The 57,245-nt window shown below is 63.7% G+C and carries 50 protein-coding genes (2 of these 50 cut by a window edge); 14 read left to right on the top strand and 36 right to left on the bottom strand.

The features are described from left to right. The 4 genes in view from MNQ99_RS17290 to bioB are tightly spaced (each overlapping or abutting the next) and all read right to left on the bottom strand, a layout consistent with a single transcriptional unit that may run on beyond the window. On the bottom strand, positions 1 to 537 hold the 5' portion of the coding sequence (locus MNQ99_RS17290) for a cytochrome P450 (protein ID WP_241913837.1). It extends 555 nt beyond the left edge of the window; only the first 537 of its 1,092 coding nucleotides appear in the window; the start codon lies at positions 535 to 537; its stop codon lies off the left edge, out of view. Then, a complete protein-coding gene (locus MNQ99_RS17285) occupies positions 534 to 1,664 on the bottom strand; it encodes an 8-amino-7-oxononanoate synthase (protein ID WP_338423104.1) in 1,131 nt (376 codons plus the stop codon). The genes MNQ99_RS17290 and MNQ99_RS17285 overlap by 4 nt, the downstream gene beginning before the upstream one ends. Further along, on the bottom strand, positions 1,664 to 2,998 hold the full coding sequence (locus tag MNQ99_RS17280; RefSeq protein WP_241913836.1) for an adenosylmethionine--8-amino-7-oxononanoate transaminase: 1,335 nt from the start codon (positions 2,996 to 2,998) through the stop codon (positions 1,664 to 1,666). Before MNQ99_RS17280 ends, MNQ99_RS17285 begins: the two co-directional genes overlap by 1 nt. Then, complete coding sequence (gene bioB / locus MNQ99_RS17275; protein ID WP_241913835.1) at positions 2,991 to 4,070, bottom strand: biotin synthase BioB; 1,080 nt, start codon at positions 4,068 to 4,070, stop codon at positions 2,991 to 2,993. The genes MNQ99_RS17280 and bioB overlap by 8 nt, the downstream gene beginning before the upstream one ends. A 97-nt stretch (positions 4,071 to 4,167) precedes the next feature. Here bioB and MNQ99_RS17270 point away from each other — a divergent pair, with 97 nt between their 5' ends. Beyond that, positions 4,168 to 4,731: a TetR/AcrR family transcriptional regulator C-terminal domain-containing protein gene (locus MNQ99_RS17270; protein WP_241913834.1), complete on the top strand. Its 564-nt coding sequence runs from the start codon at positions 4,168 to 4,170 to the stop codon at positions 4,729 to 4,731. A gap of 58 nt (positions 4,732 to 4,789) precedes the next feature. On the opposite strand, the gene MNQ99_RS17265 is transcribed toward MNQ99_RS17270, so the two are convergent. From MNQ99_RS17265 to MNQ99_RS17250, 4 genes are all read right to left on the bottom strand, one after another. Then, complete coding sequence (locus MNQ99_RS17265; RefSeq protein ID WP_241913833.1) at positions 4,790 to 6,913, bottom strand: 3-hydroxyacyl-CoA dehydrogenase NAD-binding domain-containing protein; 2,124 nt, start codon at positions 6,911 to 6,913, stop codon at positions 4,790 to 4,792. Further along, positions 6,910 to 8,112 (bottom strand): acetyl-CoA C-acetyltransferase, encoded by a 1,203-nt coding sequence (locus MNQ99_RS17260; protein ID WP_241913832.1) that lies wholly within the window; start codon positions 8,110 to 8,112, stop codon positions 6,910 to 6,912. The genes MNQ99_RS17265 and MNQ99_RS17260 overlap by 4 nt, the downstream gene beginning before the upstream one ends. Before the next feature lie 72 nt (positions 8,113 to 8,184). Continuing rightward, positions 8,185 to 9,438, bottom strand: coding sequence for an acyl-CoA dehydrogenase family protein (locus tag MNQ99_RS17255; protein WP_241913831.1), 1,254 nt, complete (start codon positions 9,436 to 9,438; stop codon positions 8,185 to 8,187). A 258-nt stretch (positions 9,439 to 9,696) separates the two neighbouring features. Beyond that, entirely contained in the window at positions 9,697 to 10,701 is a 1,005-nt protein-coding gene (locus MNQ99_RS17250; protein WP_241913830.1) for an ABC transporter substrate-binding protein, read from the bottom strand. Positions 10,702 to 10,996: 295 nt separating this feature from the next. Here MNQ99_RS17250 and MNQ99_RS17245 point away from each other — a divergent pair, with 295 nt between their 5' ends. Beyond that, positions 10,997 to 11,791, top strand: coding sequence for an enoyl-CoA hydratase/isomerase family protein (locus MNQ99_RS17245; RefSeq protein ID WP_241913829.1), 795 nt, complete (start codon positions 10,997 to 10,999; stop codon positions 11,789 to 11,791). A 202-nt stretch (positions 11,792 to 11,993) separates the two neighbouring features. After that, the gene (locus MNQ99_RS17240) at positions 11,994 to 12,767 is read left to right on the top strand and encodes an alpha/beta fold hydrolase (protein ID WP_241915414.1); all 774 of its coding nucleotides are present in this window, start codon (positions 11,994 to 11,996) and stop codon (positions 12,765 to 12,767) included. Between the two features lie 35 nt (positions 12,768 to 12,802). On the opposite strand, the gene MNQ99_RS17235 is transcribed toward MNQ99_RS17240, so the two are convergent. Next, positions 12,803 to 13,264, bottom strand: a complete 462-nt coding sequence (locus tag MNQ99_RS17235; RefSeq protein ID WP_241913828.1) for a MarR family winged helix-turn-helix transcriptional regulator — start codon at positions 13,262 to 13,264, stop codon at positions 12,803 to 12,805. 153 nt (positions 13,265 to 13,417) lie between these two features. On the opposite strand from MNQ99_RS17235, the gene MNQ99_RS17230 reads away from it, so the two are divergent. The 3 genes from MNQ99_RS17230 to MNQ99_RS17220 all read left to right on the top strand — a co-directional run bounded on the left by MNQ99_RS17230 (position 13,418) and on the right by MNQ99_RS17220 (position 16,184). Next, a complete protein-coding gene (locus MNQ99_RS17230) occupies positions 13,418 to 14,812 on the top strand; it encodes a 4-hydroxyphenylacetate 3-hydroxylase N-terminal domain-containing protein (protein WP_241913827.1) in 1,395 nt (464 codons plus the stop codon). A 138-nt stretch (positions 14,813 to 14,950) separates the two neighbouring features. Continuing rightward, positions 14,951 to 15,466 carry a flavin reductase family protein gene (locus tag MNQ99_RS17225; RefSeq protein ID WP_241913826.1) on the top strand — a complete coding sequence of 172 codons (516 nt, stop codon included), beginning with the start codon at positions 14,951 to 14,953 and terminating at the stop codon, positions 15,464 to 15,466. 127 nt (positions 15,467 to 15,593) lie between these two features. After that, positions 15,594 to 16,184, top strand: a complete 591-nt coding sequence (locus MNQ99_RS17220; protein WP_241913825.1) for a biotin transporter BioY — start codon at positions 15,594 to 15,596, stop codon at positions 16,182 to 16,184. Positions 16,185 to 17,229: 1,045 nt separating this feature from the next. On the opposite strand, the gene MNQ99_RS17215 is transcribed toward MNQ99_RS17220, so the two are convergent. The 9 genes from MNQ99_RS17215 to MNQ99_RS17175 all read right to left on the bottom strand — a co-directional run bounded on the left by MNQ99_RS17215 (position 17,230) and on the right by MNQ99_RS17175 (position 27,670). Beyond that, entirely contained in the window at positions 17,230 to 17,793 is a 564-nt protein-coding gene (locus MNQ99_RS17215; RefSeq protein ID WP_241913824.1) for an ABC transporter permease, read from the bottom strand. Between the two features lie 272 nt (positions 17,794 to 18,065). Then, positions 18,066 to 18,839, bottom strand: a complete 774-nt coding sequence (locus MNQ99_RS17210) for an ABC transporter permease (protein ID WP_241913823.1) — start codon at positions 18,837 to 18,839, stop codon at positions 18,066 to 18,068. 16 nt (positions 18,840 to 18,855) lie between these two features. Continuing rightward, a complete protein-coding gene (locus MNQ99_RS17205) occupies positions 18,856 to 19,686 on the bottom strand; it encodes an ABC transporter ATP-binding protein (protein WP_241913822.1) in 831 nt (276 codons plus the stop codon). Positions 19,687 to 19,815: 129 nt separating this feature from the next. Further along, complete coding sequence (accC, locus tag MNQ99_RS17200) at positions 19,816 to 21,192, bottom strand: acetyl-CoA carboxylase biotin carboxylase subunit (protein ID WP_241913821.1); 1,377 nt, start codon at positions 21,190 to 21,192, stop codon at positions 19,816 to 19,818. 14 nt (positions 21,193 to 21,206) lie between these two features. After that, positions 21,207 to 21,440 (bottom strand): biotin/lipoyl-binding carrier protein, encoded by a 234-nt coding sequence (locus MNQ99_RS17195; RefSeq protein ID WP_241913820.1) that lies wholly within the window; start codon positions 21,438 to 21,440, stop codon positions 21,207 to 21,209. 34 nt (positions 21,441 to 21,474) lie between these two features. After that, entirely contained in the window at positions 21,475 to 23,067 is a 1,593-nt protein-coding gene (locus tag MNQ99_RS17190; RefSeq protein WP_241913819.1) for an acyl-CoA carboxylase subunit beta, read from the bottom strand. Continuing rightward, positions 23,057 to 24,601, bottom strand: coding sequence for a class I adenylate-forming enzyme family protein (locus tag MNQ99_RS17185; RefSeq protein WP_241913818.1), 1,545 nt, complete (start codon positions 24,599 to 24,601; stop codon positions 23,057 to 23,059). The genes MNQ99_RS17190 and MNQ99_RS17185 overlap by 11 nt, the downstream gene beginning before the upstream one ends. Before the next feature lie 46 nt (positions 24,602 to 24,647). Next, the gene (locus tag MNQ99_RS17180; RefSeq protein ID WP_241913817.1) at positions 24,648 to 26,210 is read right to left on the bottom strand and encodes an acyl-CoA carboxylase subunit beta; all 1,563 of its coding nucleotides are present in this window, start codon (positions 26,208 to 26,210) and stop codon (positions 24,648 to 24,650) included. A 65-nt stretch (positions 26,211 to 26,275) separates the two neighbouring features. Then, entirely contained in the window at positions 26,276 to 27,670 is a 1,395-nt protein-coding gene (locus MNQ99_RS17175; protein ID WP_241913816.1) for a 4-hydroxyphenylacetate 3-hydroxylase N-terminal domain-containing protein, read from the bottom strand. Positions 27,671 to 27,823: 153 nt separating this feature from the next. Here MNQ99_RS17175 and MNQ99_RS17170 point away from each other — a divergent pair, with 153 nt between their 5' ends. Beyond that, on the top strand, positions 27,824 to 28,303 hold the full coding sequence (locus MNQ99_RS17170) for a MarR family winged helix-turn-helix transcriptional regulator (protein WP_241913815.1): 480 nt from the start codon (positions 27,824 to 27,826) through the stop codon (positions 28,301 to 28,303). Between the two features lie 323 nt (positions 28,304 to 28,626). Then, positions 28,627 to 28,923, top strand: coding sequence for an antibiotic biosynthesis monooxygenase family protein (locus MNQ99_RS17165; RefSeq protein WP_241913814.1), 297 nt, complete (start codon positions 28,627 to 28,629; stop codon positions 28,921 to 28,923). Here the strand turns inward: MNQ99_RS17165 and MNQ99_RS17160 are convergent. Continuing rightward, positions 28,920 to 30,113 (bottom strand): MFS transporter, encoded by a 1,194-nt coding sequence (locus MNQ99_RS17160; RefSeq protein ID WP_241913813.1) that lies wholly within the window; start codon positions 30,111 to 30,113, stop codon positions 28,920 to 28,922. The genes MNQ99_RS17165 and MNQ99_RS17160 overlap by 4 nt on opposite strands. A 55-nt stretch (positions 30,114 to 30,168) precedes the next feature. Here MNQ99_RS17160 and MNQ99_RS17155 point away from each other — a divergent pair, with 55 nt between their 5' ends. Further along, complete coding sequence (locus tag MNQ99_RS17155) at positions 30,169 to 30,771, top strand: TetR/AcrR family transcriptional regulator (protein WP_241913812.1); 603 nt, start codon at positions 30,169 to 30,171, stop codon at positions 30,769 to 30,771. A 54-nt stretch (positions 30,772 to 30,825) separates the two neighbouring features. Next, the gene (locus MNQ99_RS17150) at positions 30,826 to 31,596 is read left to right on the top strand and encodes a VOC family protein (protein WP_241913811.1); all 771 of its coding nucleotides are present in this window, start codon (positions 30,826 to 30,828) and stop codon (positions 31,594 to 31,596) included. Between the two features lie 147 nt (positions 31,597 to 31,743). Here the strand turns inward: MNQ99_RS17150 and MNQ99_RS17145 are convergent, their stop codons facing one another. The 3 genes from MNQ99_RS17145 to MNQ99_RS17135 form a co-directional block, all read right to left on the bottom strand. Then, on the bottom strand, positions 31,744 to 33,006 hold the full coding sequence (locus MNQ99_RS17145; RefSeq protein ID WP_241913810.1) for a hypothetical protein: 1,263 nt from the start codon (positions 33,004 to 33,006) through the stop codon (positions 31,744 to 31,746). Between the two features lie 283 nt (positions 33,007 to 33,289). Next, on the bottom strand, positions 33,290 to 34,465 hold the full coding sequence (locus tag MNQ99_RS17140; RefSeq protein WP_241913809.1) for an NAD(P)/FAD-dependent oxidoreductase: 1,176 nt from the start codon (positions 34,463 to 34,465) through the stop codon (positions 33,290 to 33,292). Beyond that, positions 34,462 to 34,650 (bottom strand): ferredoxin, encoded by a 189-nt coding sequence (locus tag MNQ99_RS17135; RefSeq protein ID WP_127515140.1) that lies wholly within the window; start codon positions 34,648 to 34,650, stop codon positions 34,462 to 34,464. The genes MNQ99_RS17140 and MNQ99_RS17135 overlap by 4 nt, the downstream gene beginning before the upstream one ends. A gap of 183 nt (positions 34,651 to 34,833) precedes the next feature. Here MNQ99_RS17135 and MNQ99_RS17130 point away from each other — a divergent pair, with 183 nt between their 5' ends. Next, positions 34,834 to 35,808 (top strand): LysR family transcriptional regulator, encoded by a 975-nt coding sequence (locus MNQ99_RS17130; RefSeq protein WP_241913808.1) that lies wholly within the window; start codon positions 34,834 to 34,836, stop codon positions 35,806 to 35,808. A gap of 116 nt (positions 35,809 to 35,924) precedes the next feature. Here MNQ99_RS17130 and MNQ99_RS17125 read toward each other — a convergent pair whose 3' ends face one another. Continuing rightward, on the bottom strand, positions 35,925 to 37,640 hold the full coding sequence (locus tag MNQ99_RS17125; RefSeq protein WP_241913807.1) for a CocE/NonD family hydrolase: 1,716 nt from the start codon (positions 37,638 to 37,640) through the stop codon (positions 35,925 to 35,927). 161 nt (positions 37,641 to 37,801) lie between these two features. On the opposite strand from MNQ99_RS17125, the gene MNQ99_RS17120 reads away from it, so the two are divergent. Further along, entirely contained in the window at positions 37,802 to 38,743 is a 942-nt protein-coding gene (locus tag MNQ99_RS17120) for an MBL fold metallo-hydrolase (protein WP_241913806.1), read from the top strand. Between the two features lie 379 nt (positions 38,744 to 39,122). Here MNQ99_RS17120 and MNQ99_RS17115 read toward each other — a convergent pair whose 3' ends face one another. The 4 genes from MNQ99_RS17115 to MNQ99_RS17100 form a co-directional block, all read right to left on the bottom strand. Beyond that, entirely contained in the window at positions 39,123 to 40,049 is a 927-nt protein-coding gene (locus MNQ99_RS17115) for an alpha/beta hydrolase (protein ID WP_241913805.1), read from the bottom strand. Next, positions 40,046 to 41,167: an FAD-dependent oxidoreductase gene (locus tag MNQ99_RS17110; protein ID WP_241913804.1), complete on the bottom strand. Its 1,122-nt coding sequence runs from the start codon at positions 41,165 to 41,167 to the stop codon at positions 40,046 to 40,048. The genes MNQ99_RS17115 and MNQ99_RS17110 overlap by 4 nt, the downstream gene beginning before the upstream one ends. 109 nt (positions 41,168 to 41,276) lie before the next feature. Further along, on the bottom strand, positions 41,277 to 42,239 hold the full coding sequence (locus MNQ99_RS17105) for a phosphotriesterase family protein (protein ID WP_241913803.1): 963 nt from the start codon (positions 42,237 to 42,239) through the stop codon (positions 41,277 to 41,279). A 54-nt stretch (positions 42,240 to 42,293) separates the two neighbouring features. Continuing rightward, positions 42,294 to 43,277, bottom strand: coding sequence for a phosphotriesterase family protein (locus MNQ99_RS17100; protein ID WP_241913802.1), 984 nt, complete (start codon positions 43,275 to 43,277; stop codon positions 42,294 to 42,296). Between the two features lie 190 nt (positions 43,278 to 43,467). Here MNQ99_RS17100 and MNQ99_RS17095 point away from each other — a divergent pair, with 190 nt between their 5' ends. Then, a complete protein-coding gene (locus MNQ99_RS17095) occupies positions 43,468 to 43,989 on the top strand; it encodes an iron chaperone (protein WP_241913801.1) in 522 nt (173 codons plus the stop codon). A gap of 88 nt (positions 43,990 to 44,077) precedes the next feature. Here the strand turns inward: MNQ99_RS17095 and MNQ99_RS17090 are convergent, their stop codons facing one another. The 5 genes from MNQ99_RS17090 to betT form a co-directional block, all read right to left on the bottom strand. Further along, positions 44,078 to 44,815, bottom strand: coding sequence for a GntR family transcriptional regulator (locus MNQ99_RS17090; RefSeq protein ID WP_241913800.1), 738 nt, complete (start codon positions 44,813 to 44,815; stop codon positions 44,078 to 44,080). 164 nt (positions 44,816 to 44,979) lie between these two features. Continuing rightward, entirely contained in the window at positions 44,980 to 47,004 is a 2,025-nt protein-coding gene (locus MNQ99_RS17085; protein WP_241913799.1) for a transglycosylase domain-containing protein, read from the bottom strand. A 379-nt stretch (positions 47,005 to 47,383) separates the two neighbouring features. Beyond that, entirely contained in the window at positions 47,384 to 49,018 is a 1,635-nt protein-coding gene (locus MNQ99_RS17080; RefSeq protein WP_241913798.1) for a GMC family oxidoreductase, read from the bottom strand. After that, complete coding sequence (locus MNQ99_RS17075; RefSeq protein ID WP_241913797.1) at positions 49,019 to 50,515, bottom strand: aldehyde dehydrogenase family protein; 1,497 nt, start codon at positions 50,513 to 50,515, stop codon at positions 49,019 to 49,021. It lies immediately after the preceding gene. Further along, entirely contained in the window at positions 50,512 to 52,728 is a 2,217-nt protein-coding gene (gene betT, locus MNQ99_RS17070; protein WP_241915413.1) for a choline BCCT transporter BetT, read from the bottom strand. The genes MNQ99_RS17075 and betT overlap by 4 nt, the downstream gene beginning before the upstream one ends. A gap of 279 nt (positions 52,729 to 53,007) precedes the next feature. Between betT and MNQ99_RS17065 the strand changes: the two genes are divergently transcribed. Beyond that, positions 53,008 to 53,889: a DNA-formamidopyrimidine glycosylase family protein gene (locus tag MNQ99_RS17065; RefSeq protein ID WP_241913796.1), complete on the top strand. Its 882-nt coding sequence runs from the start codon at positions 53,008 to 53,010 to the stop codon at positions 53,887 to 53,889. Between the two features lie 48 nt (positions 53,890 to 53,937). On the opposite strand, the gene MNQ99_RS17060 is transcribed toward MNQ99_RS17065, so the two are convergent. From MNQ99_RS17060 to MNQ99_RS17045, 4 genes are all read right to left on the bottom strand, one after another. After that, complete coding sequence (locus tag MNQ99_RS17060) at positions 53,938 to 54,441, bottom strand: hypothetical protein (protein ID WP_241913795.1); 504 nt, start codon at positions 54,439 to 54,441, stop codon at positions 53,938 to 53,940. A 131-nt stretch (positions 54,442 to 54,572) separates the two neighbouring features. Next, the gene (locus MNQ99_RS17055; RefSeq protein WP_241913794.1) at positions 54,573 to 56,561 is read right to left on the bottom strand and encodes an alpha/beta hydrolase; all 1,989 of its coding nucleotides are present in this window, start codon (positions 56,559 to 56,561) and stop codon (positions 54,573 to 54,575) included. Next, entirely contained in the window at positions 56,558 to 56,926 is a 369-nt protein-coding gene (locus MNQ99_RS17050) for a DUF6507 family protein (protein ID WP_241913793.1), read from the bottom strand. Before MNQ99_RS17050 ends, MNQ99_RS17055 begins: the two co-directional genes overlap by 4 nt. A gap of 101 nt (positions 56,927 to 57,027) precedes the next feature. Continuing rightward, positions 57,028 to 57,245, bottom strand: partial view of a nucleoside/nucleotide kinase family protein gene (locus MNQ99_RS17045; RefSeq protein ID WP_241913792.1) — the 3' end only. Its footprint extends 397 nt past the window's final position; 218 of the gene's 615 nt are visible here — the last part of the coding sequence; its start codon lies off the right edge, out of view — the gene reads right to left on this strand; it ends in the stop codon at positions 57,028 to 57,030.

Here is a 57,245-nt window from a genome sequence, read left to right as displayed (position 1 = left end):
GTGGCTGGCCATGACCTCGGCGCGCAGCCAGATGTAGAACTCGGCGGCTGTTTCGGCGAGTTCCACCTGGCGCTGCGGATCCGGCCAGCCCCAGAAAAGTTCCAGTGAATCCCGGCTCCAGCGCTTGAGCACTTCCGGGTCCGGCAGCTGGAAGCCGGTCAGTTCCTGCATGATCACCGGCGGGATATGGGCGCCAACAGCCTCGGCAAGGTCCACCGGGCCGTGCGCGAGCTCCGCGGCGGCGGCTTCGGCATGTTTGCGCGTGAGTTCGCGCACCCGCGGGCCGATGGCGGCGACCTTGGCGGGAGTGAAGAAGCCCGCTACCACCGATCGCACCGTCCGGTGCAGCTCCCCGGTGGCGGAGGCCAGTACCGGCGGCAGGGCGAAGCGGCTGCGGCTCAGGATCCGCAGTGCCGCCGGGCTCAGCGGCACCACCGAGGTCAAGGCGTTGGTGGGCAGGAAATCGTCCACCCGGCGCAGCACCTGGCGGACTTGCTCGGGGTCGCTGATGATCTGATAGCTCGTGCCCTGGTTCATGCGGGCACCTCCGTTCGGGAAAGCATCGTGTTAATAAGGCCGGTGGCGTACCGCAGCTGCTCTGGGGTCAGATCCGCGCGGGCGGTCAGCCGCAGCCGCGAGATCCCGTCCGGCACGCTCGGCGGACGGAAGCAGCCCACCAATACCCCGGCATCCTCCAGCTTGGCGGCAAGTTCCGCGGCGAGCTGCGGCGAGCCGACGGGTACCGACTGCACCGCACCCGCAGCCTGCTCGATGTCCAGACCGGCGGCAAGCAGCGCCGCGTTGCGTCCGACGGCGGCCACGCGCTCCGGTTCGTGGACGATGGTGCGGCAAGCCTGCGCGGCAGCACCGGCCGCGGCAGGAGCCAGTCCGGTGTCGAAAATGAAGCTCCGCGCGGTATTGACCAGATGCTCGCGCAGCGCGGGGGAGCCGAGCACGGCCCCGCCCTGGCTGCCCAGGGCCTTGGACAGTGTGGCGGTCACCGCCACATGCTCCGCGCTGGCCAGTCCCGCGGCGTAGACGGCACCGCGGCCGTGGCCGGCAACGCCGATCCCGTGCGCCTCGTCTACCACCAGCAGCGCGTCGTGTTCGGCGCACAGCCGCGCAACGGCGGACACGTCCGCGGCGTCACCGAACACCGAATAGATCGATTCGATGACGACGACGGCGCGCGGCTGGCTGCGCGCGGCCAACCGCTGTTCCAGAACAGCCAGGTCGCCGTGTGGGATCACCTCGGACGGGGAACGGGAGAGCCGGGCGGCGTCGATGAGCGAGGCGTGAATATGTTCGTCGGTCAGCATCAGGGTGCCGGGGCCGCCGAGTGCGGTGAGGAGACCCAAGTTCGCGGCGTAGCCGCTGGAGAAGGCCAGCGCCGCGGGGCGGCCGGTGAGGGCGCACAGTTCGCCTTCGAGTTCCTCGTGCACGGCGTGCGTGCCGGTCACCACGCGGGAAGCGCGGGCACCGGTGCCGTGACGTTCCACCGCGACGACGGCGGCGGCCTGCAGTCGGGGGTCTGTGGCCAGGCCCAGATAATCATTCGAGGCCAGGTCCAGTACGGCGCCTGCCCGCGGTACCGTGCGCCGGATGATGCCGCGTTGCGCGCGCACTCGGGCCTGAGCGGCGAGCCAGTCCTGCATGGAACCCATCAGCCGTGCACCTCTGCAACGGCAGCACTGATGCCGGCGCCGATCGCCGCCACGTCAGCCGGCGTGCAGATATATGGCGGCATGGTGTAGACGAGGTTGCGGAACGGGCGCACCCAGACCCCTTGAACCAGGGCCGCGCGGGTCACCGCAGGGATGTCCACCGCGTTGTGGAGCTCGACGACGCCGACGGCACCGAGCACCCGCACGTCCCGGACGGATCCGAGCCCGGACGCGGGGGCCAGGGACGCGCGCAGTCCGGCTTCGATGCCCCGCACCTGCTCCTGCCAGCCGGCGGTTTCCAACAGCTGTAGCGAGGCCGAGGCCACCGCGCAGGCCAGCGGGTTCGCCATGAAGGTCGGCCCGTGCAGGAGGGCCCGGAACTCGGAGGCGGTGATGACTTCCGCAACGGTCGCGGAACACAGCACCGCGGCCAGGGTCAGGTAACCGCCGGTCAGCGCCTTGCCCACGCACATGACGTCCGGGACCACGCCCGCCCATTCGCCGGCGAAAAGCTTGCCGGTGCGGCCGAAGCCGGTGGCGATTTCGTCGAAGATGAGCAGCAGCCCGTGCGCGTCGGCCACCCGGCGCAGGGCCTGCAGGCATTCGGGCGAGTAGGCATGCATTCCGCCGGCGCCCTGCAGCACCGGTTCCACAATGATCCCGGCCAGCTCGTGCCCGTGCCTTGCGACGGCGGCCTCCAGCTCCGCGGTCCAAACGGCAACCGCTGCGCCGTCGGAGACCAAGCTGCCGCCGCCGTCCAGCCGCGCGGCCGGCGGCCGGGGGAGGAAATGCTGGACGGGCAGTGATGGGAAGGCCGAATGCATGCCGTCCAGCGGATCACACACGCTCATCGCACCGAAGGTGTCGCCGTGGTAACCGCCGCGCAGGGCCAGAAACGCGTGCCGGCCCGGCCGCCCTGCAGCGGCCTGGTACTGGATAGCCAGCTTCAGCGCGACCTCCACCGAGACCGAACCGGAATCCGCGAAGAACACGTGCCGCAGCGGGTCGGGGGCCAGCTCCACTAGCTGCTCGGCCAGCCGGACGGCGGGCTCGTGCGTGAGCCCGCCGAACATCACGTGGCTGAACCGCTCCACCTGGCGGCCTACCGCGTGATCAAGGACGGGATGCCGGTAGCCGTGGATGGCGGACCACCAGGAGCTCATGGCATCGACCGCCTCGAAGCGCACCCCGTCCGCGGCTTCCAGCTGCAGCCGCATGCCGTCCGCGGCGGCAACCGCATAGGGCGCCGGCCCGTCCAGCGGGGCATACGGATGCCAGAGCAGGCCGCGGTCGCGCGCAAGCAGCGCACTTCCGGACAGCACTGTCTCAGGCATTGGGGGCAAGCTCCGTCCCCGCGCCGCGACGCCGGATGGAAATCGGTGACGGTGCGTCATCGTCGTCCGCGGCCGCAGAAGTTACCGCGCCGGCGGGCGCCAGGACAGTGAAGCCGGCGTCGGCAATCATCTCCAGGTCCGCCTTCGCGGCCTGGCCCTCACTGGTCAGGTAGTCGCCGAGGAAGAGCGAGTTGGCCACGTGGAGGGCCAGCGGCTGCAGAGAGCGCAGGTGCATCTCGCGGCCGCCGGCCATCCGCAGCTCGGTGGAAGGGCAGGCGAAGCGCACCAGCGCCAGGATCCGCAGGCAGTGCGCCGGCGTTAGCAGCCAGGTGTCCTCCAGCGGGGTGCCCTCGAACGGCATCAGGAAGTTCACGGGGATCGAGTCAGTCTCCAGCTCGCGCAGCGCGAAGACCGCGTCGATCAGCTCTTCGTCGCTCTCGCCCATACCCACAATCAGGCCCGAACAAGGGGAGAGGCCGGCGTCCTTGGCATGATTGACGGTGCGCACGCGGTCGGAGTACTCGTGGGTGGTGCAGATATCGGCGTAGTTGGATTCACTGGTATTGAGGTTGTGGTTGTAGGCGTCCACACCGGCGATCTTGAGCTTTTCCGCCTGCCCGTCCTTGAGGATGCCCAAGCAGGCGCAGACCTCCACCTGCGGGTGCTCGTCCTTGAGCCCGGCCACCATGGTGGCCACTCGATCCACGTCCCGGTCCGTCGGGCCCTTGCCGCTGGCCACCAGGCAAACGCGGGAGGCGCCGGCACGGATCCCGCTGGCGGCCTGTTCGGCGGCCTCTTCCGGTTTGAGCCAGGTGTACTTAAGGATTTCGGCGGCCGAACCCAGGCGCTGCGAGCAGTAGGTGCAGTCCTCCGGGCAGAGACCCGACTTGAGGTTCACCAGATAGTTCACCTTGACGGTGTTGCCGAAGTGGGCCCGCCGCAGCGTCGCTGCTGCCGCCGTTAGTTCCAGCAGTTGCGAATCGTCGGAAGCGAGGATGGCACGCGCATCGTCACGGGTCAGGGTGCCGCCGGTCAGCTGCCGGTCAGCCAGGTCATGAAAGTTATTGAACACCGTTCAATAGTCGGTGGGGCCGGAGTGCTTGTCAAGGATGGTGCATGATGGACGCGGTATGTGACATCGGCCGGAGACGGAGAGGACGGAGCCCGACGTGGCCCTGACGCGCCAGAAAATTGTCGATACGGCCTTGGAAATCTTGCGCTCGTACGGCCTGGCTGACCTCTCGATGCGCAGGCTTGCGCGGGATCTTGGCGTTCAGCCCGGCGCGCTGTATTGGCATGTCAAGAACAAGCAGGAACTGCTGGTGGTGCTGGCTGAGCGAATCCTGGAGCCCGTGAAAGTGGGCGACGCAGGCGGCGACCCGGACGGCGCCGTCCGGCGGTCCGCGCAGGATCTGCGCGCTGCCCTGCTTGCCGTGCGCGACGGCTCCGACGTCGTCTCACTCGCGCAAGCCCTGGCGCCGGAGTCCCTCACCCCGCTGTCTGGACTTGCCGCGCTCTTGACCGAGAGCGGACTGAGCGAACTGCATGCGCACTGGGGGGCGAAGAGCCTGACGCACTACATCCTCGGTGCGGTGGCAGAGGAGCAGACCCGGGCCGAGCTTGCCCGATCCGGCCTGCTGGAACCCGGCCCTGACTCCGACACTGACGGCGAAGAGTTTCTGTTCGGCGTCAATACGCTGCTAGCGGGGCTGGAAGTGCACCGGACACGCTGATCCGATCCAGTATCTGGGTCCGATGGGCTCAGCGGCTTTCTGTGCTCACTGCTGCCCATCACACGGCGGAACTTTCCGGTCCGGGGTGGAAAATCCGGCCGTTGATTCGTTCTGAGGCGCCGACCTGGTCCAGGTAGGGGGTGATGCCGCCCAGGTGCAGCGGCCAGCCGGCACCCATGATCATGCACAGGTCGATGTCCTCGGGCGCGGCGACCACGCCTTCGTCCAGCATCAGCCCGATTTCCTCGGCCAGTGCGTCCTGGGTGCGGCGGAGCAGTTGCTCGGAGGTGCTGGGGGAGTCGCCGAAGTCCAGCAGCGCCAGCGTGGCCTCGGGGATCACCTGCCGGCCGGCATCGTCCGCCACCCACAGGGACGTGATGCCGTTGTCGATGAGCCGCTGTTGGTTGGCGGAGACCCGGAACCGCTCACCGAACGCGGCATGCAGGGACTCGGTGACATGCTGGGCCACCGGGATGCCGACCATGGCCAGCAGGGTAAACGGCGTCATCGGCAGGCCCATCGGCTTCAGCGCGTTGTCGGCCACGTCGGCGGGGGTGCCTTCGTCGAACGCATTCGCCACCTCGCCCATCAGCCGCAGCAGCACGCGGTTCACCACAAAAGCGGCCGCATCCTGGACCAGCACGGTGGTCTTCTTGAGTGCCTTGCCCAGCACGAACGCGGTGGAGAGGACTTCGTCGCTGGTCTTTGGAGCGCGCACGATTTCCAGCAGCGGCATGACGGCGACGGGGTTGAAGAAGTGGAAGCCGACCACGCGTTCCGGATGCAGAAGGTCCGCTGCCATCTCGGTGACGGAGAGCGAGGAGGTGTTGGTGGCCAGGATGCAGTTCTCGGAGACCACCGCCTCCACCTCGGCGAAGACCTGCTTCTTCACGGACAGTTCCTCGAACACCGCCTCGATCACGAAGTCGGCGTCCGCGAAGGCTTCCTTGGCGGCCGAACCGGTGACCAGGGCCTTGGTGCGGTTGGCCGCATCCGCGGAGATGCGCTTTTTGGCCAGCAGTTTGTCCACTTCGGCATGGACGTAGCCAACGCCCTTGTCCACCCGGGCCTGGTCGATGTCGGTCATGACCACGGGTACCTTCAGCTGGCGTGCGAACAGCAGGGCCAGCTGGCTGGCCATCAGGCCGGCGCCGACCACGCCCACCTTGGTGACCGGCCGGGCCAGCTGCGGGTCCGGCGCGCCGGCGGGACGCTTGGAACGCTTCTGCACCAGCTCCAGGAAGGCGTAGACGGTGTCGCGGAAATGCGGGGTCTGCATCAGCTCGGCGAGCGCTTCGACTTCCAGCTCGGCGGATTGCTGCTGGCTCTTGCCCCGGCCGGCTTGCATCACGTCCAGCACCTTGGCGGGCGCGGGCGCGGCGTTGGCGGTCTTGGCTTCCACAAACGTGCGTCCGGCGGCGATGGCCTGGTCCCAGTCCGCCTCCGTGGCGGCTGATTTGTCTGCGCGGCGGACTGCCACCTGCCGGCGGGCGTCGTCGTCGCCCAGGATCCGGGCGGCCCAGGCCAGCGACTGTTCCAGGAAATCCGCCGGTTCGAACAGCGCGTCGGCGATGCCGAGTTGGTGGGCGGCCGGGCCGTTGAGGATCTTGTTGTTGTTCAGCGGGTTCTCGATCATCACCTTGACCGCATTGGCCGGGCCGATCAGCCGCGGCAGCCGGTAGACGCCGCCCCAGCCGGGGATCAGGCCCAGGAAGGCTTCCGGCAGCGAGATGCCGTTGGCGCCGGCGGAGACCGTGCGGTAGACGGCGGCCAGCGCTATCTCCAGCCCGCCGCCCATCGCCGCACCGTTGATGAAAGCGAAGGTCGGAACCCCCATCGACGCCAGCGTGGCGTAGACGTCGTGGCCCAGCCGGGCCATTTGACGAGCCGGATGCAGGTCGCTGATTGCTTGAAGAGCTTTCAAGTCAGCCCCTGCGACAAAGTAGCGATCGTGCCCCGTGAGGCCTACGCCGATAAACTCCCCGGCATCAACCCTGTTCTTGACCTGTCCCAGCAGTGTGCCAAGTTCGAGCAAGGCCCCCGGGCTGAAGGTAGTTGGCCGGCGGGCGCTGTCTGTAAGGATGATGAGAGCGAAGTTTCCGACCGCGGGTAATTGCACCTCTTTCAGCTCCGCGTGCGTCGAGTAATCGCCGGTAGCGAGAGGTTTATATACCGATTTCATACGGCGCCCCGCAGGATCAGGGCGTCACCTTGGCCGCCGCCCCCGCAGAGAGCGACGACGCCGGTCCCGCCTCCTCTGCGCTTTAAGGCCAGTGCCTGATGCAGCACGAGCCGGGCGCCGGAGGCGCCGACCGGGTGGCCAAGTGCGATGGCACCGCCGTCGGTGTTGATGCGGTCCGTGTCGATGCCCAGGTCCCTGGCTGACTGGATGAGGACGGAGGCGAAGGCCTCGTTGATTTCGATCAGGTCGAGGTCCTCGATGGTCAAGCCTTCGTGCTTGAGCGCTGCCTCGATTGCGCGCGAGGGTTGGGAATGCAGGGACCCGTCGGGGCCGGCAGTCTGTCCGTGCGCGCCGATCTCCGCGATCCATCCCAGCCCGGCCGCTTCGGCAGCGGCCTTGCTGGCGATGACCAATGCTGCGGCACCGTCGGACAGCGGGGAGGAGGAACCGGCAGTGACTGTGGCATTCTCGTCGGTGGAGAAGGCGGGTTTGAGCGTGGCGAGGGTTTCGGCTGTCGTGTCAGGACGGATGCCCTCATCGGCGTCGATCGTCAGCGGTGCGCCCCGGTGCTGCGGGACGGTGACGGGCGCGATCTCAGCATCGAAGATGCCGGCGGTTCGTGCGGCCTCGGCGCGCTGGTGGGAGCGCGCGGCGACTTCGTCCTGCTTCTCACGGCCGATCCCGCGGGCGGCGTTTCCTGCGTCCGTCGCGGTGCCCATCAGCTCTCCGCTGAACGGATCCTGCAGGCCGTCATGGTTCAGCGAGTCGATCAAAGGTGTGTCGCCGATGGTGACTCCGGCGCGCAGCCCCTTGACCAAGTGGGGCGCGTTGGTCATGGATTCCTGCCCCGCTGCGACTACGAAACCCGCGTCCCCGGCGCGGATCATGCGGGCGGCGTCGATTACGGCGGTCAGACCGGAGAGGCAGAGCTTGTTCACGGTGACGGTAGGCACGTCCCAGCCGATCCCTGCACCGAGACTGGCTTGTCGGGCCGGTCCCTGCCCCGCGCCGGCCTGAATGACCTGCCCGACGATGACGGCGTCAATCCGTTCAGGGGCTACACCGGCGCGCACCAGGGCGGCACGTATGGCGTGGGTACCCAGGTCGCTGGCCGACAGCGGGGAAAGGCCGCCGCGGAAGCGGCCGAAGGGGGTGCGGGCACCGCCGACAATGACGGCGGTTCTGGCGTCTGAGCTCATGGGGATGCCTTTCAGCGAGGTGCGGGGACACGGGAGACGACTAGGGTGATGCCGGGCTTCTGGTGGGGCCGTTTAGTTGAAGGCGGAGATGCCGGTGATGGAGCGGCCGATGATGAGGGCCTGAACGGTTTCGGTGCCCTCGTAGGTATGGATCGCTTCGATATCGGCCATGTGCCGGGCAACGCGGTTTCCCACCAGGATGCCGTTGCCGCCGAGCAGATCCCGTGCGTTGGCGGCGATGGATCGTGCGGTACGCGTGCAGGTGAATTTCGCCAGTGAGGCTTGGGCCGGGCTGAGGGCCTTGGCTTCGTCCAAACGGGTCATCTGGACCACCATCAACTGCATCGTGGCCAGTTCGGACTGCATCCGGGCCAGTCGTTCCTGCACAATCTGCGAGGCGGCCAGCGGTCGGCCGAACTGTTTACGCTGTGCGGCGTATTGAACGGCAGTCTCGTAGCAGGCGGCAGCATGGCCGACGGCAGACCATGCGACGCCGAGCCGGGTAGCCAGCAGCACTCGTGCGGTGTCCTTGAATGAGCGGGCGCCCGGCAGTTCGTCTTCCGCCCGAACGAAGACGTTTTCAAGCCGGATGTGGGCCTGCCAGATGGCCCGCAATGAAGCCTTGCCGTCGATGGTGGTAGCCGTATAGCCGGGGGAGTCCTGCTGTACGAGGTATCCGTGCACCTGTTGATCCTCGGCACGGGCCCAGACGACCGTGGTGCCGCCGATGGAGCCGTTGCCGATCCATTTTTTCTCCCCATTAAGCAGGATTCCGCCCTCGGTGCGGACGGCTGTCGTTTCCAGTGCCACCGAGTCGGATCCGTGGGTGGGTTCGGTCAGCGCGAACGCCCCGTATTCTTCGCCGCGGGCCAAGACTGGCAAAAGCCGCAGCTTCTGCTCTTCCGATCCGCACAAGGCAATGGAACGCAGCGCCAGACCGCCTTGAACAGCCAGGACTGTCCCCAAGGAACCATCGCCGCGGCTAATCTCCATATTCACTAATCCGGCGGCCATCTTGGACATCGGTGGGAAGCCGTCAACGGAGATGCCGTCGCGCAGCAAGTCCAATTCCCCCATTTTTCTGACCAAATGCAAGGGATAGTCGCCACGATCCCAGTAGGTGTCGATGACGTTCAACACTTCGTCCTGTACGAAGGCCCGCGCCCGCGACCAGTAGGCGCGATCTTCAGGCTCGAGGTGCGTAAAGACAGAGGCCGGGTCCGGGTCCAGCGCCAGTTTCACTTCATATTCAGGCTCTATAGTTCCGTCGGGAAAACCTACCGATAGGTCTGTGAGGCTGGCCGGGGAGGGAAGTGAAGTCGTCATCAAATTGGTCCTAAATTTGCGCTGCGCTCGAAAGCCGGGGGAGCCCAGGGAGGAATTCGCAAGAATGCAGCAGAGTATCTACTGCCGCGCGTGTTCGGGTCCTCCCGCGGGTGATTGTACTGACGTCCGAAAGCAGCTTGCATGCTGCTTGACGCCTATTGTCCCGGAATGGAATTCGACGAGTTGTTTCTACGGGACGCTCGGGGCAATGCCAGGGGGGGTCCTTTGCCGGTCGCTGGACCCCCACTGGCAGCATCCTTATTCTTCGGTGCTCACGTAGATTTCCTCAAGCGGAGGTAGATTGGCGAACAGTCCGAGGTCTTTATAAATAGACTTCATCGGTTCAAGGTCCTCCACTGTGATGTCGATCTTCACAGCTGTGAGGGGATGACCGACAACCAATTCCTCGGGCAAACCGATCCAGTCAATCATGATCTCCTTGGCTTCCGCGTCGTTCCCTTCGATCCAGTCCTTGGCGTCGTTGAGGGCGGCTTTTATGCGCTTGAGAGCCTCCGGATTCTTGTCCGCATACTCCGCAGTTGTTGCAACCACGCTGGCCAACATTTCGTCACGGTCAGTGGCGAGCAGCGTGGGGTCGCCAAGCATCTTGTACCCTTGCTTCGCGAGGTTGATCGCGTGCGGCTGGATGGACCATACGGCGGCGACACGATCGGCCTTCAGCTGATCTGCCTGGGTGTCCCAAGGCACGACCACCATCTCGATTTGAGATGAATCGCCTCCCTCTTTGTCCGCAACGTACTTCAGCGCCGTTGTGGGAAAGCTCGTTAGGCCCGGCACACCGACAACTTCACCCGTGAGATCGGCGAAGTTGTCCGCGTCGCCGTTCGTGAACACCGGGAAGGCCGGTACTTCAGTCGTTGACAAGCCCATGCCGGCGAAGATCTTCAGGTCACGCCCCTTTTCAGCCGCCTCGAACAAAGTCTGCTGCGTGGTCTGCAGGACATCAGACTGCGAACCGAGGGCAGCGATGCCAGCGGGGCCTGGAGTGATCTCGGTGCCTTGGAAATCGATGCCGTTTTCTTCCCAGAATCCGAGACGATCTGCTACGACGATCGGCAAGGTCGAGCTGCCTACGTTGTATTGGAACCGGACAGTTATGGCATCAGAATCTGATGAGCTGCCCTGATTCGTCTGAGAATTTGCTTCTGTGGCGCAGGCGGTTAGTCCTAGAGCCAAAAGGCCTGCGCTCATGCCGGCAATCAGCCGTACTACCGCCTTGCTGCGTGCTTGCGTTGTCATCATTGACACACTCCCAAACGGAATCGTAGGTGGGGTTGACCGCTTGATGCGGTTGATTTTGATACACGCTCACCAGCATCCCCGGGTCGCGGCGATGCCAAACGAGCGATCAATCCTAGTCAAGAACATGAACAGTTGATAACAGCAACTGTAACGACCTCATCCTAAGTAGGGGGTAGGGGGGTGTCAATGACTTGCAGCGAGGGGATTTTTCAGGCGGGGGTTGCGCCCTGTGCGCAGAAAAGTGTGGAATATGTAAACTGTTCAAAACTGTAACAAATAGCGGGTGGAGGCTCCAATGAAGAGCGAAGAGGCAGTGCTCTTGGAAGTTCGTGGTTCGCTGGCTCGGCTCACGCTGAACCGACCACAGTCATTCAACGCGATGAATGCCTCGCTCCTTGGAAGACTTCTCGACTGCGTCGAGACCGTCGCAAGCGATGACTCCATTCGTGTCCTTGTGGTCCAGGGGGCAGGCCCTGCATTTTGTGCCGGTGGAGACCTCAAAGCTGGAATTGCCGAAGACATCCTCGGCGCTGGATCGTCGCAATCGCAGTCGCGTGCTCTGCGGACATATGCGCGAGTGATCAGTGTCCTGCGTCGTATGCCGGCAGTGTCGATCAGTGCAATCAAGGGAGCTTGCGCCGGCGCGGGGCTTTCATTGGCGTGCGCAACCGACTTGCGGTTTAGCGATCGCAACGCAACATTCCACACGGCCTTTCTCAATGTCGGTTTTTCTGGTGATTTTGGAGGTACTTGGCTTCTCCAGCGCATTATCGGCGCAGGGCGCGCCCGGGATCTGTATCTCCGAGCCCGCTCCTTTGATCCCGAATTTGCCTTTTCAATCGGACTTATTACCCAAGTATGTGACAACGTAGATGAAGACGTTGACAGCGTTGCGCAACGGCTTCTTTTGCAGCCCCAAAGCGCATTGCGCCTAATGAAGCAGAACCTTGTCGACGCAGAGTCGCTGGATCTGGATCAAATGCTCGAAATTGAGGCCGAGCGCATGGTGGCCTGTGCTTCCACGCAGGAGACAGCAGAGGCAGTCGAAGCTTTTCTGACGGGAAAGAAGGTCGGCCTTGGGGCACGCTGAGGGGATTTACACTGGATGCGCGAGAAATGAGCTGGAATTGTGCAAACAAAAATCAGAGCCAAAAACTGCTCTTTCGCAGGGCGTCGGTCAAACGGATCGAACCCGTCGCAATTTAAGAGCGCTACCTCGGAACAGCAAGATCAACGTCAATGGCATAACAATTGCATTATCGGAATGGGGGGATCGCAGTTCTCCGTCGATTGTGCTTGTTCATGGGGCGGCTGCAAATTCGCGATGGTGGGACCATCTGGCACCCTCACTTCTCGATGAAAACTTTGGACACGTGGTCGCTATCGATTTGTCAGGCCATGGCGATTCCGGTTGGAGAACGGTGTACAGCCGGGAGCAATGGGCCGCGGAAGTCATAGGTTTGGTGAAGGGCCTAGGTATATCTTCGACTCCTCTGTTGGTCGGACACTCGCTTGGTGGCGTGATTGCAATCGAAGCGGTATTCCGGGAGCCGGAGGCATGGTCGGGTCTGATCGTCGTAGATTCGGCGATAGGTTGGAGCTTCCCCCGACTAGGGGAGCGCAAGTTTGGCGTGGATCATAGGTCGCCACGGAAGTACGCAGATCCAAGCGATGCGGTCTCGCATTTTCGCGTGGTCCCGGCTCAGCCCCGACCGGCTGAACATCTCATGGAGCACATAGCCTCCCAAAGCCTGAGGGGGGACGCCATATCGGGCTGGACCTGGAAGTTTGACCCGTCCATATTGACTCGTAAGCGCGAAGCCGCGCTGGCACCCTGGGAAGAGGTTGCCGACGCGATGAAGGGCCGATTCGGATATATCAGGGGGGAGCAATCCGTGCTTGTCAACGAACAGCAATTTCAGACGGTTGCTCAGAAGATTGGTCACCAGAATGCCTTGACCATACGCCATGCGCACCACCACTTGATTCTCGATGATCCGGAAGCCTTTTTGTCCGCACTAGCGATTTTGCGTGTTCGGTGGGCCGGAGCTGCTCGCGCCCGATGAGTGAGGCCGTTTGGTGTCACTCGCAGGCCGGGCAGTCATTCGTGGTTGGGGGTGGTTGTTTCGATGCCGTGTGCGGTAGCGACGGTTTGGAGGAGTGATTTGAGTTTTTTCGCTTCGGCGTTGGTGAGGCTGGAGAGGAAGTCCTTTTCGAACGTGGCGGCAGTCTCGCGCAGGGAGTCGAGCAGGTCGCGGCCGTCCTTGGACAGAACGAGGGAGTGTTCGCGCCGGTTCTCGAGATTTCTTTCGCGGGAGAGGTAGCCGCGGGACTCAAGTTCGTCCAGCAGGCCGACCATCGCGCTTCGGTGCACCAGGAGGCGGTCGCTGAGCGTTTGCTGGGAGATCCCCGGATCGTCCCGCAACTGGCTGAGGATGACGTACTGCCGGGGGTGCAGGGCATACGACTTCATGCGGTTCTTAAAGTCACGCACCGCGAGGTTGCCCAACTGGCCTAACAGGTATGTGATGCCAAGGGCCGCATTGCGGGGTTCGTCTGCCATGAAGTCGGTCCAATCCTAGAGTTCGTTTGTGGAGCCTCCTACCCACCAGTATAGGGAAACCCCCAAACAGTTCCGAATAGTAATTGTTGATATCGTGAACAAGTGCTAATCTCCTGTTACCTAGACCACACGCAGTGAAAGGGAGGCCCGTCAATGTTGACCGGCGCACAGTATCTTGAGTCGCTCGCCGACGGGCGCGCAGTATTTTTCCGGGGCGAACGCATCGCGGACATCACGGCGGTGGGCGAGTTTGATACCACCCTGAAGCGCTTTGCCGACGTTTACGACCGATTCCATGACGCTGGCGGAGATGCTGTTAATCCTCTCTTCGCCTCCCCGCGCAGTCCGGAGGAGTTGCGGGAACGGCTTGACCAACTCCACGGCGCCGACATGCTCGTGCACCTGACCTACCAGTCCTTCATGGCCCTGCTCACGGCTGCGGATCGGCTCGACGAGGTATTCCCCGAAGGCTCGGGGCGAATCCGCAAGTATGTCGAGGACTGCCGCCGCCGTGACGTGCGCATGGTTCAGTGCATCACCGACGCCAAGGGCGACCGTTCCTTGTCTCCAGGCGCCCAGCCGGACCCCGATCAGTATCTGCGGGTAGTGGAGCGACGCCCTGATGGTGTCGTCATCCGGGGCGCGAAGCTACATATCACCGGAGCCGCGATGGCGCACGAGATGATGGTCATGCCCACCAAGCGCATGAAGCCGGGCGAAGAAGCTTACGCCATCGCCTGTGGCGTTCCCGTGAATGCGCCCGGGGTTAAGATCGTCGCCGTTTCACCGGTCGCCGAAACCGAACCCGATCCGCGTGACTACCCGCTGAGCTGGAATCGTGCGATTCCTGAGGGTTTCGTGATCTTCGACGATGTGTTCGTGCCGAATGAGCGGATATTCCTCGAGGGGCAGATCAATGAGGCCGCGGTGTTCGCCCACAGCCTCGGGCTCTGGGAGCGGATGGGAGCCACAGCCGGCCAGGTGAACCGGGCAGAGCAGGCCGCCGGTCTGGCACAGCTGATTGCCGAAGCCAACGGCACCCACAAGATCAGCCATATCAACGACAAGATCAACGAACTGGTCCTGAACGCCACCCTGCTCCGGGCGGCTCTTGACGCTGCCATGGTCCACGCCTCCGTATCCAAGGAAGGCGTTTACTCGCCGAACGAGCTCTACATCAACGCAGCCAAGGTGTTCGCGGCCACAGGCTGGAGCACAGCAGTGCGCAACCTGCAAGACGTAGCCGGCGGTTCCATCGTCACATCACCATCCCTGCGGGACCTCGACAACGACGAACTCAACGGACTGCTCGACAAATACATGGCCGGAGCCGGGGAATCCGGCGAATACCGCATGCGGCTGTTCCATCTGATCCGAAACCTGACCGCAGACGGTTTTGGCGGATGGACGAACGTCACGACGATCCACGCCGGCGGAGGCATCTACGCACAGCGGTACGTGATGCGGAGCCGCTTCGACATGGAAGCAGCCAAACGCAAAGCCCTGCAAATGCTGCCCCAACCGGCCCAGCCCATCGGGGTCGGATAATGACCGGCACGCTCGGAAAAAGCCAACATCAACGCCTTACCCGCCAACAACAGTTGACGAACGGGCAGACGCCCGTGAAGGAACGAGGAGCTTCTGGTCAAGAAGCGCCGGCAGATAAAGCCCTAGCTAGGAGGATCCATGAGTGTGACAACCACGGAGCAGGACGGAATTACGTCCGAAGAGTATCGTGACCTGTTTCGGAACCACCCTGGCGGCGTCGCGATCATTACGGCTGAGACGGAGGACGGACCCACGGGATTCACCGTTACATCAGTCAATTCGGTGTCGGCGAGTCCACCTGTGCTCATTTTTACCATCAATGCGGCCTCACGGACGTGGAAGAGCCTCCAAACTGCTGAAAGTGCAGTCGTACATTTTCTTGAGCACAGTAACCGTGAGCTCGCCGTGAAATTCTCCACTCCGGGGATAAACCGATTCATCGACACAGAATGGTCGATACTGCCCACCGGGGAACCGCTGCTTAGCGGGGTGCACACTTGGGCACGTGGACAAGTCCTGCGCAGGATAGCGAGCGGCAGCAGTGTGATCGTTGAGTTATTAATTGATACTTCAAGTACAAGCGAAAGCCACGAGCCGCTGGTTTATCATGCCAGAAGTTATCATCGACTTAGCGAAAACTCCGCGATTTCCTAAGTCACTCATTGACGGTTAGCTTTCATACAGGCGTGCAGCACGCTTAAATCGTGGCGGCATAGCGCCCTACCGTGCCATCAAATCGCAGTAAAAGATCAAAATTGTATGCTGATATTTGGAGAAAAGAATGACGAGTGCAACCCTAACTGCCCGGCCCCGAGTTCTGGCGGATGCTTTTGTGTCAAGCAGCGCCATTACTAACACGGCTCTCGTCGTCGGCGGTACTGCTCTGACGGCTGTCCTGGCACAGGTTTCTATACCGATTTGGCCCGTGCCCATCACCGGGCAGACTCTGGCCGTTTTACTTGTAGGCTCGACGCTCGGCCCAGTTCGTGGAGCACTGTCTATGGTTCTCTACTGGACTGCAGGCGTCGCCGGGGCACCAATCTTCTCCGAGGCTTCATCTGGGCTATCGACTGCCATGGGCCCCAGCGGCGGCTACATCGTAGGTTTTATCGCAGCCGCTTATCTTGTCGGCAAGCTTTCACAACGCAGTTGGGATAGGAAGTTCGTCGGGGCCGCGTTAGCATTCTTGGCCGGAACGATAGTCACATTCGCCATCGGCATGGTTTGGTTGGCCGTTTCCCTTGGTGCTAGTCTCCAGCAGACCCTTGAGTGGGGGCTGTACCCTTTCATCATCGGTGGAATTATTAAGGCCGGGATTGCGGCAGCCGTGATTCCCACTCTCTGGAGGATCGCACCAAAACTACAAAAGTGACGTTCGCATCTGGACCTCCGGCGAACCGGCTGCAAACAGGCTTATGATGCCGCCTATGGTGGCATCATAAGCCTGTTTTGTGCTTGGACTTCAGTGATCACACTGCCTGCTGCACGGAACCTTGCCCAGCAACAGTTTGGGATTCCTCTTTCTTCCGTTGCACTATGGAGTTTATAGTGCCATGAGGAATCGAAGTCGAACCGCATCGGTTTGACGACCTTCAATTCGGTTGGTGGCCTCAGGCGCGATCAAGGCGCAGGGACTCCAGAAGCACGGCGCAATGGAGAACGCGATGTGCTTGGCGTAGTGATTCCCTGACGGTGTTTCGAGCTCTAGGCAACGTCCTGGAGCCAAGCCCGGCACGGGTGGAAGAACGAGGTGAACCGAACGATCGCATGAGCGGTTAGACGTGGATCAGTCCTCGACAGACATTTGCTGGTCTAGTCGTGCCACGAGTTGCCGCCGGGCAATTTCAGCGGAGCCGCTGCTGCGAGGACGATAGAGCATCCGCGGGCGACGGTCACGATCCCATCGGCGCGAACGTTCGACGACTCAAAAGTAGGCAAATTGCTCTGGTAGTGACACGCTTGCCAGTCCACCACAGAGACTCGGCTAGGTACCAGATCAAATTTCGGCGCCAGCACAAATGGTACCGCCGCCACCCAGGCCGCAGGATTTGGTGGGACATCTACTTTTATCGGCGACCACGAATGGGATCAGTAGGAGTTGCCTGAATGGCGGCTTTGGTGCAGTTCGCTCCGTGTTGGGCATCCGCATATGCCATACAAGTGCTGACCCATGGCTACGCACATCTCCATAGCCGGCAAGCATCTGTTTCAGACAAAACGCCGCCGTCGGCCCTGCTGCACATCCAACAGCACTACCTCTATACAGTCCTGGTTTGGGCCCATGGTGCGCCTAGTTGAAGTCACGGCGGGGGTGCTCAGCGGCTGACCACAAGGAAAGGCACAGCAAGGCCAACGACCTTGCTATGCCTTTCCTTGTGGAGCAAAAACGCCAATTACACACCTCAAGACTAAGTAGGCTAGCCGACAGGCCGGGCCCCTTCGGGCCACCTACTGAAAATCGCGGTTTCGAACAAGCCGAACAAGACGTTGATGAGGTAGCCAAAAGCGCCGATGACGACGAGGAGGCCCCATACAGAAGCGGATTCGAAGAACTGCTGCTGGTCGACCAGGAGCCGCCCGAGCCCGCGCCCAGTGCCGATGATGTCGGTCACGAGGGTCACAATCAGCGACATCGATACGCTGATTCGCAACCCGGTCATGATGTTCGGCCCCAGCGAAGGGAAGATCACTTTTGTCAGTCGCTCGACCGGCGTCAGGCCGAGCGTTCGGGCCATCTCCTTGCGTACGGCCGGAATCGTTCGAATACCTGTCACAGTATTCAATAAGATCGGCCAGACGATGGCTAAAACAACAATGGTGACCGATGAAAGCAGCGTAGGACCCAAAAGCAGACCCAAAGCCGGCACCAAAGCCGGCGGTGGAACGGCACGGAAAAAATCGAGAAACGGTGTCAGCGCTCTATCCAGGAGGTTGCTCGATCCAATCAACATCCCGCCCAAGATGCCCAACACTGTGGCCACTACCAACGACAGTATGAACGTTGTCAGAGTCCTTTCGACAGCCGGCCACAACTGTCCCGAATTAGCCATCTCCGCTAGCGCGGGTATCCAAGTTTCGGGCTTGGGGAACGAAAATGGATCCGGCCCTCCAAGAACCTGCCAGAGAACTACAGGGACGATCAGGAGCAGTAGGCCGCGTACTCCCTGGAACGGTTTCAGAAGAGCGCCCCGGGCGTTCCTCGTTCTCTTCACTGCGACTGGGTCGCTAGCTTGTGGCTGGGTCACGATCGTGCTCATGACGCACCTCCAATTGCGCTTCCAATTCCAGGCAGGGCCTTGCGAACCCCTCGAATCATGATGACGTTTAGCAGGTAGCCAATGATTCCTGAGATAATCACCCAAACCCACATTTGTTCAGGCTGTAGGGCAACTTGCGTCCGATAAAGCCTTCCTCCCATTCCCTGAGGATTTATCAACATCTCCGCGACTATTACAACCACTAAAGCATGGATGACTGCCAGTCTCGATCCCACTAAAATGGATGGCAATGCCGCCGGAAAGACTACTTTTCGGAAGGTGTCGCCAGTTGACAGTCGAAATGTTCGGGCCATTTCAAGAAGCCTTGGGTGTATCTGCGCAACTCCTCCGATCGAGTTAATCGTGATCGGCCACAACGCCGAAAATACCGCAACTATCAGCTCGGTTTTAGGCTCAGGACCCCATATAAGCAACGCTATAGGCATGAGCGCAACCACCGGTAGCGAGCGAAGTACATTGACGGTGCCCAGTGTGTAAGTTCGAACAAACGGAGCTAAAGCAATAACCGAACCGAGAATGACGCCCCCGGCAATAGCTATGGCAGCAGCTAGAAGCGTGATGGACAACGTGTGCCCGACATACAGGAGAATCTCTCCTCCTGCGACCATCTCGGCGAACGCCTCAGCGATTCCGATCGGCGAAGGCAGGTACTCGAATCGCAGAAAGGTTGCGGTGGATACCTGCCAAACGGCAACGACCAACAAAATAACTGCAATGCCCGGAACATTGATTCGCGCGTTTAACTTCATGTCGCCCTCCAGCCAGCTACTCGACTTCAAGCGCCAAGGCCAGTTCATGGCGTGCGGCGAGGTATGCAGGCAGTTCCCGTGTATTGATTTGGTGGCGGGGCCTGGCGAGATCGACATCGTACTGAAGAGTTAGCGTCCCGGGGGACCCGGCGATGACAAACACGCGATCACTGAGATAGACGGCCTCGTCCATATCATGCGTGATAAAAAGAATCGTCGCGCCGGTTTGTTCCTTGACCTTCAGCAGCTCGTCCTGAAGTGCAGCTTTGGTCATTGCATCAAGTGCACCGAACGGCTCGTCCATCAGCAGGATACGTGGACGCATCGCTAGTGCGCGGGCAATTTGCACACGTTGCTGCATTCCACCTGAAAGGCGCCACGGGAACTCGTTCCCGCGCGAGTGCAGGCCGACCATTTTGAGCGCTTCGTCCACGCGGGCTTCACGCTCTGCCTTGCTCATAGTTCGTTCAAGGCCCAAACCGACGTTGCGTGCAACGGTGCGCCAGGGGAGCAAGGCGTTGCCGTAGTCCTGAAATACCGTGACTACTGTTGCCGGGGGCCCGTCAATGGCTTGCCCGTACACCCGGGCGACGCCCGAGGTCGGCGCCAGCAGTCCGCCTAGGACGCGTAACAGCGTGGTCTTCCCTGTGCCCGACCGACCCACGATGCCGACTATTTCCCCAGTTTTCATCGCGAAGTTCACGTCTTGCAGAATGGATAATTTCCCACCCTCAGTCGCGAGGTCGACGGAAACCCCTGCCAGATCGAAAGCAAGTCCTTCAGGCGCATCGCCGTGGTTGTCAGCAAACGATGGATTTGTCTCTAACAAAGACTCTTCCTGGTTCATGTGCCACCTTCAATTCTTTCGGGTCCATCGTCACGATTTCAGGCAGTTCGACTGCAATCGGATCTGGACTGCGATATCAGATCAATATAGTTTCGTCGGTTAGCTAGCCGAGTCCCTCTGTATCCCCTCTCAAGCTCGCGCCAAGTTCGGCGCCCGATCCGTCGCCCGCAGCCACTGCTTATTCTCGATGAGGTTCCTGCAAGTCTCGGAGCTGGCCCACTCTTCTGAGGACAGGAGCCGCTGATGGAAGGCCAAGAGGGTGGTGACGCCCTCAATTTCCATGCCCTCAAGCGCTTGAAGCATGCGGGCAGTCGCCTCGGCCCGGGTTGGCGCCCAAGCTATCAGCTTGGCCAGGAGTGGGTCGTAGTAGGGTGTCACTTCCGCACCTGTGGATACTCCGCTGTCGACCCTTACCCCGTCCGCCTCGGGCTCGATCCATCGCGTGATTCGTCCGGGCTGCGGGAGGAAGGATTTCGCAGCGTCCTCTGCGTTGATGCGGCATTCGATCGCATGGCCCCGGACTTGAACTCCGTCTTGGTCGAACGACAGTGGCTCCCCCGCAGCTACCCGAATTTGTTCTTTGACCAGGTCTATGCCAGTGACCATCTCGGTCACTCCATGTTCGACTTGAATTCGAGTGTTCATCTCGAGAAAGTAGAATTTGCCATCTTGAAATAATCCCTCCACGGTGCCCAATGAGTGGTAATTAACGGCGCGGGCAGCGCGAATCGCTGTCTCACCGATAGCAGTTCTTTCTTCAACTGTAAGAATTGGTGCCGGAGATTCTTCAATCAGTTTCTGGTGCCGGCGCTGGACGGAACAGTCGCGCTCGAATAGATGCACGATGTTTCCGAATTTGTCACCGATTATCTGGATTTCGATGTGGCGCGGGTCATCGAGGTATTTTTCGACATATACCGAGGGATCGCCAAAGAATCTTTCGCCTTCGCTGACTGCACCCTCGAACGCCTGTTGCACTTCCGTCGCCGTTCGTGCGACGCGCATACCCCGACCTCCGCCTCCACCGGAAGCCTTCACGACTATAGGGAAGCCTATTTCGTTGGCGATAGCTAGAACTTCATCGCTATCCGTCACCGCCTTCCATACGCCGGGGACTATAGGCACGCCCGCCTGCTCCATGAGACTCCGGGCTTCGATTTTTGAACCCATCTGACGCAGTGCCGACGCGTCTGGACCTATAAATGTGATTCCAGCCGCCTCGCACGCGTCGACTAGCAGGGGATTCTCGGCCAGCAGCCCGTACCCAGGGTGAATGGCGTCCGCTCCTGTAGCTACCGCTGCTCCTACAACGCGTTCGATATTGAGATAGCTTTCCGAAACGGCGTTGCCGCCTATACATACATGTTCATCCGCAACTTGAACGTGAAGTGCATCGGCATCGATCTCCGAGTGCACTGCAACGGTGGCTATGCCCATTTCATGCAACGCTCGATTGATGCGAACCGCGATCTCTCCACGATTCGCAATGAGAACTTTTGAAAACATCTCGTCACCCTCCTCTACAGGGATGCGCCTGATCCAGGCCTGAGCGTCACCACTGGGGCGCCAGGACTGACCGCATCTCCCTCGCTGACATGTATCTCATGGACGATTCCCGGGCTTTCCGCCTCGACAGGAATCTCCATCTTCATTGATTCCAGGATGAGCAGTTCGTCACCTTCGTCGACTGCATCCCCTACTTGTACGAGCATCTTCCACACAACAGCCGTCAGTTCGGCTTCAACGATTGTCACAGGGCTAATCCCTCAACTTTCTTCAGTACTACGGTCACGGACGGACGGTACGTTCACGGACACCCGCTTCAAGCGTTCCGTAGGCCCGCCGAACCCAGCGACACAAGATGGGGCGAGTGTCCCTTGGGTCGATAACGTCATTGATTCCGAACCTCTCCGCTGTACGAAGCGGGGAGCCAAGGGCAGCAAACTGCTCCTCAAGCTCGCGTCGTCGGGCATCAGGATCAACTGCTTGTTCGATATCGCTCTTATATAGAGCATCCACACCGCCCTCAATGGGCATGGGCCCCCAACGCGCAGAAGGCCAGGCGATCCTGTTGTCCAGTCGCCGCGATGGCCCATACGCAGCGCCTCCCACCCCAAACAGGCGGCGGACGACCACCGTATACCACGGAATCGATGCCTGTTCGACGGCGGCAAGCACCCGTAATCCGCGTCGGATCGTTCCGCGCTTCTCCGCTTCTAGGCCTATTAGAGTCCCAGGCTGATCTGCCAAATTAACTACAGGCAAGTGAAAGGTATCGCATAGATCGATATGACGCGTCAGTTTCTCAGCCGCTGCGTCGTCCATGCCACCACCGTAAAATTTCGGATCATTTCCAATGAACCCCACTGGATAGCCGTCCAGACGTGCGAATCCAACTACACTCGATCTTCCCCAGTTTCGACCTATCTCGAATACACTGTCCTGGTCAAAAACGGCATTGAAAATACGGCGAGAATTATAGACTTTACGCACATTCCTCGGAATCGCCGTGAGGAGCGAATCTTCACGACGATTTGGATCGTCTAGAGTCGACAGTCGCGAGGGAAGATCATGCACACTCGGCGGTAGATATGACAAGAATCTTTGTGCCTGTTGAAGCGCGTCTGCCTCATCCATGGCTAGATTGTCTACAACGCCGCTATGTCCAGCATGAACATCCGAGCCGCCGAGTTCCTCTGCTGTCAGGATTTGGTTCATGCCTGCAGCAACAATAGGCGGGCCCGCCGCGAAAACTTGCCCAATGCCCTTCACTTGAACAGAGAAGTGCGAGGCCGCCACCCTCCACGCGCCCAATCCCGGGCTGGGACCACTTGCGATGGAAACAACAGGCACTTGAGACAATATGGAAAGCCAGTCCCACTTAGCGCCCGGCAACATGGTATAGCCGCGATCTTCAATGCTCTTTAAACTCGCCCCGGCCATGTCCACAATCCGAATCAACGGCATCCGCAGCTCGGAAGCTAATTCTTCGATATGAGTCCGTTTGGCAGAACTGGCCTCATTGGGGGTTCCATGTCCGACAGTGTAATCGTCAGCAGCAACTGCCACGTCTCGCGCGTTGATTTGCCCAATACCAGTTACGACATTGGAGGGGATGAAGCTTGAACCTAGTTCGCCTTGTGACTCGTCGGCCACTCCAGTGAGTCCGCCGATTTCCTCAAAAGAGCCGGCGTCCAGGAGATTGTATAGTCGCTTTCGAACGTCCCACTTCCCTTTGGCATGCTGACGTTCGACAGCCTGTTCTCCGCCCATTCTCAGAGCGCGCTTGCGCCTAGCCTCAATCTCCTGGACTTCATGCTCCCAGGAGACCGGTGCTGGAGTCTGCGACAACAGAACTTCCGATTGTTCTTCAGCGCGCATTCAGTACTCCGGAGTACTGTTCGCGGAGAGCGACCTTGTCGATTTTTCCGAGCGCGTTGCGCGGAAACTCGTCTACAAAGTGCACCTCTCTCGGCGCCTTATAGCCTGCGAGTCTTTCACGCACACGTTCCGTGATGTCTTGGCGAATATCTTCCTCGGTTCGCGCAATGGGACCAGATAGTTTGACAATCCCGAGCGCGCGCTCTTCAAAGATTGGATCGGGTACGCCAATGACGGCTACTTCTGCAACGTCGTTGACAGTGGTGATGACGTCTTCGACTTCCTTGGGATAAATATTCTCGCCGCCCGAAATAATCATGTCTTTTTTGCGGCCGACAATGTACAGATATCCCTCCGCATCCATTCGGGCAAGGTCTCCCATCATGAGGAAGCCGTCCTTAGTTAATGCTTCTGAAGTGAGGTCTGGGCGTCCGTAGTATTCGGTCATCAAAAACTCAGACTTCACCTGCACTTCGCCGACCTCGTCAGGCCCCAATTCGTTGCCATGATCGTCAACAATCCTCACTTCAACTCCCGGTGCGGGCCGGCCTATGGACGATAATCTCTCGTGGAACTCGTCACCGCTAATCGAGGAGACCATCCCCGATTCGGTCGAGCCGTAGAAGTGCACAAGTTGCGCATTGGGGAACGCTTTTTGTATGCGCAGAAATTGGTCAGGAGCTGCACCATTGCCGCCGATACCGCAGTACTGGATCTTGCCTGTATCGACAACGTCCAGGGCACCGGATTCGAACAACAACTCGAACTGGGCAGGAACGCCAGAGATGTGTGTGATCCCTTGTTCTATGTGACCCGCTGCCCGGTTTGGATTGAATTTGTAGATACGCGTCCTACCACCCTGCAGGAGCGTTTGTAGCGGACCGGTTCCTCCTCCGACATGGAACTGCGGTGCCCCCCGCAGGACGAAAGATCGCCGGCCTTGCGGTTGCACCATAACAGAGACGATTGCTTCCATGATCCTCTGCCGTTGCGTTCTCGCCACGCCTTTGACTTGACCGGTCGTACCACTTGTAAAAATGATCTCGTGAGGCGAATTCTCGTCACTTGCGAAGACAGCGTCGGGGTCGCTGTCCACAAACAGACTCTCCCAACGCTCCCATCCCTTCGGCAGCGACGCATCGGAATCAGTCAGGACAAACCGACGCTCGATTCCCAGGCCGTCGGACACTTCCGTCATCTTCTCGAGGTAGTCAGGGTGCACGATGATGCAGGCAGGGCGCACAAGCTCAAGAGCAGCTCGAAGTTCCGGTCCCCGCAGCCAGAAGTTGAGTGGGCTGAATCGCAGCCCCGCCTTGGCGGTGCCGAAATAAGCTATCAGGTAGTCAGCACAGTTTGGGCTCAGCCAAACCACTGCGTCACCGGGGCACAGCCCCTTTTGAATGAACCCTGCTGCAACACGCGTGGTGTCCCGATGCCATTCTCCGTAGGTATAGGACTTCTCAGTGTCTTCGATGGCGATACGGGTCTCGTTCGCCTTCCCAAGCGTGCGGACCAGCTCTTGATAGTTCAACATTAAAGCTCTCCCCTCTTCGAAACGGAAACATTGGGCCTGATGGCTACTACCACCGTGTCGGCCAGCTCATTAGCGGCTTATCGTGCGTTTGCTCTGCGTAGCGTGGGACAAGCCGTTCAAGGTCTCTCACAAGAGTCAGCCTTGTCTCGGCGGGATCAATCACTTCGTCGATCCTCATGCGCTTAGCTGGAATATATGCGTCGAATTCCGTGTCAAACTCCTCCCCGGATTCCGCCAGCACACTTTGACGCTCAGTTGCCGATAAGCCGCCCAAATCGCGTCCTCTGACGACTTGCGCACCTGCCTTTTGATCCATGAATCCAAAGGCGGCGCTTGGCCAGGCATAGAGCCCGTCCACGGCCTCAAAGACACCACCCAGCGCGAAGTATCCAAACCCGTACGCCTTGCGCATCACTACCGTCAGCTTTGGAACGGTCGTTAGCGAGAAGGCCTGCTGCATCATGATCGCTTTTGCGAGTAGCCGATTATGCTCGACGGACTTTCCAACCATGAAGCCCGGCAGATCTTGGAGAAAGATCAGGGGAAGGTTGAAAGACTCACAGAGGCAAATGAAGCGGACGGCCTTATCGCATGAGTCAGGATCAAGCGCTCCAGCTTGAACCATCGGTTGACTGGCGAGTATCCCGACTGAATAGCCTCCGATCCTGGCAAAGGCGGTAATCAGTGGCTTGCCGAAGTCCGGCTGGATTTCTAGGATTTGTCCGTCATCGGAAAGCCTCCGCAGTACCCTGCGCATGTCATAAGCGCGCCTCATTCGACTCGGAACGAGGTCCGCCAACGTGCCGTCGGTTAGAGACTTCACATCGAAGTCCAGTCGCTCCGGCACTCGGTCCGCGTTGGACGGAAGATACCCCAGGACGTTACGCACGATGTCCGCCGCTTCGCTGAAATCCGAAGCCCCAAAATCTACTTGTCCGGTTTTACTAAGATGCACGTCAAGACCGCCCAGCTCCTCGGCCGTCACGGATTCGCCAGTAGCAACTTCAATCAAACGTGGGGACGTGATTGACGTGCAGGCCCCCTTGACTTGAACGACGATGTCGGAATGAGCCGCCGCAAAGGAGGATCCGCCGTAAGACTGACCGGTGATGACACTCACCATCGGGATACGACGCTGCCGCGTGGCGGCCGCTCGGTCCAGGTCCATCTCGGTCAGGCCCTCAGCGCCGAGGATGTCGGGGATCCGGGCTCCGGCGCTCTCGCCTAAGACTACGAATGGATTACCACGCTGTAGTGCTTGGGCAAATAAGCGTTTTTTGCGACGCGTTCCCATAGTCGCGGTGCTGCCGCGCTTCACAGTCACGTCATCGCCGATAATCGTGATGGGCCGGCCGCCGACACTGCCATGCCCGCCGATTTTTCCATCACCAGGCGTTGTCGCCTCATCGTCAGGGCGACCAGATACGACGAAGGTTCCTGTTTCGACAAAACTCCCGTCGTCACAGATCTCGTCGATCCGCGATCGCACAGATTGGGCCCCCAGTTCGGCAAGCCGCTCTCGCACGGCGGCGCTGTCGAAGCGGTCCCTGACTGCGCCACGTCTCCGGTGAAGTTCGTCAACAAGGCGTTGCTGGCCTTCGTCGCGCAAGCGCGCACTGGCGTTGGGTGGCGGGGTGGTCTTGTTTGTGGGTGTGGGTGTGGGTGTTTGGTGCATTATTGGGCTCCGATGGGCTGGGCCGGTTGGGGCAGCATTTGCAGGGCTTTGCGTTTGGCTGCTTCCATGTCGAAGCGGCTCCGCATCACGTACCGCTGTGCGTAGATGCCTCCGCCGGCGTGGATCGTCGTGACGTTCGTCCATCCGCCAAAACCGTCTGCGGTCAGGTTTCGGATCAGATGGAACAGCCGCATGCGGTATTCGCCGGATTCCCCGGCTCCGGCCATGTATTTGTCGAGCAGTCCGTTGAGTTCGTCGTTGTCGAGGTCCCGCAGGGATGGTGATGTGACGATGGAACCGCCGGCTACGTCTTGCAGGTTGCGCACTGCTGTGCTCCAGCCTGTGGCCGCGAACACCTTGGCTGCGTTGATGTAGAGCTCGTTCGGCGAGTAAACGCCTTCCTTGGATACGGAGGCGTGGACCATGGCAGCGTCAAGAGCCGCCCGGAGCAGGGTGGCGTTCAGGACCAGTTCGTTGATCTTGTCGTTGATATGGCTGATCTTGTGGGTGCCGTTGGCTTCGGCAATCAGCTGTGCCAGACCGGCGGCCTGCTCTGCCCGGTTCACCTGGCCGGCTGTGGCTCCCATCCGCTCCCAGAGCCCGAGGCTGTGGGCGAACACCGCGGCCTCATTGATCTGCCCCTCGAGGAATATCCGCTCATTCGGCACGAACACATCGTCGAAGATCACGAAACCCTCAGGAATCGCACGATTCCAGCTCAGCGGGTAGTCACGCGGATCGGGTTCGGTTTCGGCGACCGGTGAAACGGCGACGATCTTAACCCCGGGCGCATTCACGGGAACGCCACAGGCGATGGCGTAAGCTTCTTCGCCCGGCTTCATGCGCTTGGTGGGCATGACCATCATCTCGTGCGCCATCGCGGCTCCGGTGATATGTAGCTTCGCGCCCCGGATGACGACACCATCAGGGCGTCGCTCCACTACCCGCAGATACTGATCGGGGTCCGGCTGGGCGCCTGGAGACAAGGAACGGTCGCCCTTGGCGTCGGTGATGCACTGAACCATGCGCACGTCACGGCGGCGGCAGTCCTCGACATACTTGCGGATTCGCCCCGAGCCTTCGGGGAATACCTCGTCGAGCCGATCCGCAGCCGTGAGCAGGGCCATGAAGGACTGGTAGGTCAGGTGCACGAGCATGTCGGCGCCGTGGAGTTGGTCAAGCCGTTCCCGCAACTCCTCCGGACTGCGCGGGGAGGCGAAGAGAGGATTAACAGCATCTCCGCCAGCGTCATGGAATCGGTCGTAAACGTCGGCAAAGCGCTTCAGGGTGGTATCAAACTCGCCCACCGCCGTGATGTCCGCGATGCGTTCGCCCCGGAAAAATACTGCGCGCCCGTCGGCGAGCGACTCAAGATACTGTGCGCCGGTCAACATTGACGGGCCTCCCTTTCACTGCGTGTGGTCTAGGTAACAGGAGATTAGCACTTGTTCACGATATCAACAATTACTATTCGGAACTGTTTGGGGGTTTCCCTATACTGGTGGGTAGGAGGCTCCACAAACGAACTCTAGGATTGGACCGACTTCATGGCAGACGAACCCCGCAATGCGGCCCTTGGCATCACATACCTGTTAGGCCAGTTGGGCAACCTCGCGGTGCGTGACTTTAAGAACCGCATGAAGTCGTATGCCCTGCACCCCCGGCAGTACGTCATCCTCAGCCAGTTGCGGGACGATCCGGGGATCTCCCAGCAAACGCTCAGCGACCGCCTCCTGGTGCACCGAAGCGCGATGGTCGGCCTGCTGGACGAACTTGAGTCCCGCGGCTACCTCTCCCGCGAAAGAAATCTCGAGAACCGGCGCGAACACTCCCTCGTTCTGTCCAAGGACGGCCGCGACCTGCTCGACTCCCTGCGCGAGACTGCCGCCACGTTCGAAAAGGACTTCCTCTCCAGCCTCACCAACGCCGAAGCGAAAAAACTCAAATCACTCCTCCAAACCGTCGCTACCGCACACGGCATCGAAACAACCACCCCCAACCACGAATTGGTTGTGGTGAAGCAATAACCGTTCATGCGGGCTTCCTCGAATTTTTAGTGAAGAACCTTAGGCGGGCCCGAGTGGTCCTAAAGCGTTCAGCTGTCGTGTCCCAAAGAGTCGACCGGGCCACCGCCTAAGCGCAGAGAGGACATGGGTTTCTGCTAGCTTGCGGTCCACCGTTTTTGGGCATGCAGTAATCCCGCCTCATCGCTGCTGTCTCCTTGATATCCAGCGAGGGGTGGCTGGTTCTAGTGCGACGCGTGTTCTCCTACTGTGCGCCCTACGAGGATCGGAGTAGCGTGGGAGCGTCATTGCCCCGGCTGGGTTCCACGGATTGAAGGAGAAGAATCGTGTCGATTGTCGTCATCAATGCACTGAAGGTCCCGGAGGGTTCGGGTTCCGAGCTGGAGTCCCGCTTCGCGGCACGCAAGCATGCGGTGGACTCCGCTCCCGGCTTTGAGGGCTTTCAGTTGCTGCGTCCCGTCGCCGGTGAGGACCGCTACTTCGTGTACACCCAGTGGGCCACGCGTGAGGATTTCGAGAACTGGCGGGACAATCGGGCGCCGCGTGATCACAACAGCTCACAGCAGCCGGTCGCCAGCGGTGCGGATCTGCTCGAGTTCGAGGTTGTCGAACTCGCGGATTAGGTTGCGGGCTGCCCTCGACGAAAGAGCGCTGCGAAGCCGCCGAGGACGAGGAGGGCGGCGGCCAGAGCTGCGAGGACAACGGGTGGCACGGAACCGAAGGCCAGCCCAAAGCCGGCAGACCCCAGCGCCTGGCCGGTTGCCAGTGCGATAAACAGCATGGAGGTTCCGGCTCCGGCGCTGCCAGGCCACACGCTGCGTGCCCAGAGGATGAGCACGCCGGACAGGCCCATGTAGCCGGCGCCGAAGACGGCCATGCTGGCATAGGCGGTCCAGGAGCTGCCGGTGGCCACGGATACCGTGACGCCTGCAATGGCCAGCGCCAGTACGCCGGCAAAGAAGCACCATCCTGCTTGTGTGCCCAGCCGGTGGACCAGTGCTCCGGTGAGGACGCCGAGGAACCCGCCCAGGCCGAGGGCGATCCATAGCCATCCGGCCTGCTCGGTAGCGACGGATTCGGCGTCGGTGAGCAGCAGCGGGCCGAACGTCCAGATCAAGGCCGAGCCGGCACCGGCAATGACCGCTGCCATGCTTGGAATGACGAGTAGCCGCCACGGTCCAGGTTGAGGCCCGCGGCTCGACCTCCGCGCTGGGGCAGTGCCGGCGGAGTGCCCAAGATCGGTCCGTGAGCGCGCGGAGTACCACGCTGCCACCGCCGTCGTCGCACACAACAGCCCCATGAGCACCCAGGCCGGACCGACCGACGCCGCGGCCGAGGCCACTAGCCCGGCGCCGATCACTCCGACCGCCGTTCCGGAGTTAACCAGAGACTGCGCAGTAGCGGAGGCTAGAGGTGGGACCGCCGCGTCAATCACCGGGACCAAGGACGGAGAGGCGAAGCCCCCGCCCATGCCGCCGATAAAGACGGCCACTACGAACATCGCCGGCGACGAGGCCGAGGCGACCCCCAGACACCCAACAGCCGCGGTGGCCCCGGCGAGCAGCAGACCGGCACGAGGAGCGCGATCAACGAACCGCGCGGCTGCCAGCGCAGCTAAGGAATACGAGGTGAACTGCGCAGCGGCCGCCCATCCGAGGACGTCCGTGAGCTCCGGCCGCTGCATGGCCAGGAGCGGGGCGAAGAGGCCGACTCCAAAGCGGGCCATGCCGTAGGTTGCGGCGATCAACAGCATCCCGGCGAACGCCACCCCGAGCCCGGGCCGGGTTTCGCGGCCGATAGTTTCCTTGCTCATCCCGCCTCCGACTGCATAACGACCGTTACACCATAACGAGCGTTATACTAGCCCCATGGCCGACCCCTTGAACACCCGCGACCGCATCCTGAATGCGGCCGAGCAGTTGTTCTTCCAGCAAGGAATCAGCGTGACCGGCGTGGACCGGGTTGCGGCAACGGCCGGAGTGGCGATCGTGACGCTCTACAAACATTTCGGCGCCAAGGACAACCTGCTGCGCGAAGTGCTCGCACGGCGGCTGGAGAGCTGGACCCGGCACTGGGACGAAGCGATCGCGCGTGCCACCACCGCGGAGGACCGGTTGCTGGCGGTCTTCGACGCCATTGAAACCTTCCGGGCCTCGTCCAACCAGACCCAGTGGTGCAGCTTCTTGGCCACCGCGTCGGAGCGCCCCGCGCCGACGGACGGCCAAGATGACCCAGTGTTCGAGCTGATCCGCCTGGACACGGAGATGGTCACCGAGCGGTTGGCGACGCTGGCGAAAGAGGCAGGCTGCCCGGATCCGGCCACGGTTTCCGCGGTCCTGCTGCTCCTTTACAACGGAGTACTCAGCAGCCTGCTCCGGGGTGAGCCCAGCAACCCGGTGGAGCACGCGCGTACTGCGGTGCGCACGATCATGCGAGCCGGCGTCGGGCAGCCCCATGCGGCCCGGTCCTAGCAACAGCGCTCGAAAATCGGCGCAGAAGCGCCCCGAACGCCAAGCTGTTCCTCCGTGTCAGGTTTTCTTCGGTATAGGGTCGGGCCGTATGGCGCTGCGACTTGTCCAGGTGAATTTCAAGGCTGCGATGACTCGGCTCTCGGCGCGTTTTGGGCGGAGGCGCTCGGCTGGGGCGTTTCCAGTGAGGGGCCCGGGGTGACCAACGTTGAACCCGCGGTGTTCGACTGGCCGGACGCCGCCGCCGTCTGCGTCGACGTGGTTACCGTCCCCGACCCCGAGACGGTGAACTACCGCGCACATCTCGATCTCGCCACCACGTCGGCGGCCCACCAGGCCGAGCTGGTCACGCGCCTGCAGGAGCTCGGTGCGACGCGTCCCGACATAGGCCAAGGGGATGTGCCATGGACGGTGATGGCCGACCCGGAGGGCAACCTGTTCTGTGTACGGGAGCCTCGGCCGATCTACCGGGACATCGGGCCGGTGGCCGCGGTGGTGGTCAACTGCGCGGATCCGCCGGCCATGGCCCGATTCTGGGGCGAGGCGATGGACTGGACCCTGCACGAGGTGACCGACGATCATGCGCGGCTGCGCTCGGCCGAAGGCGTCGGGCCGCACCTTGAGTTCCTCCGCACGCCGGACCCGGAGTCCGTGTGCGGCCGTGTCCACCTCGACGTGAAGCCGTATCCCGGTGACGATCAAGCGGCCGAGGTGGCCCGGCTGCGCGCTCTGGGCGCCACTGACGCCGACCTCGGCCAAGGCGACGTGCCATGGGTGTGCCTCGCCGACACCGAGGGCAACGAGTTCTGCGTCCTCACCCCCGGCTGACGCAGAGCCCTGCATCCAGCGCATGAGTGTGGGGCCGCCCTCGAGGAACTCGGGTGCGCCCTTAAGGTGAAAGCGGCGGTGCCTGCCGCTGAGGGCAGGCACCGCCGTCGAAGTTCCTGGCCTTGTCAGTCGAGGGCTACGGCGCAATCAGCACGGGGTATAGGTTCGGCCGCCCGGCGCATAGCATCGGGGCCCGTTGTACCCGGAGTATCCGCCGGAGAAACCATAATCGTCGTCGTCCTCCCAATCAGATGAATAGTCGTACGGGATGTACACCCGACTGCTGATGCTGTAATTGCTCGTGTAGTTGGTCCGCTTGGCCTTGACCTTGACGGTGATGTCGTACTCTTCGTCCGCCAATTTCACCTTGTAGGTGGACTTGGTAGCACCTTTGATTGGGCTGCCGTTGCGATACCACTGGTAGGAGTACGACGTCGGTCGGGGGGAGTAAGTGCCCTTGGACGCCTTCAGGGTGTGGCCGACCTTCTTTGTTCCGGAAATCTTCGGCCGGGTCTTCAGCTTAAAGACGGCCTTGCCGACCTTGTAGGCGGAGCTCTCCATGGCGTAACTGGAGTAGCCTGCCTTCTTGGCCGTCACCTTGACACCGACCCGCTTGCCGATCTGGCTGCCGGATAGCCTATAACTGGATTTTGTGGCGCCCTTGATTTTCTTGCCGTTGGCGTACCACTGGTAGGAATAGGACGTCGGTTTGGGGGAGTAGCTACCCCTGCTTGCCTTGAGAGTGTGGGTGGCTTTCTTCGTGCCGGACACCTTGGGGGCGCTCATAACTCTGAAGCTGCCCTTGCTGATCTTGACGGCTTTGGCGGTCGTCTTATAAGTCGTGTACCCACTCTTGGTAGCGGTGACCTTGACGGTAATCGTCCGACCGATGTCCTTGATGGTCGGCTTGTACCAAGGCTTGGTAGCCTTGCTGATGGCTTTGCCTGACCGATACCACGCGTACGTAGTCACGACACCGGCGGGCCACTTCGAGTCCGCCCTCAGCTTGTGTCCGTGTTTAGCTGCTCCGGCAATCACTAGAGCCCGGGTGGGAACGATTGCGCAGGGGGCGACATGCTGCTCAAGCGAAGTCCGTTCAACCGAATCAGACCCTTCCAGATCGCCGCGCACCCGGACCGAGATTTTCGTGTTCAAGTCGGCGGTTGCCAGGGTGTAATCGCGCCCAGTGGCGTCTTGAATACCCCGGCCGTTACGCAGCCACTGGTAGGAAAGGGTCCTTTCGGACGGCAACCAGTTTCCGGGCTTGGCCGTCAGCGTCCTGCCGACGCAGAGGGTGCCGGAGAGCGTCGGAGTCTGAGCGGAAATTTCTCCCCTGACCGACGAGGGGACGGCTGCCGATGCTGGTTCCGGCAAGGCTGCTGCCCCGGAGCCCAACAGTGCGAGAGACATGATGAATCCGATGACCATTGGCCACGGACGGAGCGGGCGCCGGTTTGTTTCCGGGCGCCGCAAGTGCATTTTCATTTGTGGTGTTTCCCCAACTTCTGTACTTTCGAGATCCGCTGAGTGCGAGTGGATCCTGCACAGGATACGTGACCCCGAGCATCCCTTTGCGCATTGGCGCGTGCATCGGTCATCTGAAGGGCGGGAAGAGCGTACCGGCGACGAAGCAGAGGCTGTTGGAAGCTCACTCCAGACTCGGCTGAGCTCGCTGCCGCAAACGCGGCAGCGGTCAGGCGGGTGACTCGACGAGGGCGGGGGTGGGGTTGGCCAGGCGGCGCAGTTTGGGGATGGGGATGCGGTAGTTGAGCGCCACGGCGGTGCCGGAGCCGTCGCGATGCGTCCAGCGCATGAGCGCGGGGCCGCCGTCGGGGCCGCCTTCGAGGAACTCGGGAGCGCCGTCAAGCGGGAGATGGCCGCTGGCCTTGAGGCTGAGGCCGAACTGTTCGGTCCAGAAGTAGGGGCGGAAGTCGAGCTCCGGGGCGTCGTCGCCGTTGAGCAGGGCCAGGGCGGCGGCCTTGCTCTGCTCGATGGCGCTGGTCCAGAGCGGGATCCGGGCGATGCCGCGGGCGGTCGGGAAGGCCGCCACGTCGCCGGCGGCGACGATGTCCGGACGCAAGCGGCCGCGGCTGTCGACTTCCAGCCGTCCGCCGGTCAGGAGCCCGCTGTCCGTCAGCCATCCGGTGTTCGGGATGTCGCCGATGGCACTGACCACCAGGTCGGTAGCAAGGGTGGAACCGTCGGCCAGCTCCACCAGCGGATGCCCGTCCGCTTCGCGCAGGCCAACGGCCCGGGCCGGAGCGAACTTGAGGCCCTGGCTCAGGCCTGCGGCGAGGAAGACCTCGGAAAGATGCGGGCCCAGCTGCTGGGCCATCGGCTGGTGGTGCGAGGCGAGCGTAACTTCGCAGCCCGCGGCCAGGCAGCCGGAGGCGATCTCCATGCCGAGGGCGCCGCCGCCGACTACTACCACCGAGGGTTTGTTGGCGATCCGGCGCCGCAACTCCAGCGCGTCCTCCAGAGTGCGCAGGGTCAGCTCATGCCTGCGCGCGGCCGGGTCAGCGCTGCTCAAGCGGCGTGCCCGTGAGCCGCTGGCGATGACCAGGCCGTCGTACGGAAGGATGCTGCCGTCGTCGAGCACTACCGTCTTGAGGTCCGGGTCCAGCTGCAGAGCCCGGCGGCCCAAGAGCTCGCGGGCCTCGTGGGTGGAAGGCGGCAGCTGGTGGGAGGTCATCTCCTCCGCGTCCAGCAGCGCTGCCTTGGAGAGCGCCGGGCGGCTGTAGGGTGCGTGGTGCTCGTCGCCGACGATGGTCAGCTGACCGTCGAAGCCTGCGGCGCGCAGCGAGTCGCTGGCCGTCAGGCCGGCAATGCCGTTGCCGACGACGACGATGCGTTCCAGCCGCACGGTCACGCCAGGCGGAGTGCGGCGACCGGGCAGACCCGGGCGGCCTGCTTTGCCGCGTCGAGCTGGTCCTCGTTGACGTGCACCACGTCCAGCACCAGTTCGCCTTCATCGTCCAGGTGCATCAGCTGCGGTGCGACTTCCTCGCACAGGCCGTGTCCTTCGCAGCGCGGCCGGTCCAGGATGATTTCCATCGGTGTCCTCCACTCGAATCTGTGTGTGGCTTGCTTCACAAACCGGGTTATTGAAAGCTTGGCAGGGCCGCTGGTGTTCGGCAAATGAATAGTTTTTATCCGTGGTGTGCATCGGATGAATAGATAGCTAGACTGGGCGAACAGCGCTGGATGTGCCCGCGCTCACCCCGAACGGAGGTTGCGATGTCGTCACTTGATCCGCCGGCGGATGCCCGGCCGGAGACCGCGATGGATGCGGACCTGGCGCGGCTGGCCTCCGTCGACCTGAACCTGCTGGTGCCGCTGCTGGCGTTGCTGGAGGAGCGGTCCGTGACCAAGGCTGCCGGCAAGGTGGGACTGTCCCAGCCGGCGATGAGCCACGGGTTGAACCGGACCCGTCGCCTGCTCAACGACGAGCTCCTGGTGCGCCAGGGCCGGGGAATGGTGCTTACGCCGCGCGCCGCGGAACTGATCGCACCGCTGCGGCAGGCGCTGCACCAGGCGGCGCGGATTGTCAGCGCATCGTCCTTTGACCCCGCCGTGGATACCCGGCTGATCACGGTGGCGATGACCAACAGCACCGCGTTCGTGATCGGCAGCGAGCTCAGCCGGCTGTTGGCGGAGCGCGCGCCGAACACCGTGCTGCAGCTGCGCACCACCAGCGTGGCCACCAGCGCGCCGTTTGTGGAGGACGCGGCCGACGTGGTGCTGTTGCCCGAGGCGTTTCCCTCGCCGCATCCCCGGGAGCGCCTGTACGACGACCGGTGGGTGGTGGTGGCGTCGTGGAACGAGCCCCGGGACGCCGACGCCCTGCAACTGCTGGAGCAGGTCCCGCACGTGTTTCCCGACTCGCCCTCGGAGCGTCTGCGTCCGTACGAAATTCTGGACGAGAAGAGCATCCCCTACCGGGTGCGCCAGCGGGTGTCCGACCACCTGTTCGTGCCGCATCTGATTGCGCAGTCCGGCCGCGGCGTAGCGATCCATCGGTACCAGGTGGGGCTGGAGTTCGAGGGCCGGTTCGACCTGCGGGTGGAGGAGTTCCCGTTCCCGGTGGAGCCGCTGGGCATCGACATGGTCTGGAATCCGTGGCTGGCCGACGGCGCCTTCAAGACCTGGCTGCGGGAAATCCTGCTCGAGGCGGCCGAGCCGCTGCGAGCCCGGTACAAGTTACCCAGCTAGCCCCTTCCTTCTCCGGGGCGCACTGACAACGACGACGGCGGTGCCCGCCCAGGTGCGCAGAAGCGTCGACGGCGATGCTCGCCGAGGCGAGCACCGCCGTCGTTGTTCCTCTGGGGTTAGCGCGTGGTGAAGGGCAGCACCAGCCGGGACTGGTGCTCGGCGTCGCGGTAGATCTTGTGCGTGACGGGGCGGCCCACCGGCAGGTGGAAGGCATCCGGCGGGAGAAGCGCGTTGTGCTCGTCGGCCAGCGGCTCGGCGTTGGACAGTTCCGCGGTCAGCTTGTGGCCCGGCTTGAACGTGTTCGCGAACGGGTAGAGGCGCACCGCGTACTCCTCGATTTTGCCCGGTTCCACCGGCACGGAGCGGGTGTGCGGGTGGTACGGGTTGCCCTCGGTGGTGCGCTCGTCGAGCTCGCGGTGCGAGGCCTTGAGGTAGCCGCTGGTGATCAACTGGCGCTTGCCGTTGGGGGCGTAGTCCCAGAGGCGCAGGATGAAGTTGGTGTCCGGCTGGTCGATCTCGGCGAAAATGTGCGCGGCACCGGTGCCGATCATCTCCGTGGCCTCCTCGAAGGTGTCGGTGCTCCAGTTGATGATCTGGACCTTGTCCGTCACGGTCAGCGGGGCCTGGTAGAAGCCGTCCGGCGCAGCGTACTCGGCACCCATCAGCTCCGGCTCGGCGGAGAGCTTGTGGCGCGGGCGCAGGTACAGGGACTTGTACTCGATCTCCTTCGGTGGCCACGCCTCGGCGGTCACCACCTCGCGCGAGCCCTCGACGAAGACGCTCACCGCAGGCTCGTCCATCACGCCGTTGTCGATGCCCTTGATCCAGTAGTCGTACCAGCGGAACATCTTGTCGTGTTCCTCGATGAAGGGGCGCGACTGCATCGGCGGGTAGGGGCCGATGTCCAGCTTCTTGGGGCCCTTGAGCGCGTTGTAGAGCTCGATGGTGCCGTCCAGCGTCCAGCCGCGGCCCTGGTCCAGCTGCAGCCAGACCGGAATGTCGATGTTCGGGGCCAGCGTGATCGGGTTACGCTCCTCGTACCACTCGCCGTCGAGTTCGTTCATCACGATGTCGAACCAGGCCTCGTGGTTCTTGGGGTAGTTCAGCACGTGCACCAGGTTGGGCCAGGCGGCGACGTCCGGATCCTGCAGGCGCTGGGCGACGAGCTTCTTCAGCTCCTCGGGGGAGTACTTCTCGACCATGCGGGACTTGACACCGTCGGTGAAGGCCCAGCCGGAGTCGCCGCCGCGGCCTTCGCGGGCGGCGCGCGGCATGAACCACATGACGCCGCCGTGGTAGGTGGTCTCGTAGAAGTCGTAGTGGCCGCCGGAGACGAAGATGGCCTTCAAGTGCGGCGGGCGCTCGGCGGCGGCCAGCACCTGCATGGAGCCGAAGTAGGAGATGCCCACCATGCCGACGTTGCCGTCGCACCACGGCTGCTCGGCGACCCACTCGATGAAGTCGTAGGCATCCTGGCCCAGCGAGACGCCGCCGGCGTTGTAGTTGCCGATGTGCTCGCCGCCGGAGTCGCCGGAACCGCGCAGGTCGCCGATGACGTGGACGTAGTCCTCCTTGACGATCCGGGCAATGTCGCCGGCCTCGATGCAGCCGTCCCACATGGGGCTGGGGCGGCGCTGCGGCGGAGTGGTCAGCGCCAGGGCCTGCAGCTCCTTGCCGTACGGGCTCAGGGCCACCAGTGCCGGCCGCGGCTTATCGTCAATGCCCTGGTAGACGTCTGCGGCGAGCTCAACGCCGTCGCGCATCGGGACCCGGAGGTCCTTGCGGATGGCGATCTTTTCCCCACCGGCATTCCACGTCGTGAAATCAGTCATGTGTGCAACTCCTTGTCAACGGCCGAACGCCCATGCCGCTCCGGGCGGGCATTCGCTCCCATCATATTATTATAATAAAGTGGCTGTGGGCAAGGCCACAGGTTCAGGGGCCCACAATGGTTGAGGACCACCCAGCCGGTTTCGGAGTTGAGGAGATCAAGTTGACGCACGAAGTGAAAGTCCATCCGCTGGTGTCGCCGTGGGGTCGGTTCGGCCTCTACAGTTTCTTCATCGACGCCCCCGAACCGGCCATTGTGGATACCGGGATCGCCTCGTCGCCGGTGGAGGGCATGATCCCCGAACTCGAGAAGCTGGGCCGCCGCATCGAAGACGTGCGCTGGATCCTGCTGACCCACGGCCACATCGACCACCTGGGCGGGGCCCAGGCCCTGTGGGAGCTCACCGGGCGCAAGGCGCAAGTGGTGATCCACGAGGGCGACGCCCCGCTGCTGCGCTCCCGGCGCGCACACGTGGACAACTACGTCCAGGTGCGCCAGCAGTACCTGGACAACCCGAACGCCCTCGAGGAGCAGACGCAGGCAGCCAACAAGGTCATCTCCGGCGAGATGGAGCCGACCCTGCTGGTGCAGGGCGGCGAGAAGCTGGACCTGGGCGGCGGCGTGACCGTCTCCGTGCACCACATTCCCGGCCACACCGCCGGCTCCGTGGCCTATGTCATCGATGGGCAGAACGACGTCTTCGTGGGCGACGCGGTGCAGGCCCACGGTGCCGCCAACGGCTTCCCCGGCTACGAGGATCCGGCCGCCTACCGGAAGAGCCTGGAGTACCTGCGCGACGAGGTCGGGCCCAACCGCCTCTTCCTGGGCCACCCGTACCGCGACGCGAACGGCGAGCCCTACGAGATCGGCCTCGACGCAGAGCGCGCCCGCGAGGCCCTGCAGTACAGCATCGACCTCGAGTCCCGCATCGCCGCCGCCGCCCGGCAGTGCCTGAAGGACGGGCTGCAGGTCACCGACTCGGCCTACTCCCCGTTCGAGCCGGTTGCCGAAGTGATCGGCTATACCGGAAACCCGGCGCTGGAGCCCTCCCCGTTCTTCACCACGCTGCACGGCTACCGCCAGGAGTTTGAGGCGGCCCGCTGACGGCTTGAGTGGCGGGCATCAGCGCTCCCCACCTTCCAACCTCCCCCACTTCCAAAAGCACTGCGCGGATATGGCCCCTTTTCGCGTCGGCGAGGGGCCATTTCCGCGCAGTCGTTTGGGCAGGGGCGGCAGCTAGAAGAACGACGGCGGCGCGCACCCTTCGCTGGGTGCGCGCCGCTTTGGTGCGGGGCGCCGGGAAGCGGGCATCGCCGTCGGGCCCCTTAAAGTAGGGCCCCTTAAAGATGGCTCGCGGGACCGCGAAGGGGAGCAGGACGGCGTCGTAAAGCGGGAGGGCGGAGCAGAGAAAGCAGAAAAGCGGCGGCACGGGTCCGAAGACCCGTGCCGCCGCTTTCGGCAGGCCGGAGGATGCTGAACGCGCTCAGCCCTGGTTCAGGAACTCCGACGTCTCCTGGAAGGCCCGGTAGAACTCCGGGATCCAGAAGAAGTCCTGGACGAAACCGTGGTTGGCCCCGGCGTAGCGGCTGACCGTGGTGTCCACGCCGGCGTCCTTCAGGCGCTGGCCGTAGAGTTCGCCCTCGTCACGCAGCGGGTCGTACTCGGCGGTGATGACCAGGGCCTTCGGCAGGCCGGAGAGGTCCTCGCGCTTGATTGGGGAGACCAGCGGATCGGCGGGATCCGCGCCGCTCTCCAGGTAGAAGGAGTTCCACGGCTTCAGCGCCGGGGTCTCCAGGCCGTAGCCGGTGGCGTTCTCCCGCAGCGAGGCGTAGCGGTCCTCGTCGAAGTCCAGGTCCACCGACGGGTAGTACAGCACCGAGTGCGTGATCCGGTCGAAGCCCTCGTCATGCGCCAGAGCCGTCACCGCTGCCACGAAGTTGGCGCCGGAGCTGTCGCCCGCGAGGGCCAGGTTCTTGCCGTCCCAGGCCAGGCTCCCGCCCTGCTCGGCGGCCCAGCGGACCACGCCGTAGCACTCCTGCAGGCTGGTGGGGAAGGGTGCCTCCGGTGCCAGTTGGAAGCCGACGGAGATGACCTTGTAGCCGCTCTCCTTGGCCAGGGCGCGCGCCACGTGGTCGTGTGTTTCCAGGCTGCCGGAGAAGAACGCGCCACCGTGGAAGTACACCAGCAGACCGTAGGACTCGGCCTCGGCCGGAGTGTAAATCCGCACCGGGACGTCGCCCGCCGGCGTGGCTGCAACGGTGTCCTCGACGGCGTGCAGCGGCAGCCGGTCCTCCAGCGGGGCGACGAACTGCAGGTCGCCCGCGCGCTTGCCCTCGGGGTCCGGCCGCGTGCTGTGGTCGAACGGCGGCAGCGAGGCGAGGAGTTTGCCGATTTCGGGGTGGATGGTCACTCGACACCAGCTCCCTTCTCGAAGGACGTGGTCTCCGGGAAGGAGTCACCGATGTCGAACGGCTTGCGGGAGATGTCCTGCAGCACGTCGGTGATCGGCTTGCGCTTGGCCTGGTAGGTGCGCAGGGCATCCTGCAGGTCGGCGCCGTCCTTGATGGCGTCGGCCAACCAGGCGGCGTCCTGCATGGCGGAGTTGGCGCCCTGGCCCTGGTGGTGCAGCATGGCGTGAGCGGCATCGCCCACCAGGGCAACGCTGTTGGTGTGCCAGTTCGGCTGCTTCTCGATGTCGTAGACGCCGCGGTTGGTCATCGAGGCGATGTCCAGTTCCTGGCCGATCTTCTGCAGCCGCTCGTCGAAGCCCTCCAGCAGCGCTCCGATGTATTCGTGCGTGACCTCCGGCGCCCAGGCGGTGTCGTCGCTGGGGGCGGTGATGTCGAAGGAGACCTGGTTGCGGTGGCGCAGCGGCAGGAAGTACACGGTGGTGCCGTTCAGGCCCACGTAGACGCGGAAGTTGTCGTTCTCCACCAAGCCGTAGGCGTCATCGGCGGAGATCACGGCGCGCATGGCGATGGTGTGGGAGAACACCGGCTGGACTTCGCCGAAGATCTGGTTGCGGACGCTGGAGCGGATGCCGTCGGCGCCCAGGACCAGATCGGCGGTGACCTCGACGCCGTTCTCGAACTTCACGGTGGCGGAGTCGCCGTTGTCGGTGACGGTGATCATCTTGTGGCCGATGTTCACGCGCTCGGCCGGCAGCAGGCGCAGCAGGGTCTCGATGACGTCGCCGCGGTGGACCATGCGGCAGTGGTTGGTCTGCTCGTACTCGTTGATGCCCGGCCACGGATCGCGGGCGATGAGCTCGCCGTTGGACTGGTAGACCTCGATGGCGTCCGAGGGGGCGGAAACCTTGGCGAACTCTTCGAACACGCCCCACTTGCGCAGCACCTCGACCGTCGGCGGGCGCAGGCCGATGCCGGCTCCTACTTCGCCCAGCTCGGGGGCCTGCTCGTAGACGTGGACGTCGGCGCCGAGCTGGAGCAGGGCCAGAGCGGCGGAAGCGCCGGCGTAGCCGCCGCCAACAACGGCAACCTTCAGGTTCTGGATGTCGGAAGTCTTCATGATTCTGTGTTCCTTCACTGGACGCCGCGGGGGCGACCTCGGGGGTGAGATGGATGGTGGGGTCCCGCCGTCGTCGTCTATGGCGTGGCGGGGTGCGGATGGTTGCGGTTTAGGCCTTGATGGACAGGAAGTCCGCCGGGTTGTCTTCCAGCAGCAGCTTGATGGTGGCGTCGTCGATGCCGGCGGCTCGCATGTCGGGCAGCATGTCCTCAAAGATGTAGTTAATGGTGTGGCCCTTCACGCCCGGCCAGCCCAGCGGGCTGCAGTTGGCATCGGCCGAGACCAGCAGCTTGTCCGCGTAGCCCTTGTGCACCAGGTTGACGAAGTGCTCCATCCGCTCGGCGCGCTTGCGGCCCCAGAACGGCGGGTCCGGCAGCTCGAGGTCGTAGCCGAAGGTGTCGAAGCCGATGCGGCCGCCCTGCTCGTAGATCCAGTCGTGCGGGGTGATCGGCGCGTTCAGGCCGTCGTCGGCGTGGCCGAAGAGCACGCGGTCCAAGTCAAGGCCCTCTTCGTTGAAGATGTTCACGGCCGGTTCGGGGTCGATCGCCAGGTGCGTCAGGATCGGCACCCCGGTGATCACGGCGGCGCGAGCCGCGGCCCGGTAGATGCGCTTGTCCAACTCGGTCATCTTGCCGCCGCGGCTGACGCCGACCTTGATGACGCCGGCCTTGGCGCCGGTGTCGCCGATGCTCACGGTGATCTCGTGGATGAACACCTTTGCCAGGTAGTCCACCGAGGCCCGCGAGAAGTGCGGCAGGGCGGTGTCGCCGCCGACAAAGCCGGTGCAGGCCACAATGTGGACGCCGGTCTTCTTGGACAGCGACCGGTAGTAGTCGATGTCGCGGCCGTTGCAGATGCCGGTGGCGTCCACGAAGGTGCCGCCGCCGTACTCGCGGAACTTCCGCAGCTTCGGCACGGTTTCCTCGTAGGCCTGTTCCGGCGACTTCCACCACTTGGTGTCCAGTTCGGAGCCGGGCATGCCGTAGCCGATGTGTTCGTGGACCGCCACGATTTCCAGTTCTTCAGCCGGGATGGTTCCCAGCACGGTGTTTACTTTGGTCAAGACCCTCACCTCGTGATTAGAAAAGCTTTGTTGATGTACGACGGCGGTGCTCGCCTCGGGCGGTCAGCGCACCGTCAGCAGGCGGCGCGGGTTGTCCACCAGGATGCGCTGCGCGTCGTCGTCGCTCAGGCCTTGGTCCTTGAGGAAAGGCACGAAGGTGGCCAGCACGTGGCTGTACGGGAGGTTGTACTCCGGCAGCCCCTTGGCCACGCCGATGGAGTTGCCGGAGAGGATGATCTTGTCCGCGTGGCCGGCCTTGACGAGTTCCAGCACCAGGCCGGCGCGCTCGCGGTCGCTGAGGTAGTCCCCGTCGTCGTCCAGGCCTACATGGTCGATCCCGACGAAGGCTCCGCGGCCGGCGACCTCGAGGGCGAACTTGGCGGCGTCCTTACGGTCCAGATCGCCGACCAGCACGCGGTCTGCGCCGATCTGCTCGTCGAGGACCACGTCCAGGTCGTGCAGCACATTGGCGCCGAAGCGGATGGAGACCGGCACACCGGTGTTCTTGGCTGCGCGGGCGGAGCCGCGGAACAGGGACTCCTCGGTAGGAGTCATGCCGGAGCGGTCGGCGGTGGTGGTGACGATCCCGGCGTCGGCGCGGCGTTCAACCCGGGGGACCACCATGCCTTCGGTGACCTCCTTGCCGAAGAGGTCTGCGAACTTTTCGGCGGGCCACGGCGTGGGCGGGTTGGTCTGCGGGGTCAGGAAGTAGCCGCCGAGTTCCTCCTCGGGGCCGAGCCCGGTGGAGGCGATGATGTGCACGCCGGTGGAGCGGGACAGTGCCTCGTAGAGCTTGAGATCGCGGCCATGGAACATCCCCGTGCTGTCGACGATGGTCTTGCCGCCCTTGTCGCGGAAGTCGGTGAGTTTCGCGGCCAGGGCCTCGAAGATCTCGGCCCGGTCCATGGAGATGTCCGGGGCGTACTGCGCGCCCGGCAGGACGGAGAGCAGGGATTCGTGGACCGCGACCACGCCCAGGTCAAGGGCAGGAACGGGTCCAAGGACCGTGTTGACGGTTGCGGTGGGGGAAGTCGTTGTATCCGTCATCGGCACAACCTTTCGTTCTACGTCACGCCGGGGCGCCACGCGTTGGGAAGGATCATGCACCGCGACCTCTGGATTAAATCCTCGCCGAACTCGGTGCAGGCGTCGGTAAACGAAGGAAACAAGCGCCGAGCGGTTGGATGCCGACTGCCTGTGGATGTGACCCCGATTACCTGTAAACTAGGTTTACACGATGTCAGGTGAAAGTCAATGCCATTACCGACCGGTTGTTCTGGGCACGTCGGTGATCTTCGACGGCGGCGATCTATCGGTGCAACTGTCGTATGATCGGCGTTCACCATCGCTCAAGATGCGACCGTCGCCCCCGCCTGACGTCGCGAAAAGGGAGACCACCATGACTGCGAGTTCGATCAGCGAGTACATCGACCGGTACGACGGCGATGTGCGGGATCGACTGCTGTCCGTGTATGAACTGATCCGGTCGGCCGTGCCCGATGAAGCGGAAGAATCGATCAGTTGGCGTATGCCGACCTTCAAGCTCGGCACCGAGCCGTTGTTTTTCTTCACCGGAACAAAGCGCCACATCGGGTTCTATCCGACTCCAGAGGCGATCGCGCATTTCTCGACAGAGCTGGCCGCATATGGAACCACCGAGCACCTTATACAGTTGCGCCATGACGCCCCGCTCCCGACTGAGCTCATCCGCGAGATCATCGCATGGCGGCTACAGCAACTGCCTTCAGACAAGGTTTGAGTCAGTCGCCTCGACGCACTTCACCGTTCCACCTGCTTAACTGAGTGACTCGTGGGGATGGAGTTCCCGGCGGGAGACCGCCGGGGTGCTACTGCGTGAAGCGGTATTTGAAGTTTTCGGCGTGATGCAGGGCAGAGCGCCAGCCGATGGGACGGCCGCCGGCGGTGCGGAAGATCGTGTCGATGACCAGCAGCGGACTTCCCTCACTGACGCCCAAGGTTGCAGCGTCATCCGCGGTCGCCGCCGTCGCCCAGGCTTCGTGTTCCGATCGGCCCAGTGTGATGCCATAGCCCCGCTCCAGCAGTTCGAAGGCCGAGCCGCTCTCTTCCAATTCCTGCACCGTGGGGTTGAAGTCGCGCGGCGCGCGGATGTACACGTTCGCCTCGGCCAGCGGCGCGCCCTCGACCGAAATCAGACGGGTGAAATGCAAGAGCCGCTCGTGCTCGTCCGTGCCCAGCAACTGGCCGACTTCGGTGGGCGGTTCCACCCATTCAGGGACGGAAACTTTCGACGACGGGTGCATCCCGCTGTCTACCAGGAACTGATAAAAACGTCCGGACTGGACGTCGGCCGGGCGGTGCACCCGGAGTCCTCTGGCCGGGAAGGTGCCTTTGCCCTGTTTGCGGTAGACGTACCCGTCACTGGTTAGCTCCATGAGCGCTTGCCTGATGGGCGCGCGGCTAACCTCGAACCGGCTGAGCAGCTGGGCCTCCGTCATAGGCTTCTGCGGATCCGCCGCTCCGTCCGCGATCTCCCGGCGCAGGATCTCCTTGATCTGCCGGTACAGCGGGACCCCGGACGAGTAGTCGAGTTCGCCAGAAGCCATCAGCGGTCGGTCCTCCAGTTCATGTGGTGATCAATCAACCCTATGTGCTGGATCAGGCAAACGGCGCAACCTTGCTGGCAAAGACGCAACCTTGCTGGCAAAGACGCAACCTTGCTGGCAAAGAGGGACGTGCGCCAGACGGCGGTGTCTATTTGGGGCGGTGACTATTTGGTCAGCGAGCGGCGGGCTTCGGGCAACTGGATTTTCTTCTCGCCCTTGAGCGCGCCGTCCATGGTTTCCTTCCAGACAGGCGCGGCGACTTCGGAACCGGTCAGGTCTCTGTAGGTCTTGCCGTAGGCCTTGAGTTTCGTGAGGGGGTACTGGGCCCCGCCGCGGGGGTCACCAAGCCAAACGGCGGCCACGAGCTGTGGCGTTCCGCCGACAATCCAGTTCGCAGCGAAGTCGTTGGTGGTTCCGGTCTTGGCCCCGGCCTCCCGGTTGCCCTGGAGTTCGATGCGCGGTCCCAGGGTTCCTTGCGGGTTGAAGGGCTCCTTGAGCACATCCGCCACGGTGTCCGCCACAGCGGGTTTGATGGCGCGGTGACAATCGGGGTCCGGAACGGGCAGCTCCTTCTTCGGCTCGTTTTGGACTGCCTTGATGACGGTGACCGGTTTGCACACCGTGCCGTTGGTCATGAACGCGGCGTAGGCGCTGGCCATTTGCAGCGGCGTGACTTCGTAGGCGCCGAGGGCGAGGGATCCTTCCCTGCCGGTCAGCTTGTCGGGGTTGATGGACGTGATGCCCAGCTTGTTGGCCATTTTGGCCGCGTTGATGACACCGACACGCTCGACGAGTTTGATGAAATAGATATTCACCGAGGCGCGGATGGCTTGGTACGCGTTGATGACTCCGTAGTCAACGTTGTCGTAGTTGATGTAGCCACCCTTCGGGTTTGCCAGTTTCCGTGAGCGATAGGGGCCGTCGGCACGGAACTTGGTGGAGGTATGAATGCCCTGCGTGAGCGCGGTGGCGAGCACGATCGGCTTCATGGCCGACCCGACTTGGAAGGCGTTGCGGACGTAGACCACCTGGGTCTTGCCTTTGCCCTTGCCCCAGACACGGTTCTGCGCGATGGCGGCCACATGGCCGGTTCCCGGCTGCACCACGGCGGTGCCCAGGGCCGCCCGGTTGCCGTTGCCCAGTGCCCTTTCGACGGCTTTTTGCGCCGCGTCCGCGGCCTTCCGGTCCAGGGCGGTGGTCAAGGTCAGGCCGCCCAGGTTGAAGCGCTGCTCTCGGATTTTCGCGGTCTTGCCGAAGGCCGGGTTGGACAGGATTTCTTCCCGGACCGCCTCACAGTAGAACGGATATTTGGACCCGCCGCAGCCGGACGGCTCGTCGCCGCGCTTCACGCCCAGTGGGGCCTCGCGGGCCGCCTGCGCTTGGTCGGCCGACAATACCCCCTGCCTTTCCAGCACATCCAGTACGGTGTTGCGCCGCTCCGTGGCGGCGTCGGGGTGGGTGAACGGGTCGAGAGCGGTCGGCGCCTTGAGCAGGCCGACCAACAGCGCGGACTGCGCATAGTCGAGCTTCGCCGCCGTCGTGCTGAAGTAGAAGCGGGCCGCTGCCTCCACCCCATAGGCGCGGTTCCCGAAATAGACGGCGTTCATGTAGCGCAGCAGAATCTCATCCTTGGGCAGCTGTTTCTCCAAAGCGACGGCATACTTCATTTCCCGGATTTTGGCGTTGTAGGTGTCGCCGACAGCGACGTTATCCTCCTCCTGGTTCCGAGCATGATTGATCAGGATGTTCTGGACCAGTTGTTGGGTGAGGGTGGAAGCGCCCTGGACGTCACTGCTGGTGATGTTGTGGAACAGGGCCCGGGTGATGCCGAGGGGGTCCACCCCGCCGTGTTCGTAGAAGCGGGCGTCCTCTGTGCTGACCAGGGTCTTCTTGAAGGCCTCCGACACCTGGTCCAGCTCAACATCAACCCGGTTCTCGCTGTAGAACCGGGCGAATTCCTTGCCGTCCTTGTCCAATAGGACCGTATGCTGCGCCAACGGGCGATTCAGCGGCAGATTAGTGGGCAGGGTTTGCCACACGTCGAGGACTGAATTTCCGACGACGGAGACCCCTACCGCCGCCGGCGCCACGAGTGCGCCCGCGGCGAAGGCCGCCACTGCCACGCTCACCAGCCACAAGTCGAGGCGCCGACGACGGCGCTTCTTCTTCGGGTGGCGGGCAGTCTCCATCAGTTCATCGAACTCGACCTCTACAGGCCTGTTGCGTCGAAAGGGCCACATGATCCGTTGTGCGGAAACCGGCCGACGGATCCGGGTGAAATCCCTCCGGCGGGGCGTCGGGCAGGCATACCCCGACGCCGGCGGTTCCCACACCCCTCCTTCCCCACAGACGGAGCAGTATAGAAAGCGTAGAAGCTCCAGGGGCCCTGCGGTAGAGGTTTCGGGCACAGGATTTGCGGAGCCGGCTCACCTCCTCGAAGGTCCGGTCTGGTCGGCAAGAGCCAACCCTCGCGCGGGGTGCCGGGCACCGCCGTCGTACTGCCCGCAGAAGGCACGAAAGGCGGGGAATCGTCATCCGACGACGCCCCGCCTTCCGGCCGCCAGTCGGTTAGCATCGCACCGAGCCTGCCGCCGCCGTCGCTGGTTCACTGGCCCGGCCGCCGCGGATCAGGTCGGCGCAGCGCTCGCCGATCATCATGACGGTGAGGTTGGGATTGACGGTCACGTGCTCGGGCATGACCGAGGCATCCGCAACGCGCAGGCCGGTGACGCCCTTGACCCGCAGCGCGGGGTCCAGCGGCGACATGTCATCGTCTAGCGGGCCCATCCGGACGGTGCCGACGGGATGGTAGACGGTGTTGTGCGTCTTGCGGATGTAGTCCTGCAGTTCCTCGTCGGTCTGCGCCTCGATGCCCGGGGACAGCTCGCGCCCGGCCCACTCGGCCATGGCCGGCTGGGCTGCGATTTCGCGGGCTTTGCGGATGCCGGCCACCATGACGCGCATGTCGTGGCCTTCGGGGTCGGTGAAGTACCGGGGATCGACCATGGGCTTGTCACGGAAGTCGCGGCTGCGCAGCCGGACGGTGCCGCGGGAGCGGGCGTGCGTGACGTTCGGCGTGAGGCTGAAGCCGTTCTCCGTGGTGGGGTAGCCGTGCCGGAGCGTGTTCATGTCGAACGGCACGGAGCCGTAGTGCATCATCAGGTCGGGGCGGTCCAGGCCATCCTCGGTGGGCGTGAAGATACCGATCTCCCACCACTGGGTGGATTCGGTGACCATCGGCTGCTTCGCTTCGAACTGGACCACGCCCTCCGGGTGATCCTGCAGGTGTTCGCCGACGCCGGGGGAGTCCACCAGCACGTCGATGCCGTGCTCCGCCAGGTGGGCGGCGGGGCCGATGCCGGAGAGCATCAGCAGCTTCGGCGAGTCGATGGCGCCTGTGGAGAGCACCACCTCCTGCCGGGCGGACAGCGTGTACGTGCGGCCGAAGGCGTTGTCCACGATCTCGACGCCGGTGCAGCGCTTGTCCGCGTCGAACACCAGCCGGCGGGCGCGCAGACCGGTCAGCAAGGTGAAGTTTTCCCGCTCGATGATCGGGTGGATGTAGGACACGGAACTGGAGGAACGCGTGCCGTCCGCCCGCCGGTTGATCTGGAAGAAGTTGGCGCCGTTGACCACGGTGCTGCCATCGTTGAACTTGGCGCGCGGAATGCCCACCTGCTCGCAGGCGTCCAGCAGTGCGACGCCGGTGGGGTCCACCGGGGGCACGTTCATCACGTGCACGGGGCCGGCGTCGCCGTGGTGCGGAGCATCCGGGCCGGCGTCTTCGTTGGTCTCCAGCCGCTGATACAGCGGGTAAGCAGCCTCGGCGTTCCAGCCGGCGGCGCCGTGCTTGGACTCCCATTCGTCCAGGTCCTCGCGCGGGGCCCAGAAGGCGATGCAGGAGTTGTGGCTGGAGCAGCCGCCCATCACCTTGGCGCGGGAGTGGCGCATGAAGGAGTTGCCGTTTTCCTGCGGCTCAATCGGGTAGTCCCAGTCGTAGCCGGATTCGAGCAGCTCCATCCAGCGGTCCAGCTGCAGCACCTCGGGCACGCCGCGGTCGTCCGGGCCGGCCTCCACCAGCGCCACGGTCACTGCGGGGTCTTCGCTCAGCCGGGCGGCGACGGCGGCCCCGGCAGACCCGCCGCCGACCACGATGTAGTCAAACTCCCGGTCGGTCAGGTTCTCGATGTTGTCGGTGTGCATTCAGTTCTCCTTGGCGCGGTCAGCGAACCAGCCGGTCACCTGCGGGCTGGTGTTCTGGTAGATGTGCTTGGCCTCCTGGTACTCGGCCAGACCCGTCGGGCCGAGCTCGCGGCCGACGCCGGACTGGCCGAAGCCGCCCCATTCGGCCTGCGGGAGGTAAGGATGGAAGTCGTTGATCCAGACGGTGCCGTGCCGCAGCCGGCCGGCCACGCGCTGCGCCTTGCCGGCGTCCTGCGTCCAGACCGCTCCGGCCAGGCCGTAGACCGTGTCGTTGGCGGTGGCCACTGCCTCGTCCTCGGTGCGGAAGGTTTCCACCGTCACCACCGGGCCGAAGGCTTCGTCGACGACGACGGACATGCCGCGTTCGACGCGGTCCAGGACGGTCGGCAGGTAGTAGAAACCGTCGTCGTAGCCGGGGCCCTCCGGGGCGGCGCCGCCGCAGCGCAGCCGCGCGCCCTCCTGCACGCCCCGCTGGACGTACGCGTCCACCTTCTCCCGGTGCGCCGCCGAGATCAGCGGCCCGGTTTCTGCATTCTCGTCGAAGGGACCGCCCAGCCGGATGCCTTCCGCCCGGCGGACCAGCTCGTCCACGAAGCGTTCGGCGATCGATTCCTCGACCACCAGCCGGGCGCCGGCGGAGCAGACCTGGCCCGAGTGGACAAAGGCGCCGTTCAGCGCATTATCGACGGCGGCGTCAAAGTCTGCGTCGGCGAACACCACGTTGGGGTTCTTGCCGCCCAGTTCCAGGGCCACCTTTTTCACGGTTCCGGCCGCGGACGCCGCGACCACCCGGCCGGTCGCCAGCCCTCCGGTGAAGGAGACGAGGTCGACGTCCGGGTGCTCGGACAGCGGTGCGCCCGCTTCCGCGCCGGGGCCGGTGACCAGGTTCGCGACGCCGTCAGGCAGGCCCAGGTCCTGGAGCAGCTTCATGGTCAGGATGGCCGTGGATGGGGTGAGCTCGGCAGGCTTGAGCACAAACGTGCAGCCGGCCGCGAGTGCGGGCGCGATCTTCCACGCAGCCTGCAACAGCGGGTAGTTCCAAGGCGTGATCATGCCGCACACACCCACCGGCTCGTGCACTATTTTGCTCACGACGGCGGGGTCGCCGGCGTCGACCATGCGGCCGGCCTGCTGCCCGGCGAGCTTGCCGAAGTAATCGAAGCAGGCGGCGATGTCGTCCATGTCGATGCGGCTTTCAACCATCCGCTTGCCGGTGTCCAGCGACTCGGCGCGGGCGAACTCCTCGCGGCGCTCGCGCAGCCCGGCGGCGACCTTGAGCAGGAAGTCGCCCCGCTCCGGTGCCGGAACGGCGGCCCAGACGCCGGAGTCGAAGGCGGTGCGGGCGGCGGCGATGGCGCGTTCGGCGTCGTCCCGGCCGGCCTCGGACACGGTGGCGACCAGCTCGCCGTCGGCCGGGTTGCGGATCTCGCGCACCCCGCCGGAAGCGGCCGGCTCCCACGAGCCGTTGATGAATAAGGTGGAGGCGGTGGTGGTCATGGTGTCTCCTTCGGAAGTGCGGCGACGGGTTCGTCGACCGTGTCGTAGTCGGTGTCCCAGTCCGCCTTGGCCGGGACGCTTTCGGCGGCCGTGGTGTACGGCAGGGTGGCGCGATGCTGGTGCAGGAACTCCAGGTGCACCTCGTAGTGGTCCAGCACGTCGGCGATGACTTCGTCCTTGCTGTACCCCATCAGGTCGTAGCCGTGGCTGCCCTCCAGCGAGAACACCTCGATCCGGTAGTACTTCCCGCCGGCGCCGGAGGAACGTGCGTAGGACGGCACATCGTTCTGCACCGGGAAGACCTGGTACTTGAAGGTGCGTTCGCCGTCGAGTTCTACGCAGAAGTCCACGGAATCGATGCCAAAGGCTTCGACCGTACTGGTCTTGATCGTGGTCTCCATGCCGCGGCTTGCGAGGTCGGCGCGCACGTCGGACAGTGCGGGGACCGCCACCTCGGACACGAAGCGCTGGGCCTGGCGGCGGCCCGGGTAGTTCATCGCCCGGGACAGGCGCTGGCGCCAGCCGCGGCGGCTGTCCGCGCCGGCGGGCACGTTGGTGCGGGAGTTGAGCACGGCGTGCAGGCCGGCCTGGTAGCTGTCCGCCAGAGCGGTCTCCAGACGCAGTGCCTTGTAGAGACCCAGCATGATGAACACCAGCACCACGGAGAACGGCAGCCCCATGATGACCGTGGCGCTCTGCAACGTTGGCACACCGCCCACCAGCAGCATGGCCAGGGTCAGCAGCCCGGTGGCGACGGACCAGAAGACGCGCAGCCACTTGGGCCCGTCGGAGTCGGCGTCCTTGAGGTAGGAGGTGAAGTTGCTCATCACCAGGGCACCGGAATCGGCGCTGGTGACGTAGAACAGCAGGCCGGTGAAGGTGGCGATGGCGGCGCTGAGCGGGGCCATCGGGTACTGCTCCAGCAGGCCGTAGAAGGCGCGTTCGGGCTGGCTCATGGCCACCTCGCCGAAGGCGGCGTTGCCGCCCATCACGATCTCGAGGGCGCTGTTGCCGAAGATCGAGATCCACAGCAGGATGAACGCGAACGGCACCACCAGCACGCCGACCACGAATTCGCGCAGCGTCCGACCCCGCGAGATGCGCGCCAGGAACAGGCCCACGAAGGGTGCCCAGGCGATCCACCAGGCCCAGAAGAACAGCGTCCAGCCGTTGAGCCAGTCGTCGGGACGGTCGTAGGCGAAGGTGTCCAGCGCCATCGACGGGAAGCGGGCGAGCGTGTCGCCGATGTTGGTCACGATCCCGTCCAGCAGGAAGCGGGTGGATCCGGTGATCAGGACAAAGACCATCAGGGAAATGGCCAGGATGACGTTGAGTTCGGACAGTCGGCGGATGCCCTTTTCAATCCCGGTGAGCACCGAGATGGTCGCCATCACCACCGCGACGGCGATGAGCGCGATCTGGACCACCGTGTTTTCCGGGATGCCGAACTGGAAGCTCAGGCCAAAGTTCAGCTGGGCGACGCCGATGCCCAGGCTGGTGGCGATGCCGAAGATGGTGCCGAGCATGGCGGCAATATCCACGGCGTGCCCCACCGGCCCGTGGATCCGCTTGCCCAGGATCGGGTAGAGCGCCGAGCGGATGCTCAGCGGCAGGTTGTGCCGGAAGGCGAAGTAACCCAGCGCCATTCCCATCAGGGCGTAGAGGCCCCAGCCGAGAATGCCGTAGTGGAACAGTGTCCAGACCACGGCCTGCCGGGCGGACTCGACCGTGGAGCCGTCGCCCGTGGGCGGCGCCAGATACTGGGTCACCGGTTCCGCCACCGAGAAGAACATCAGGTCAATCCCGATGCCGGCGGCGAAGAGCATCGCCGTCCAGGTAAAGAGGTTGAAGGTCGGGCGTGAGTGGTCCGGCCCCAGCCGGGTCTTGCCCACCCGGGAGACGGCCACGAAGAGCACGAAGACGAGGACCGAGACGACGATCAGCGAGTACCACCAGCCGAAGGTGGAGCCCACCCAGGCCACGGCGGAGCCGATGACGGCGTCCGCCGATTCCCGGTCAATGATGGCCCACAAGGCGATGCCCAGCACGCCGACGGCTGAGCCGATAAAGACGGTCTTGTTGACTCTGGTGCGCTGCTCGGGCTCGGCTGGGACATCGCCCCCTGGTGGAACGGTGTCCGGCGCTGGTGGCCGGGTATCCCGGGTATCCCGGGCGTCGTGCCCGGGCGCGGCGGGCTTGGGCGGCGTGCTCATATCGGTCTCGTACCTCGCATCGATGGTTCTGCTGGTCGCGGTCTCGCTGGTTGCCACGGCCCCTCGGGGCCAACCTTCGACGCTAGCAACGGCAGGAATTAACTCAACTTCGCGCGAGTAACACACTTTTTAAGTGGGCAGGATCACGCGTGTCTTTGAGGAGTATCACCATGGAAAACTCTTGACGGATGATTTAATGCGGGCCGCAGGGAGCGCGAAGGGAGGAGTGGGGGAGCAGTTTCCGGGCCCCTGACGCCCTTTTTGCGTTACCGTGAGGGCATGCCGGAGATGCCTGAAGTGCAGGGACTGGTCGATTTCCTGCGGTCGAAGCTGCTTCCGCCGGAGGAGCCGCCGGCCCGGATCGCGGACGTCGAGGTGCTGTCCTTCTCGGTCCTGAAGACCGCAGACCTCCCGCTCGAGGTCCTGGGCGCCGAGCCCGTGTCCGGAGTAACCCGCCACGGCAAATTCATCGCCATCACCGCCGGCGACGCGCACTTGGTGATGCACCTGGCCAAGGCCGGCTGGCTCCGCTGGTCCGATGCGCTCAAGCCGGGCCGGCTGCGGCCGGGCAAGGGGGCGATGGCCCTGCGCGTGCGCTTCGCGGCAGACAGCGAAGCGGCGCCGGGCTTCGATCTGACCGAGGCGGGAACCAAGAAGTCGCTGGCCGTCTATGTGGTCAAGGATCTCCAGGATGTCCCGGGCATCGCCCGGCTGGGACCTGACGCGCTCGACGTCGATGCCCCGGCTTTCGTGCAGATGGTCGCCTCCCACAGCGGCCAGATCAAGGGACTGCTGCGGGATCAGTCGGCGATCGCCGGCATCGGCAACGCCTACAGCGACGAGATCCTGCACGCAGCCAAGCTCTCCCCGTTCGCCAACGCGTCAAAGCTGGACCCCGAGGACGTGGAACGGCTGTATTGGGCGATGCACCAGGTGCTCGAGGCCGCGATCGACCAGTCCTCGGGCCGTCCCGCCGCCGAGCTGAAGGACTCCAAGCGCAAAGCCATGCACGTGCATGGCCGCACCGGCGAGACCTGTCCCGTCTGCGGTGACACCGTCCGCGAAGTCTCCTTCGCCGACTCCTCGCTCCAGTACTGCCCCACCTGCCAGACCGGCGGAAAGCTGCTGGCGGACCGCAGAATGTCCAAGTTCCTGAAGTAGGCGGCTCGACTCGTAACGGCGGCGTCCCGGGCGTTTACCAGCGCGGGGTCAGGCGCCGTCGTCGTAGTACTGGCTGTTCTTGCCGTATTCCGGGTCCTGTTCGGAGCGGACCATGCGGTGGTCGTCGGGGTGGTCCAGGCAGGGGCTGCTGAAGGAGAGGACCACGGTGCCGGGGCCGCCGATGGTGTGGTGGGCGGCGGTGGCACCGAGGTCGCCGTGCCGGAAGTACAGTTTGCGCACGTCGCCCGTCTGGGCGGTAGTTTCGTTTTTCAGCTCCCAGCCCTGCGCGGTCAGGTAGCCGGCGGCGGCGTCGAGGGCGGCGTTGGCTTGGTCGGTGTCGGCGACTTCGCCGGTGGCGCGGGCGATCCAGGCGGTTTGGGTCTGCGGCTGTTCGTTCTCCGGGCGCAGGCAGGTCTCTTCGCGGAGGAGGTTCACCTTCAAATCGGCGGCGGAGGACGCCTCGGCCATAGCTTGGGTCAGCAGTTGCTCTAGCTGGCGGCCGTAGTCCTGCGAGGTTGCCTGGCTCTCCAGCGGTTGGTTCTCCTGCGGCACAGCGCAGCCTCCTAGGATGATGGCGGAAAGGGTGGCCGCGGTGGTGAGGCTGGCGGCGAAGCCGGGCGGCCGCCGTCGTGCTCTGCCGCTCGGGCGGGACGGACCATGCGGTGGGAAGTGTTTCCGCATGGTCATTTCTCCAGACTTTCAACCGTCACGGTCTCAAGATTGCCATAGGCGTAGTCCTCGGGATTCTGCTCGAGCGGACTGACGATGAGCGGGCCGTAGGGAGAGAAGGTCTGGTGGATCTGGTCCTCGACGTACGTGCTGACCTCGGTGCCCTCGATGACGCCTTGGATATTAGTGGCGGAGGTGGAGTCGCGCCGGAAGTAGTCGGTGTGGCCGCCCATCAGGGATTCGGGATCTTCGGGCCTCAGGAAGCCTGTCTCCAGCCGGACCGGGTCCATGGCGGTGGGGTTGCCGCCGCGCCAGAACGAGGGCCCGTGGTAACCGCCGCCCAGAATTTGCGCGGCGGAGATCGGGTCGTCGCGGGTCTGCAGCCAGTAGCGGTGGGCATCGGGGTTGGCCGTGTCCTCGGGACTGCCGACGTTGTGCCCGGTGCCAGCGGGAGCCACGTAGACGATGTTGGTGGAATCGAGGCCTTCGCGCTCGCCGGTGCCCAGCAGCGAGCCGCCGGCGCTGTAGCCAATGTACGTGGTGCGGGCGTTGGGCCGGGCCTCCAGATCCAGGGCATGGTCGAACGCCGCGAGCAGCGGGCCGCCGTCCTCGTTGAACGAGGTGGTGACGTTGTCGCTGACCTCGTCCGGCAGGTCGGTGCCCTGCCAGTAGAAAGAGACCGTGCCCGTCGAGGGCTCGCCGTTCACCGCGTCCAACCGGCGTGTGTACGCTTCAAGCTGGCCCAGATCCGCGCCGGTGCCGGGAACCAGGGTGGCGATGGTCCGGGTGCCCGGACCCAGCGCGCCGTCCATGGTGACGATCCGGCCATCGCCATCCAGGCTGAGCATCACCACCTGCATTTGATGTTCGACGGCGAAGTCCAGTCCCGTGCGAAGGGTCGCCAGCCGGTTGTGCTCGGTCTGCCACCTTTCCAGGTCCTCGGTGTACTGCAGATAAGCCCGCTGGTGGTGCGCGCGGTGCTGGTTCTGCCCGGCAGGGAGGTAGTCGTTGAGGTCCGGCTTGGCGCCGAGCTGCTCCTGCCGGGTGGCCACCGTCTCCCGGTAGCCGGCGGCCGTGATGGTGTTGGCGCGGATCCGTTTGGCGAACGGAACCCCGTTCAGCGCGCCGAACACCGCGGGGTAGAGCAGCAGCAGGCGTTCCTGGTCACCCGGAGCCAGCTCCTTCCAGGCGTCCCGGATGGTGCCGATCCCGGCTTCGGTCAGGGCGGCGTCGTTGGCCATGGCCTGAGCCATCACTGCCTCGGCGGAACCGGGCATCCGCCAGACCGGCAGCTTGTTCGCAGCCAGCAAGGCAGCGCCTTCGGGGTTGGCCGCCGCCCATTCGCGCAGCTCCTGATCGGTGAGCCCGGTCAGCGAGGCCAGGTACGACTCCGGGGTCAGCGGGCCGAAACGCTCGTTCAAGCCGCTGGTGAAGCTGGCCCACGGCGGTGCGGCCGGGAGCGCGGCGGAGGCAGCCAGCAGCGGAGTGGGCGGCAGCGAGTCGAGGGTGCCGCCGCTGATGCCCTTCAGCGCCGCAGAGGTTTCGTTGGTCAGGGCTTGCCAGTCCGCCCGCAGCGAGGCCAGCCGTCCATTGAAGGCTTCCGCCCGGGGGAGGGCACGCTCCGCCTGATTGTCGCCCTGCGCTTCGTCGCCGTCCAGCACGGCTGCCAGGTGCGCGGCGAGCGCGGGCCGCGCGGCGGCCAGCTCTTCCGCCTCCGCCTGAAGCGGCCGGCCCGCGGCGACGAACGCTGCCAGGGCGTCGCGGGCAGCGGCCAAAGCTGCGGTCCATTCCTGCATCGGGCCGTCCAGCTCTGCCAGCGCGGCATGGACCTCCAGCTCCGTGTCCGGCTGCCGGTAGGCGTCCTTCAGCCCCGCCCACGCAGCTTGAGCATCCACCAGATAGCTGCCCGCTGATGCGGCACGCTGCGACATCTCCTCCACAGCGTCCGACAATTGGCCCCAGGGCACATCGAGCTCCGGGACACTGCCCAGCCTGATGGTCACGGCTGCGGCACCGGGCCGAAACCGCGCGCTGCGAGCACCGGGGCATCGCCGGCATTCAGGGTCTCGGCGAAGTCAGCGGCGGCAGCGGACATCTGCCCGTCGGCGTCGATGAACAGCTCGGCCGCCTCGGCCACCACCTGGGACTTGCCGTAGACCAGGCCGGCGATCCGCTGGCCCACTTCGCTCCGCGGCGACCAAAACCCGGCGAACGCCTCCGCTACGTCCGCGGCGCTGCCAAACAACGACGACGCGTCGTCGCCGGCCGCTGCTGCGTCGCCTGCCGCCTTGTCCAGCGACTGCCCGTCGGCGGCGACGTCCACCAGAACCGCATGCAGCCGCCTGGGACTGATCCGCCAGCTGCCCATTACCGCCCGCCCCTCCGGTTAACCGTTTCCTCCGTCACTTTTCCACGGAGCGGTGCGGAACTGAATGGGGACTACTCCCCATGGGCTGGGGGAGACGCAGCTTAGGTGGGAGGCGGAGACACAGCCGCCTGCACGCGGCGCAGGACGTCGCTGCGGGATCCGGCCGCGTCGACGACCTGCCAGTCCAACGACCCGGCCATTCGCAGGTAGGCGTTGCGGGCCGCCCGGAGATAGTCCGCCGACTCGGAATCCTCGCCCCGCGCGCTGATCCGGGCGTGCGCCGCCTCAGCGGGCAAATCCAGCAGCACCACCGCGTCTG

The organism is Arthrobacter sulfonylureivorans (genome assembly GCF_022637435.1).
Taxonomy (GTDB): Bacteria; Actinomycetota; Actinomycetes; order Actinomycetales; family Micrococcaceae; genus Crystallibacter; species Crystallibacter sulfonylureivorans.
Note: the sequence above shows the minus strand (reverse complement) of the source record. Positions and strands in the feature narration are given on the sequence as shown.

What these genes read in the sequence shown, in the direction of transcription:
- MNQ99_RS17285 (WP_338423104.1), bottom strand. Translation starts at nt 1,664, where the DNA reads ATGGGTTCCATGCAGGACTGGCTCGCCGCTCAGGCCCGAGTGCGCGCG.
- MNQ99_RS17280 (WP_241913836.1), bottom strand. Translation starts at nt 2,998, where the DNA reads ATGCCTGAGACAGTGCTGTCCGGAAGTGCGCTGCTTGCGCGCGACCGC.
- MNQ99_RS17265 (WP_241913833.1), bottom strand. Translation starts at nt 6,913, where the DNA reads ATGAAATCGGTATATAAACCTCTCGCTACCGGCGATTACTCGACGCAC.
- MNQ99_RS17260 (WP_241913832.1), bottom strand. Translation starts at nt 8,112, where the DNA reads ATGAGCTCAGACGCCAGAACCGCCGTCATTGTCGGCGGTGCCCGCACC.
- MNQ99_RS17255 (WP_241913831.1), bottom strand. Translation starts at nt 9,438, where the DNA reads ATGACGACTTCACTTCCCTCCCCGGCCAGCCTCACAGACCTATCGGTA.
- MNQ99_RS17250 (WP_241913830.1), bottom strand. Translation starts at nt 10,701, where the DNA reads ATGATGACAACGCAAGCACGCAGCAAGGCGGTAGTACGGCTGATTGCC.
- MNQ99_RS17245 (WP_241913829.1), top strand. Translation starts at nt 10,997, where the DNA reads ATGAAGAGCGAAGAGGCAGTGCTCTTGGAAGTTCGTGGTTCGCTGGCT.
- MNQ99_RS17235 (WP_241913828.1), bottom strand. Translation starts at nt 13,264, where the DNA reads ATGGCAGACGAACCCCGCAATGCGGCCCTTGGCATCACATACCTGTTA.
- MNQ99_RS17230 (WP_241913827.1), top strand. Translation starts at nt 13,418, where the DNA reads ATGTTGACCGGCGCACAGTATCTTGAGTCGCTCGCCGACGGGCGCGCA.
- MNQ99_RS17225 (WP_241913826.1), top strand. Translation starts at nt 14,951, where the DNA reads ATGAGTGTGACAACCACGGAGCAGGACGGAATTACGTCCGAAGAGTAT.
- MNQ99_RS17220 (WP_241913825.1), top strand. Translation starts at nt 15,594, where the DNA reads ATGACGAGTGCAACCCTAACTGCCCGGCCCCGAGTTCTGGCGGATGCT.
- MNQ99_RS17210 (WP_241913823.1), bottom strand. Translation starts at nt 18,839, where the DNA reads ATGAAGTTAAACGCGCGAATCAATGTTCCGGGCATTGCAGTTATTTTG.
- MNQ99_RS17205 (WP_241913822.1), bottom strand. Translation starts at nt 19,686, where the DNA reads ATGAACCAGGAAGAGTCTTTGTTAGAGACAAATCCATCGTTTGCTGAC.
- accC (WP_241913821.1), bottom strand. Translation starts at nt 21,192, where the DNA reads ATGTTTTCAAAAGTTCTCATTGCGAATCGTGGAGAGATCGCGGTTCGC.
- MNQ99_RS17190 (WP_241913819.1), bottom strand. Translation starts at nt 23,067, where the DNA reads ATGCGCGCTGAAGAACAATCGGAAGTTCTGTTGTCGCAGACTCCAGCA.
- MNQ99_RS17185 (WP_241913818.1), bottom strand. Translation starts at nt 24,601, where the DNA reads ATGTTGAACTATCAAGAGCTGGTCCGCACGCTTGGGAAGGCGAACGAG.
- MNQ99_RS17175 (WP_241913816.1), bottom strand. Translation starts at nt 27,670, where the DNA reads ATGTTGACCGGCGCACAGTATCTTGAGTCGCTCGCCGACGGGCGCGCA.
- MNQ99_RS17170 (WP_241913815.1), top strand. Translation starts at nt 27,824, where the DNA reads ATGGCAGACGAACCCCGCAATGCGGCCCTTGGCATCACATACCTGTTA.
- MNQ99_RS17160 (WP_241913813.1), bottom strand. Translation starts at nt 30,113, where the DNA reads ATGAGCAAGGAAACTATCGGCCGCGAAACCCGGCCCGGGCTCGGGGTG.
- MNQ99_RS17155 (WP_241913812.1), top strand. Translation starts at nt 30,169, where the DNA reads ATGGCCGACCCCTTGAACACCCGCGACCGCATCCTGAATGCGGCCGAG.
- MNQ99_RS17145 (WP_241913810.1), bottom strand. Translation starts at nt 33,006, where the DNA reads ATGTCTCTCGCACTGTTGGGCTCCGGGGCAGCAGCCTTGCCGGAACCA.
- MNQ99_RS17135 (WP_127515140.1), bottom strand. Translation starts at nt 34,650, where the DNA reads ATGGAAATCATCCTGGACCGGCCGCGCTGCGAAGGACACGGCCTGTGC.
- MNQ99_RS17130 (WP_241913808.1), top strand. Translation starts at nt 34,834, where the DNA reads ATGTCGTCACTTGATCCGCCGGCGGATGCCCGGCCGGAGACCGCGATG.
- MNQ99_RS17125 (WP_241913807.1), bottom strand. Translation starts at nt 37,640, where the DNA reads ATGACTGATTTCACGACGTGGAATGCCGGTGGGGAAAAGATCGCCATC.
- MNQ99_RS17110 (WP_241913804.1), bottom strand. Translation starts at nt 41,167, where the DNA reads ATGAAGACTTCCGACATCCAGAACCTGAAGGTTGCCGTTGTTGGCGGC.
- MNQ99_RS17100 (WP_241913802.1), bottom strand. Translation starts at nt 43,277, where the DNA reads ATGACGGATACAACGACTTCCCCCACCGCAACCGTCAACACGGTCCTT.
- MNQ99_RS17095 (WP_241913801.1), top strand. Translation starts at nt 43,468, where the DNA reads ATGTCAGGTGAAAGTCAATGCCATTACCGACCGGTTGTTCTGGGCACG.
- MNQ99_RS17090 (WP_241913800.1), bottom strand. Translation starts at nt 44,815, where the DNA reads ATGGCTTCTGGCGAACTCGACTACTCGTCCGGGGTCCCGCTGTACCGG.
- MNQ99_RS17085 (WP_241913799.1), bottom strand. Translation starts at nt 47,004, where the DNA reads ATGGAGACTGCCCGCCACCCGAAGAAGAAGCGCCGTCGTCGGCGCCTC.
- MNQ99_RS17080 (WP_241913798.1), bottom strand. Translation starts at nt 49,018, where the DNA reads ATGCACACCGACAACATCGAGAACCTGACCGACCGGGAGTTTGACTAC.
- MNQ99_RS17075 (WP_241913797.1), bottom strand. Translation starts at nt 50,515, where the DNA reads ATGACCACCACCGCCTCCACCTTATTCATCAACGGCTCGTGGGAGCCG.
- betT (WP_241915413.1), bottom strand. Translation starts at nt 52,728, where the DNA reads ATGAGCACGCCGCCCAAGCCCGCCGCGCCCGGGCACGACGCCCGGGAT.
- MNQ99_RS17065 (WP_241913796.1), top strand. Translation starts at nt 53,008, where the DNA reads ATGCCGGAGATGCCTGAAGTGCAGGGACTGGTCGATTTCCTGCGGTCG.
- MNQ99_RS17050 (WP_241913793.1), bottom strand. Translation starts at nt 56,926, where the DNA reads ATGGGCAGCTGGCGGATCAGTCCCAGGCGGCTGCATGCGGTTCTGGTG.